The sequence below is a fragment of the Caldisphaera lagunensis DSM 15908 genome, assembly GCF_000317795.1.
GTDB lineage: Archaea > Thermoproteota > Thermoprotei_A > Sulfolobales > Acidilobaceae > Caldisphaera > Caldisphaera lagunensis.
The window spans coordinates 1,153,430-1,211,100 of sequence record NC_019791.1 but is presented as its reverse complement, the minus strand read 5'-3'; the positions used below and the strand labels follow the sequence as shown (position 1 = coordinate 1,211,100).

64 protein-coding genes and 3 tRNA genes (1 of these 67 cut by a window edge) are annotated in these 57,671 nt (G+C 30.8%); 45 read left to right on the top strand and 22 right to left on the bottom strand.

Annotated features, from left to right (window positions below; all coding sequences use genetic code 11):
• The first annotated feature begins 17 nt into the window (after nt 1-17).
• Nucleotides 18-392: a motility associated factor glycosyltransferase family protein gene (locus tag CALAG_RS05930; protein ID WP_015232829.1), complete on the top strand. Its 375-nt coding sequence runs from the start codon at nt 18-20 to the stop codon at nt 390-392.
• A 2-nt stretch (nt 393-394) separates the two neighbouring features.
• On the opposite strand, the gene CALAG_RS05925 is transcribed toward CALAG_RS05930, so the two are convergent.
• Nucleotides 395-802: a hypothetical protein gene (locus tag CALAG_RS05925; RefSeq protein WP_048816799.1), complete on the bottom strand. Its 408-nt coding sequence runs from the start codon at nt 800-802 to the stop codon at nt 395-397.
• Nucleotides 803-974: 172 nt separating this feature from the next.
• On the opposite strand from CALAG_RS05925, the gene CALAG_RS05920 reads away from it, so the two are divergent.
• A complete protein-coding gene (locus CALAG_RS05920) occupies nt 975-1,331 on the top strand; it encodes a hypothetical protein (protein ID WP_015232827.1) in 357 nt (118 codons plus the stop codon).
• Between the two features lie 49 nt (nt 1,332-1,380).
• Here the strand turns inward: CALAG_RS05920 and CALAG_RS05915 are convergent, their stop codons facing one another.
• From CALAG_RS05915 to CALAG_RS05900, 4 genes are all read right to left on the bottom strand, one after another.
• Nucleotides 1,381-2,439 carry a site-2 protease family protein gene (locus CALAG_RS05915; protein ID WP_015232826.1) on the bottom strand — a complete coding sequence of 353 codons (1,059 nt, stop codon included), beginning with the start codon at nt 2,437-2,439 and terminating at the stop codon, nt 1,381-1,383.
• Nucleotides 2,440-2,500: 61 nt separating this feature from the next.
• Nucleotides 2,501-3,337, bottom strand: coding sequence for a diphthine synthase (gene dph5, locus CALAG_RS05910; RefSeq protein ID WP_015232825.1), 837 nt, complete (start codon nt 3,335-3,337; stop codon nt 2,501-2,503).
• 16 nt (nt 3,338-3,353) lie between these two features.
• Nucleotides 3,354-3,833 carry a PadR family transcriptional regulator gene (locus tag CALAG_RS05905; RefSeq protein ID WP_015232824.1) on the bottom strand — a complete coding sequence of 160 codons (480 nt, stop codon included), beginning with the start codon at nt 3,831-3,833 and terminating at the stop codon, nt 3,354-3,356.
• A gap of 212 nt (nt 3,834-4,045) precedes the next feature.
• Nucleotides 4,046-6,091, bottom strand: a complete 2,046-nt coding sequence (locus CALAG_RS05900; protein ID WP_015232823.1) for a V-type ATP synthase subunit I — start codon at nt 6,089-6,091, stop codon at nt 4,046-4,048.
• A 187-nt stretch (nt 6,092-6,278) separates the two neighbouring features.
• Here CALAG_RS05900 and CALAG_RS05895 point away from each other — a divergent pair, with 187 nt between their 5' ends.
• The 4 genes from CALAG_RS05895 to CALAG_RS05880 are packed head-to-tail and all read left to right on the top strand — an operon-like array spanning nt 6,279 to nt 10,397.
• Nucleotides 6,279-6,590 carry a V-type ATP synthase subunit F gene (locus tag CALAG_RS05895; RefSeq protein WP_015232822.1) on the top strand — a complete coding sequence of 104 codons (312 nt, stop codon included), beginning with the start codon at nt 6,279-6,281 and terminating at the stop codon, nt 6,588-6,590.
• Nucleotides 6,591-6,596: 6 nt separating this feature from the next.
• Complete coding sequence (locus CALAG_RS05890; protein WP_015232821.1) at nt 6,597-7,199, top strand: V-type ATP synthase subunit E; 603 nt, start codon at nt 6,597-6,599, stop codon at nt 7,197-7,199.
• Between the two features lies 1 nt (nt 7,200).
• Nucleotides 7,201-9,006: a V-type ATP synthase subunit A gene (locus tag CALAG_RS05885; protein ID WP_015232820.1), complete on the top strand. Its 1,806-nt coding sequence runs from the start codon at nt 7,201-7,203 to the stop codon at nt 9,004-9,006.
• Nucleotides 9,003-10,397: an ATP synthase subunit B gene (locus CALAG_RS05880; protein ID WP_015232819.1), complete on the top strand. Its 1,395-nt coding sequence runs from the start codon at nt 9,003-9,005 to the stop codon at nt 10,395-10,397. The genes CALAG_RS05885 and CALAG_RS05880 overlap by 4 nt, the downstream gene beginning before the upstream one ends.
• Here the strand turns inward: CALAG_RS05880 and pyrH are convergent, their stop codons facing one another.
• Nucleotides 10,398-11,078, bottom strand: a complete 681-nt coding sequence (gene pyrH / locus CALAG_RS05875; protein WP_015232818.1) for a UMP kinase — start codon at nt 11,076-11,078, stop codon at nt 10,398-10,400.
• A 163-nt stretch (nt 11,079-11,241) separates the two neighbouring features.
• Between pyrH and CALAG_RS05870 the strand changes: the two genes are divergently transcribed.
• Together CALAG_RS05870 and fdhF are read left to right on the top strand one after the other, a co-directional pair.
• Entirely contained in the window at nt 11,242-12,717 is a 1,476-nt protein-coding gene (locus CALAG_RS05870; RefSeq protein ID WP_015232817.1) for a complex I 51 kDa subunit family protein, read from the top strand.
• Nucleotides 12,717-15,377, top strand: a complete 2,661-nt coding sequence (gene fdhF / locus CALAG_RS05865) for a formate dehydrogenase subunit alpha (RefSeq protein WP_015232816.1) — start codon at nt 12,717-12,719, stop codon at nt 15,375-15,377. Before CALAG_RS05870 ends, fdhF begins: the two co-directional genes overlap by 1 nt.
• A gap of 48 nt (nt 15,378-15,425) precedes the next feature.
• Here the strand turns inward: fdhF and CALAG_RS05860 are convergent, their stop codons facing one another.
• The 4 genes from CALAG_RS05860 to CALAG_RS05845 all read right to left on the bottom strand — a co-directional run bounded on the left by CALAG_RS05860 (nt 15,426) and on the right by CALAG_RS05845 (nt 18,321).
• Complete coding sequence (locus CALAG_RS05860; RefSeq protein WP_048816797.1) at nt 15,426-15,992, bottom strand: vWA domain-containing protein; 567 nt, start codon at nt 15,990-15,992, stop codon at nt 15,426-15,428.
• 150 nt (nt 15,993-16,142) lie between these two features.
• Nucleotides 16,143-16,919 (bottom strand): ribbon-helix-helix domain-containing protein, encoded by a 777-nt coding sequence (locus CALAG_RS05855; RefSeq protein WP_015232814.1) that lies wholly within the window; start codon nt 16,917-16,919, stop codon nt 16,143-16,145.
• 71 nt (nt 16,920-16,990) lie between these two features.
• Nucleotides 16,991-18,166, bottom strand: a complete 1,176-nt coding sequence (locus CALAG_RS05850; protein ID WP_015232813.1) for a pyridoxal phosphate-dependent aminotransferase — start codon at nt 18,164-18,166, stop codon at nt 16,991-16,993.
• Between the two features lie 70 nt (nt 18,167-18,236).
• Nucleotides 18,237-18,321 (bottom strand) — tRNA-Leu (locus CALAG_RS05845).
• 90 nt (nt 18,322-18,411) lie between these two features.
• Here CALAG_RS05845 and CALAG_RS05840 point away from each other — a divergent pair.
• From CALAG_RS05840 to CALAG_RS05810, 7 genes are all read left to right on the top strand, one after another.
• Complete coding sequence (locus CALAG_RS05840) at nt 18,412-18,732, top strand: PadR family transcriptional regulator (RefSeq protein ID WP_015232812.1); 321 nt, start codon at nt 18,412-18,414, stop codon at nt 18,730-18,732.
• 100 nt (nt 18,733-18,832) lie between these two features.
• Nucleotides 18,833-19,075, top strand: a complete 243-nt coding sequence (locus CALAG_RS05835; RefSeq protein ID WP_015232811.1) for a hypothetical protein — start codon at nt 18,833-18,835, stop codon at nt 19,073-19,075.
• A gap of 248 nt (nt 19,076-19,323) precedes the next feature.
• A complete protein-coding gene (gene glyA / locus CALAG_RS05830; RefSeq protein ID WP_015232810.1) occupies nt 19,324-20,619 on the top strand; it encodes a serine hydroxymethyltransferase in 1,296 nt (431 codons plus the stop codon).
• Between the two features lie 226 nt (nt 20,620-20,845).
• A complete protein-coding gene (locus CALAG_RS05825) occupies nt 20,846-21,193 on the top strand; it encodes a hypothetical protein (protein WP_048816796.1) in 348 nt (115 codons plus the stop codon).
• Nucleotides 21,194-21,311: 118 nt separating this feature from the next.
• Entirely contained in the window at nt 21,312-22,271 is a 960-nt protein-coding gene (locus CALAG_RS05820; RefSeq protein ID WP_015232808.1) for a transcriptional regulator, read from the top strand.
• Entirely contained in the window at nt 22,258-22,824 is a 567-nt protein-coding gene (locus CALAG_RS05815; protein ID WP_015232807.1) for a nucleoside-triphosphatase, read from the top strand. Before CALAG_RS05820 ends, CALAG_RS05815 begins: the two co-directional genes overlap by 14 nt.
• Nucleotides 22,805-23,956 (top strand): tRNA (guanine(26)-N(2))-dimethyltransferase, encoded by a 1,152-nt coding sequence (locus tag CALAG_RS05810; protein WP_015232806.1) that lies wholly within the window; start codon nt 22,805-22,807, stop codon nt 23,954-23,956. The genes CALAG_RS05815 and CALAG_RS05810 overlap by 20 nt, the downstream gene beginning before the upstream one ends.
• On the opposite strand, the gene CALAG_RS05805 is transcribed toward CALAG_RS05810, so the two are convergent.
• The 6 genes from CALAG_RS05805 to CALAG_RS05780 all read right to left on the bottom strand — a co-directional run bounded on the left by CALAG_RS05805 (nt 23,951) and on the right by CALAG_RS05780 (nt 30,125).
• Nucleotides 23,951-25,216 (bottom strand): molybdopterin molybdotransferase MoeA, encoded by a 1,266-nt coding sequence (locus tag CALAG_RS05805; RefSeq protein ID WP_015232805.1) that lies wholly within the window; start codon nt 25,214-25,216, stop codon nt 23,951-23,953. The genes CALAG_RS05810 and CALAG_RS05805 overlap by 6 nt on opposite strands.
• Nucleotides 25,217-25,257: 41 nt before the next feature.
• Nucleotides 25,258-26,001 carry a Rossmann fold enzyme gene (locus CALAG_RS05800; RefSeq protein ID WP_015232804.1) on the bottom strand — a complete coding sequence of 248 codons (744 nt, stop codon included), beginning with the start codon at nt 25,999-26,001 and terminating at the stop codon, nt 25,258-25,260.
• On the bottom strand, nt 25,949-26,500 hold the full coding sequence (locus tag CALAG_RS05795; RefSeq protein ID WP_015232803.1) for a DUF447 domain-containing protein: 552 nt from the start codon (nt 26,498-26,500) through the stop codon (nt 25,949-25,951). The genes CALAG_RS05800 and CALAG_RS05795 overlap by 53 nt, the downstream gene beginning before the upstream one ends.
• Before the next feature lie 2 nt (nt 26,501-26,502).
• Entirely contained in the window at nt 26,503-27,420 is a 918-nt protein-coding gene (locus CALAG_RS05790) for a coiled-coil protein (RefSeq protein WP_157463286.1), read from the bottom strand.
• An 8-nt stretch (nt 27,421-27,428) separates the two neighbouring features.
• A complete protein-coding gene (locus tag CALAG_RS05785; protein WP_015232801.1) occupies nt 27,429-29,564 on the bottom strand; it encodes an acetate--CoA ligase family protein in 2,136 nt (711 codons plus the stop codon).
• 159 nt (nt 29,565-29,723) lie between these two features.
• Nucleotides 29,724-30,125: a transcriptional regulator gene (locus CALAG_RS05780; RefSeq protein WP_015232800.1), complete on the bottom strand. Its 402-nt coding sequence runs from the start codon at nt 30,123-30,125 to the stop codon at nt 29,724-29,726.
• Nucleotides 30,126-30,473: 348 nt separating this feature from the next.
• On the opposite strand from CALAG_RS05780, the gene CALAG_RS05775 reads away from it, so the two are divergent.
• From CALAG_RS05775 to tpiA, 16 genes are all read left to right on the top strand, one after another.
• Nucleotides 30,474-30,547: transfer RNA gene (locus CALAG_RS05775), tRNA-Val, on the top strand.
• Nucleotides 30,548-30,795: 248 nt separating this feature from the next.
• Nucleotides 30,796-31,227 (top strand): 30S ribosomal protein S19e, encoded by a 432-nt coding sequence (locus CALAG_RS05770; RefSeq protein WP_015232799.1) that lies wholly within the window; start codon nt 30,796-30,798, stop codon nt 31,225-31,227.
• A 131-nt stretch (nt 31,228-31,358) separates the two neighbouring features.
• A complete protein-coding gene (locus CALAG_RS05765) occupies nt 31,359-33,536 on the top strand; it encodes a CDC48 family AAA ATPase (protein ID WP_048816895.1) in 2,178 nt (725 codons plus the stop codon).
• Between the two features lie 69 nt (nt 33,537-33,605).
• Nucleotides 33,606-34,154: a class IV adenylate cyclase gene (gene cyaB / locus CALAG_RS05760; RefSeq protein ID WP_048816795.1), complete on the top strand. Its 549-nt coding sequence runs from the start codon at nt 33,606-33,608 to the stop codon at nt 34,152-34,154.
• Between the two features lie 92 nt (nt 34,155-34,246).
• Nucleotides 34,247-34,453, top strand: coding sequence for a DUF5622 domain-containing protein (locus CALAG_RS05755; protein WP_015232796.1), 207 nt, complete (start codon nt 34,247-34,249; stop codon nt 34,451-34,453).
• Between the two features lie 56 nt (nt 34,454-34,509).
• Nucleotides 34,510-35,058 (top strand): 50S ribosomal protein L6, encoded by a 549-nt coding sequence (locus tag CALAG_RS05750; RefSeq protein WP_048816794.1) that lies wholly within the window; start codon nt 34,510-34,512, stop codon nt 35,056-35,058.
• Nucleotides 35,058-35,471 carry a 50S ribosomal protein L32e gene (locus CALAG_RS05745; protein WP_015232794.1) on the top strand — a complete coding sequence of 138 codons (414 nt, stop codon included), beginning with the start codon at nt 35,058-35,060 and terminating at the stop codon, nt 35,469-35,471. The genes CALAG_RS05750 and CALAG_RS05745 overlap by 1 nt, the downstream gene beginning before the upstream one ends.
• Complete coding sequence (locus CALAG_RS05740) at nt 35,461-35,922, top strand: 50S ribosomal protein L19e (protein WP_015232793.1); 462 nt, start codon at nt 35,461-35,463, stop codon at nt 35,920-35,922. The genes CALAG_RS05745 and CALAG_RS05740 overlap by 11 nt, the downstream gene beginning before the upstream one ends.
• Nucleotides 35,919-36,518, top strand: coding sequence for a 50S ribosomal protein L18 (locus CALAG_RS05735; RefSeq protein ID WP_015232792.1), 600 nt, complete (start codon nt 35,919-35,921; stop codon nt 36,516-36,518). The genes CALAG_RS05740 and CALAG_RS05735 overlap by 4 nt, the downstream gene beginning before the upstream one ends.
• Nucleotides 36,515-37,144, top strand: a complete 630-nt coding sequence (locus CALAG_RS05730) for a 30S ribosomal protein S5 (RefSeq protein ID WP_015232791.1) — start codon at nt 36,515-36,517, stop codon at nt 37,142-37,144. The genes CALAG_RS05735 and CALAG_RS05730 overlap by 4 nt, the downstream gene beginning before the upstream one ends.
• The gene (locus CALAG_RS05725; protein ID WP_015232790.1) at nt 37,141-37,623 is read left to right on the top strand and encodes a 50S ribosomal protein L30; all 483 of its coding nucleotides are present in this window, start codon (nt 37,141-37,143) and stop codon (nt 37,621-37,623) included. Before CALAG_RS05730 ends, CALAG_RS05725 begins: the two co-directional genes overlap by 4 nt.
• Before the next feature lie 59 nt (nt 37,624-37,682).
• Nucleotides 37,683-38,150 carry an uL15 family ribosomal protein gene (locus CALAG_RS05720; RefSeq protein WP_015232789.1) on the top strand — a complete coding sequence of 156 codons (468 nt, stop codon included), beginning with the start codon at nt 37,683-37,685 and terminating at the stop codon, nt 38,148-38,150.
• Nucleotides 38,147-38,725 (top strand): AAA family ATPase, encoded by a 579-nt coding sequence (locus CALAG_RS05715; protein ID WP_015232788.1) that lies wholly within the window; start codon nt 38,147-38,149, stop codon nt 38,723-38,725. The genes CALAG_RS05720 and CALAG_RS05715 overlap by 4 nt, the downstream gene beginning before the upstream one ends.
• On the top strand, nt 38,716-39,228 hold the full coding sequence (locus tag CALAG_RS05710) for a CDP-2,3-bis-(O-geranylgeranyl)-sn-glycerol synthase (RefSeq protein WP_015232787.1): 513 nt from the start codon (nt 38,716-38,718) through the stop codon (nt 39,226-39,228). The genes CALAG_RS05715 and CALAG_RS05710 overlap by 10 nt, the downstream gene beginning before the upstream one ends.
• A gap of 104 nt (nt 39,229-39,332) precedes the next feature.
• Nucleotides 39,333-40,490: a fructose-1,6-bisphosphate aldolase/phosphatase gene (gene fbp, locus CALAG_RS05705; RefSeq protein WP_015232786.1), complete on the top strand. Its 1,158-nt coding sequence runs from the start codon at nt 39,333-39,335 to the stop codon at nt 40,488-40,490.
• Nucleotides 40,491-40,583: 93 nt separating this feature from the next.
• Complete coding sequence (gene tpiA / locus CALAG_RS05700) at nt 40,584-41,255, top strand: triose-phosphate isomerase (protein ID WP_157463211.1); 672 nt, start codon at nt 40,584-40,586, stop codon at nt 41,253-41,255.
• On the opposite strand, the gene CALAG_RS05695 is transcribed toward tpiA, so the two are convergent.
• Together CALAG_RS05695 and CALAG_RS05690 are read right to left on the bottom strand one after the other, a co-directional pair.
• On the bottom strand, nt 41,252-41,596 hold the full coding sequence (locus tag CALAG_RS05695; RefSeq protein WP_015232784.1) for a helix-turn-helix domain-containing protein: 345 nt from the start codon (nt 41,594-41,596) through the stop codon (nt 41,252-41,254). The genes tpiA and CALAG_RS05695 overlap by 4 nt on opposite strands.
• 129 nt (nt 41,597-41,725) lie before the next feature.
• Nucleotides 41,726-42,766, bottom strand: coding sequence for an acyl-CoA dehydrogenase family protein (locus CALAG_RS05690; protein WP_015232783.1), 1,041 nt, complete (start codon nt 42,764-42,766; stop codon nt 41,726-41,728).
• Between the two features lie 160 nt (nt 42,767-42,926).
• Between CALAG_RS05690 and CALAG_RS05685 the strand changes: the two genes are divergently transcribed.
• The 7 genes from CALAG_RS05685 to CALAG_RS07840 are packed head-to-tail and all read left to right on the top strand — an operon-like array spanning nt 42,927 to nt 47,017.
• Nucleotides 42,927-43,448, top strand: a complete 522-nt coding sequence (locus tag CALAG_RS05685; protein WP_015232782.1) for a 50S ribosomal protein L16 — start codon at nt 42,927-42,929, stop codon at nt 43,446-43,448.
• 3 nt (nt 43,449-43,451) lie between these two features.
• On the top strand, nt 43,452-44,489 hold the full coding sequence (gene dph2 / locus CALAG_RS05680) for a diphthamide biosynthesis enzyme Dph2 (protein WP_015232781.1): 1,038 nt from the start codon (nt 43,452-43,454) through the stop codon (nt 44,487-44,489).
• 16 nt (nt 44,490-44,505) lie between these two features.
• The gene (locus CALAG_RS05675) at nt 44,506-45,141 is read left to right on the top strand and encodes an METTL5 family protein (protein WP_015232780.1); all 636 of its coding nucleotides are present in this window, start codon (nt 44,506-44,508) and stop codon (nt 45,139-45,141) included.
• On the top strand, nt 45,119-45,751 hold the full coding sequence (locus tag CALAG_RS05670) for an exosome complex RNA-binding protein Csl4 (protein ID WP_015232779.1): 633 nt from the start codon (nt 45,119-45,121) through the stop codon (nt 45,749-45,751). Before CALAG_RS05675 ends, CALAG_RS05670 begins: the two co-directional genes overlap by 23 nt.
• Nucleotides 45,752-45,760: 9 nt before the next feature.
• A complete protein-coding gene (locus tag CALAG_RS05665) occupies nt 45,761-46,366 on the top strand; it encodes a DUF2067 domain-containing protein (protein WP_015232778.1) in 606 nt (201 codons plus the stop codon).
• Nucleotide 46,367: 1 nt separating this feature from the next.
• Complete coding sequence (locus CALAG_RS05660; protein ID WP_015232777.1) at nt 46,368-46,676, top strand: DNA-directed RNA polymerase subunit L; 309 nt, start codon at nt 46,368-46,370, stop codon at nt 46,674-46,676.
• 50 nt (nt 46,677-46,726) lie between these two features.
• Nucleotides 46,727-47,017 carry a hypothetical protein gene (locus CALAG_RS07840; RefSeq protein ID WP_083859953.1) on the top strand — a complete coding sequence of 97 codons (291 nt, stop codon included), beginning with the start codon at nt 46,727-46,729 and terminating at the stop codon, nt 47,015-47,017.
• Here CALAG_RS07840 and CALAG_RS05655 read toward each other — a convergent pair.
• Nucleotides 46,999-47,083, bottom strand: a tRNA-Leu gene (locus CALAG_RS05655). The genes CALAG_RS07840 and CALAG_RS05655 overlap by 19 nt on opposite strands.
• Nucleotides 47,084-47,427: 344 nt before the next feature.
• Here CALAG_RS05655 and CALAG_RS05650 point away from each other — a divergent pair.
• The 6 genes from CALAG_RS05650 (at nt 47,428) to CALAG_RS05625 (ending at nt 53,470) form a co-directional block, all read left to right on the top strand.
• A complete protein-coding gene (locus CALAG_RS05650) occupies nt 47,428-49,377 on the top strand; it encodes a molybdopterin biosynthesis protein (protein WP_015232776.1) in 1,950 nt (649 codons plus the stop codon).
• A gap of 126 nt (nt 49,378-49,503) precedes the next feature.
• Entirely contained in the window at nt 49,504-49,776 is a 273-nt protein-coding gene (locus tag CALAG_RS05645) for a hypothetical protein (RefSeq protein WP_015232775.1), read from the top strand.
• A gap of 70 nt (nt 49,777-49,846) precedes the next feature.
• A complete protein-coding gene (hemL, locus tag CALAG_RS05640; RefSeq protein ID WP_015232774.1) occupies nt 49,847-51,109 on the top strand; it encodes a glutamate-1-semialdehyde 2,1-aminomutase in 1,263 nt (420 codons plus the stop codon).
• Complete coding sequence (gene hemC / locus CALAG_RS05635) at nt 51,110-52,009, top strand: hydroxymethylbilane synthase (protein WP_015232773.1); 900 nt, start codon at nt 51,110-51,112, stop codon at nt 52,007-52,009.
• A gap of 1 nt (nt 52,010) precedes the next feature.
• Entirely contained in the window at nt 52,011-52,751 is a 741-nt protein-coding gene (gene cobA, locus CALAG_RS05630; RefSeq protein ID WP_015232772.1) for a uroporphyrinogen-III C-methyltransferase, read from the top strand.
• The gene (locus CALAG_RS05625) at nt 52,736-53,470 is read left to right on the top strand and encodes a uroporphyrinogen-III synthase (protein ID WP_015232771.1); all 735 of its coding nucleotides are present in this window, start codon (nt 52,736-52,738) and stop codon (nt 53,468-53,470) included. The genes cobA and CALAG_RS05625 overlap by 16 nt, the downstream gene beginning before the upstream one ends.
• Nucleotides 53,471-53,571: 101 nt before the next feature.
• Here CALAG_RS05625 and CALAG_RS05620 read toward each other — a convergent pair whose 3' ends face one another.
• The 3 genes from CALAG_RS05620 to CALAG_RS05610 form a co-directional block, all read right to left on the bottom strand.
• The gene (locus tag CALAG_RS05620; RefSeq protein ID WP_048816793.1) at nt 53,572-55,179 is read right to left on the bottom strand and encodes an HD domain-containing protein; all 1,608 of its coding nucleotides are present in this window, start codon (nt 55,177-55,179) and stop codon (nt 53,572-53,574) included.
• A 92-nt stretch (nt 55,180-55,271) separates the two neighbouring features.
• Complete coding sequence (locus CALAG_RS05615) at nt 55,272-56,285, bottom strand: bifunctional phosphoglucose/phosphomannose isomerase (protein WP_015232769.1); 1,014 nt, start codon at nt 56,283-56,285, stop codon at nt 55,272-55,274.
• Nucleotides 56,286-56,493: 208 nt separating this feature from the next.
• Entirely contained in the window at nt 56,494-56,847 is a 354-nt protein-coding gene (locus CALAG_RS05610) for a hypothetical protein (RefSeq protein WP_015232768.1), read from the bottom strand.
• A 260-nt stretch (nt 56,848-57,107) separates the two neighbouring features.
• Here CALAG_RS05610 and surE point away from each other — a divergent pair, with 260 nt between their 5' ends.
• On the top strand, nt 57,108-57,671 hold the 5' portion of the coding sequence (gene surE / locus CALAG_RS05605) for a 5'/3'-nucleotidase SurE (RefSeq protein ID WP_015232767.1). 258 nt of this gene lie beyond the right edge of the window; 564 of the gene's 822 nt are visible here — the first part of the coding sequence; it begins with the start codon at nt 57,108-57,110; its stop codon lies off the right edge, out of view.

Here is a 57,671-nt window from a genome sequence, read left to right as displayed (position 1 = left end):
ATTATACCAGGGATAAAATGAAAGAAATTCATATGAAAATAGAGCCCGGAAACTATAGGAGTGTTAAACTTGAGTTAAGTGATGCAATTGAGTTATTAAATAAAGTTGTTTCATTAAGAGGAATCGAAACAAAGGATATAAATGAATCATTTAGGATATTAAATAACTTTGATGAATTTTATGAATATCAAAAAAAGAAGTTTAAGGATTATGTTACGCCAGATAAGGATGTAAGCGATATGATTAGGGGAGCTGTTGTTGTAGATAATTTAAAGCTTATCAAAGAAAATAATAAAAAATATGTAGTGATAACGTTTGATAGAAGGTTAAAAGAAGAATTAATAATTAAGGCCCTTAATAATATGGGTTATGAAGTTAAAATAGAAAAATAAAATTAACTTTCATTAGTCTCTTCGCTTTTTTCTTCCTTCTTCCCTCTCTTCGCTTTTCTCTCTTTTTTCTTACTTTCTTTAACGCTCTCTTTCTTTTTCTCAGCAGTTTTCTTCTTACTTTTTTCTTCCTTCTTCCCTTTCTTAGATTTCTTCGCCTTCCTTGTCTTCTTTATAGAAGAGGTTGAAAGCTCTGACATCTTTTTCTCTACTTCTTCGTTATAATAGGCTCTAGCCTCATTAACCTTTATTACATTGGCTGCTGCCTTTTCTAGGATATCAAACGATTTTAACATAATATCTAAAAGTTCTGGACTTTCTACTTTGTATTCAATTAATTGCTGAGATTCTTCTTGCGAGCTGCTCTCTTCAACTTCTTCCTCTTCGTTAGCTTCCTCTCCATTTTCGCTCATTTTTAACACCAAAATTATAAGGAGTAAATTTCTAGTTTAATATTTTCATTTGTTTTGTGGAATAAGCAAAACAATTAGTGGTATATAAGCTTTTCTCCTTAATTAAAGAGATAACCTTCATTATATACCTATCTAGATTGGAATGTAATTATAGATTTAGAGGTATATGAAGGTGATCTTAATAGACCCTAATATATTATGGAGGACTTTAGAAATGGGAGATATAGATCTAGAAGGGGATAAATCTAATGAAATAATAAATCTATTAAGAAATAAAGCATTAAATTCATTTATGGGAGGATATATATTATTAGATAATCAATCAAGGGCAAAATATAATATTAGTTTTATTGAGCTATTATTAAGGCACCCAGAATATGGATGTGCTTTAGGAAATGAAGTTTTAGGGGAACAATTTATAATTTTAATAAGGTCTATTTTAAAAGGAAGTGAGTTTGATGGTATAAGAGATATTATAATAAACAATTGTAATAGAATCAGAAACCATAAGAGAAATATTGGTTCATAACTCTATTTTCTATTATTAAATCCTATTAATTATAACAAATAAATGGCTATTATGCAGGAAGGGGCAAAGTAAGAATTAGCAAGATGCTATAAATTATTACTGCAATCATTCCAGACTTGGAAAGTTTATCATCACCCATAGCTGATCCAGGATGCCTTCCTCCTGATAATATGAAGAAGAAAAATGCAAATAAACCAAATACTGCAAATGTATCATACCATAGCCCTGCAAAAATTAATGCAAATATGAATATAATAGAAATAATTCTATGGTTTCTTTCTCCTAAAGCAGCCCTTAAAACATGACCCCCATCTAGTTGAGCAACAGGAATTAAATTCAGAAATGTAACGAAAAATACTATGTATGATGCAAACATCATAGCAGAAGGCTGTATTACGTATTCAGTAGGTATTTTTTCAATATAAGTTATTATGCTTACAATTAAAGGAACCAAATTTATTGTAGAACCTGGAGGAACTAGTGATTGGGGAACTAGGGTAGAATATTTTAATCCAATAACTGTAAAGGGTATTGCGCTCAGAAAGCCAGTTAATGGGCCCATAACCCCAGTTAAAGCTAATATATTGTTTGTTGGAGGTAACCATTCCATATTTATTACAGCCCCAAAGGTTCCTAAAAATCCCAGCTGTAATGGAGGGGCTGGTAAAAGATATGGTGGGCTTGCAGGAACCTTAAACCTCCTCATAGTTAACCAATGACCTGTTTCATGTAAAAGAAGGGGAACGATTAATGCAACTAAATAAGCAAACGGATTATATACTAAAGATTTTCCCTGGTTATTAAATACTAGGCCTGATATATAAACGCTTATTAATGTCACTATAGCTAATATAATAACTACAAATTTGTTCGTTCTATTAACCTTCTTGAAAACATAAATAAATAACATGTTATTTTCTTTTCTAAGGCTAACCGCATAATTTAGCTTAAAAGATTCTTTATATAAATTTATAAATGACTTGGAAAGATCACTTTCATTAATTCCAACAATTTTATACTTAAGCGCATTTTTATCTTGAGAAACAAATTTTGCATCAAAGTATTTTAATATTAATTTTTCTATATCATTTTTTTCTAAAGTTTCCATTTTTATCCTATTAGTTAAGATTAAAATAGGACTTAAATCTTTTAGATCAATATTTAATTTATCAAATATAATTACTTAAATATTGCATATATTTACAAAAATCTTCTTTGATATATTTTTTATGATTTTCTAAAGCCTCGCTTTTAATTCCTAAAACATATTTAAGATATTTTTCTTCTTCAGAATGCAAATTTGAAGGGATCACTAAGCTATAAGGTTCTTCTATATTAGCATCATCTAATAAATTTCTTAAGGAATTTCCTATAAACATATTTTTATCCCCGGCATGTATAAGAATTCCTAATAATTTTTCTAAATAGCTATACAATTTTAATTCATTATTCAACTCAAGAATTGTTTTTATTCCTATAGATGCATCTAACGTTTTTTTGTTATCATCAATATCAAATAGTAAAAGAGTGTGAGCTTTAATGCATAGATTTGCATATAAGTTAAATAATAGGCTATATGCTTTTACATTCCTCCAAGGGCCTGGTATCGTTAGTGTTTTACCATATTTATAATATTGTAGTCCTGACAAGGACTTTGTCATACAAATTCCTGATATTCCATTTATTATTTCTACATCAATGTTTTTGATTTTTGCATCTATAACTATAGAGGCATGGGTTGTCGCTATTAAAGGATCACCTGGAATTATTATACCTACCTTCTTTTCCTTTGCAATATTTAAAACATCAGAAGACTCATCTTCAAGCATTCTTCTATTTGCAATAATTACCTTCTTTTCCTTTGCAATATTTAAAACATCAGAAACTATTTTATCAGAATTTGGCATTGTATAAGAATCTATGATAATTAAATCAGAAGATTTTATATATTCTAATGCTTTTTTTGTAATATATTCATGATTTAAACCTATAAGGTATAAAGGCAATAATTAAACACCAAGTTTAACTTTTCTTGCAATATACATTTAATTCAGATTGAACCTTTGTTAACCATTCCATTAAGCTATTGCAAACTTCTGATGCCTCATTTTTATATCCTTCTTTTCTCATGCAATCTATTCCTCCCAATATAATATAATTAATCATAGATGTATATATTGAAATTTTGTTTATAAGTTGATCTTTTAATAATACCCATCCGTTTGTAGTTAACCCATAAATTATCTTTTTCCCACCTCTTACGCCTTCTTGTTCATATGATTTTATTTCTATTAACCCTTCATTTTGCATTGAGTCTAATAATGGATATAATGTACCTGCAGCAGGCTTCCATCTACCATGAGTCATCTCTTCAATTTTCTTCATAATCTCGTATCCATGACTTGGTTTTTCTGCTAATATTCTAAGAACTAGCCACATTAGGCTCTCTCTAAATGCTTTAGCACCTTTTGGTTGTAGTTCATTCTCTTCTTGAATTTTCATTAAAATTCACCTATTTAAATATAGTAAGAGGAGGTTTATATTGGTTTCTATTATATCAGTGTATGAACTATACCCATTTTACCTCAGTTCTGGTATCTTTCTTCACTAATCTGTAATACCAGCCTTCCTCATCGGCAAATAAATAGTTATAAAGAAAGTGAAAAAGCTTTTCGTTACACAATAATGAAAGTTTCTTCCTTTAGGGCTGAGAATCAGATGAAAGTTATTGTTACATTAGGTAATTGAATTGGATTAAATGGTACACCATTTCCAGTATAGAATTTGTTAAACCATTCATAGAAGTGAAGCCTTAAATCATGGGCAAATGCAACTATACCTTCCAATCCTGCAGTAAGTAGGTTTCCTAGTATGTAAACTATTACTGCTGCTATGAATAGAACTGGATTTTTAATTCCTACAGGATCTATAACAAAATATAATATAGTAAATCCAACCATTAAACCTGAATGAGCGAGACTCAACCCCAATATCCTTAGAAAACTAATGCTATTACCTAAAACTAATATCATAGATTCGAACAAGCCTATAAAGGATTCTATTGGATTTAGTTTAAATCCTTCTCCTTCAATTGCTCTGTAAATAGCTTTGCCTAGAAGGATCCATATTAATGAAATTATCGCTCCATAAAATATAAAGGCTTCCATGGGCCCTCCCTTGCCTAATCCAAATAAAGCTTGTTTTATTGTAGATCCTGCTTGTGTTGCGTTAAAGTATATTAAAAATGGTGAACCTGCTGATAAGAATAATAAAAATAGAGGTAATTTTTCTCCATATAAGTCCTCAAAATCCCTTTTTAGGTAGCTATTAATTATACCTAACAAAGTACCAAAAATGAGCATAAAGGCTCCTATCCAAAATGATATATCCATTGATAAGTAAAATAACTTCAACATTAATTGTTGCGATCCTCCACTTATTGATATATCAACTGGTGATTCTATGGGAGCTGATTGAAATCCAAGACTTCTCCAAAATTCTTCCAAATGAATTGCTTGAGCTGGTAGAGGGCCAAAAAACTCTGCTGCAAGAAATCCCGTTATCATACCTACAATGCCTAAAATAAGCGCTACTTTTCCTAAATCCTTACTTCTTGGCACCAAGAAAAACAATGCAAAGAGCACAACTAGCAGTCCATGACCAATATCCGGGAACATAAGACCAAATATTATTGGCATTGTAATGGCCATAAATATTGTTGGAATAATTTCATTAGAATTAGGAATTCCATACATTTTTATTATAGATTCAAATGGTTTAAATGCTTTAGGTACACTCATTTTAGTAGGTATTTCTCTTTGTCCTCTTTTAATGCCAAGGCTGTATATTAAATATCTATCATCCGTGGAATTTTTAATTAAGTTTCTCAATTTTTTAGAATCCTTTGCATCTACAAAGCCATGTATAAATGATGTTGTTTCAGACGATGCTGTATTATTAAGTATTTTAAATATTTCATTTATAACATAGATTTTTGTATAGTACTCCTTTAAATTATTATATTTTTCCATTAGGCTTTTTAAAATATTATCTATTTGCTCATTTAACTTCTTTATTTCTTCTTCTATTTCTTTATATGCTTTAGATGGATTTCCATTAAATTCACTGGGAATTGATATAGCTGTAAATCCTAGCTTAATTAAATCATTATATGTTTTTTTAACATTATCATTATTTCCAGCTATTGCTATAGTATAATAATTTTCTTGAGTTTTTTCATAAGCTAATATTACATCTTTTGCAGCATTTTTAGCATATTCTATCATATCTTCTGGAATTATTCCAATAGAAAATGAAATCAATTTAGACTCATGGGCTTTTTTAATATCTACATCTAGATAAGATATGAAACCAATAAGCTTTTTTAATTCCAATAAATCATTTACCTTATTTCTTATTTCATTTAGGTTTGATATATTTTTCTCGAAAAATACTTCCAAATCTTTGTTTTGATTGATTATCTCATTTAGGAAATCAACCCAATTAGATATCTTTATATTTATACCAGAAATGATTTCTGGATCTTTGTTGATAGCTTTAAAGAAACCTTCCAGCCTTGCCTTTCTTTCTGATGAAAGAGCCGATGCAGATCTGTAAATCTTCATAGAATATTTTGTTAATTCTTTAGTGGGAGGTTCTATATGAAAAATACCAGAAGTAGCCAGGCTAGCAACAACTCTATCATAAACGCTATTAGGCACAGCTATTACTACTTCTTCAACTCTATTGGCGATCAGCAATTTGGATCCCTTACAATTTCTTTAATTTATATAAGGGCATTTTAAAACTTAAGGTAATTTTGTTATAAATGTTTTCAGCTTGTATTTTAAAAGAAATGGCATTATAATAATTATTCAAAATTAAATATGTATTGATTGTTTCACTATTTAAGCTTAAAAGCCACCTTTTTAATCTTAAAAAATGTAAGTGATTAAATTGAGTTCAGAAGGCAAGCTTATCGTTATAGGAGATAGGCAAAGTGCTAATCTATTTAAGTTAGCAGGAATAACAATAATAGATGCAAATAATCAAAAGGAAGCTGAAGAAGGCTTAAAAAAAGCAAAAGAAAAAGGAGGAACACTTGCTATAATTTTAAAGCACATTGTAGATGATGAAGCTTCTTTAAGGAATTTGGCGAATTCATTAAATATTACCTTGTTGATATTACCAACTAAATGGGTTAAAGCAGAGCCCATAAATATTGATAAGTTGTTAGCTAAAGCTCTAGGTATGGGGTGATGTAGTATGACATTAGCAGGAAATCCAAAAAAGGTTGCTGAAGAAATAAAAGAAAAAAATTTTGTTGAAACAAAAAAGCTAGTCGATGATGCATATAGTGCATCTTTGAAACTATTAAATGAATCATATCAAGCTGCATTAAATGAGTTTAAAAAAGGATTAAATGATAAATCCCAAGAACTTAATGAGTCCTTGAAAAGCGTTGAAGCTAGTCTTCAATTAGAGTTAAGAAAAGCCGTTTCAGAAAAAAGGAATAAATATATCGATGATGTTTTTAACAATGCAATTAATGAAATTAAAAAAGAAAAAAGCAAGGATTGGTATATTAACTTTATGAAGAAGGTTATTTCAATAATTTCATCTGAAGCTGATAGCTATAATGGCTTAATAGTATATACATCAGAAGATGATAAAGATCTTGTCAAAAAATTGACGTCACAATTTAAAAACATTGAGGTTTCGCAAGAAAACGCAAATATAATTGGTGGTGTAATAGCAACAAATAAAGATGGAACAATTAAATTAGATTTTAGTATAGATCAGATTATAAAGGAAAATGAGGTTTTTCTTAAGGGTATTGCCTCAGAGAAATTATTTGGAGGGAAGTAATATGGTAAAAGGGAAAATTAGTAGAATTACAGGACCTCTTGTAGTTGCGGAAAACATGACTGGAGTTCAAATGTACGAAATGGTTAGAGTTGGTGAAGAGAGACTTATTGGAGAAGTAACGAGAATTAAAGGTGATGAGGCATATATTCAAGTATACGAGTCTACTACAGGCTTAAAGCCAGGGGAAATCGTTGAAGGTACAGGATCTCCGTTAAGTGTTGAATTAGGCCCTGGATTATTAGGGAACATCTACGATGGAGTTCAAAGGCCTTTACCCTTTATTGCTGACTTACTAACTAAAACTTCTCCAAAAAGGAGCATATTTGTTGAGAAAGGTATTGATGTAAGCCCATTACCAAGAGATAAAAAATGGCACTTTATGCCAGGAGAAATAAAAGCTGGTGATAAAGTTTCTGGTGGGGACCTTTTAGGTTTAGTTCAGGAAACTGAATTAATATTACACAAGGTTATGGTCCCTCCAAATACATATGGAGAAATAAGTTGGATTGCACCTGAAGGAGATTATACTATAGTAGATCCTATAGCAGAAATAAAAGTTGGTGGAAAAGTAAAAGAGCTATATTTGACTCATCGTTGGCCAGTTAGATTCCCAAGACCATATAATCTAAAACTAGATCCATCTGAACCTTTAATAACAGGGTTGAGAATAGTTGATACTTTATTCCCAATGGCCAAAGGAGGTACTGGAATGATACCAGGAGGTTTTGGAACAGGAAAAACTGTTACAATGCATGGATTGGCTCAATGGTCTTCAGCAAACGTTGTTTTATATATTGGTTGTGGAGAAAGAGGAAATGAAATGACCGAGGTTTTAGAAAGGTTCCCAACTTATAAAGATCCATGGACTGGTAAACCATTAATGGAAAGAACTGTTTTAATTGCAAACACAAGTAATATGCCAGTTGCTGCGAGAGAAGCAAGTATTTATGTAGGAATTACTATAGCGGAGTTTTATAGAGATATGGGTTATGATGTTCTTTTAGTTGCTGACTCAACGAGTAGATGGGCAGAAGCATTAAGAGAGATAGCTGGAAGATTGGAAGAAATGCCTGCCGAAGAAGGATATCCAAGCTATTTGGCTTCTAGACTAGCAGAATTTTATGAAAGAGCAGGTAGGGTAAAAACAATAGGTTCTCCTGATAGGGTTGGAAGCGTTACTGTAGTAGGTGCGGTAAGCCCTCCAGGAGGAGACTTTACAGAGCCAGTAACAACTCATACTAGGAGATTTACCAGAGTATTTTGGGCACTAGATACTGCTTTAGCTTATAGCAGACATTATCCAGCAATAAATTGGATCTTAAGCTATAGCGCATATGCAGATACCGTAGCTGAATGGTGGGCCAAAAATGTTGATCCAAGATGGAGAGAATATAGGGATGAAATTATGGATATATTGCTTAGAGAAAATGAATTGCAAGAAATAGTAAGGCTTGTAGGTACAGAAAGCTTAGATGAAGGGGATAAATTGGTGTTAGATGTAGCAAGAATGATTAGAGAAGGATTCTTAAAACAAAATGCATTCGATCCTATAGATACATTTACCTCTCCTAAAAAACAAGTTGAATTAATGAAGTTGATAGTAGATTATTATAGAAAAGCAAGAGAATTAGTTCAAAATGGTGTTCCTGCAGCAAAAGCAAGAGAATCTTTAGGAAGACTTTATGTAGATATAATTAAGGCTAGGTTTAATATACCAAATGATAAGCTTGAAATGATAGAAGATCTTAGAAAGCGTACTTTGAACGCTCTTGAAGAATTAAAATCAAAAGAGGTGAAAAGTGCATGAGCTCTTTATATGGTATAAGAGAATATTCTAAGATAGTTGAAATAAAGGGACCATTAATTGTAGTTGAAGGAGTTAGTAAGGCATCTTATGATGAAATAGTAGAAGTAGAATTATCAGATGGAACTAGAAGGAGGGGTAGGGTTTTAGATGTATCTAAAAACGTTGCTGTCGTTCAGGTATTTGAAGGTACAACTGGTATAACAACAACAGGAACAAGGGTTAGATTTTTGGGAAGGCCTTTAGAATTACCAGTTTCTGAAGATATGCTTGGGAGAATATTTAATGGTTTAGGAGAGCCAATAGATAATGGTCCTGAAATTGTTGCTGAAGAAAAATATGATATAAATGGTTCTCCAATAAATCCAGCTGTTAGAGCATATCCTGAAGATTTTATACAAACAGGGATTAGTGCGATAGATGGTATGAACACATTAGTTAGGGGGCAAAAATTACCAATATTTAGTGGTAGTGGATTGCCTCATAATATATTGGCAGCCCAAATAGCAAGACAGGCGACAGTTAAAGGAGAAGGGGAAGAATTTGGTGTTGTATTTGCTGCCATAGGAATTAAATATGATGATTACATATTCTTTAAGAAATTCTTTGAAGAAACAGGAGCATTAAATAGAGTAGCAATGTTTGTAAATCTAGCTGATGAGCCTGCAATGATTAGGCTTGTTACTCCTAGAGTTGCATTAACGTTAGCAGAGTATTTAGCTTATGAAAAAGATTTGCATATACTAGTAATATTAACTGATATGACAAACTATGCAGAAGCTTTAAGAGAAATAAGTTCATCAAGAGAGGAAGTACCTGGAAGACAAGGTTATCCTGGTTATATGTACAGTGACTTGGCAAGCATTTATGAGAGGGCAGGTAGAGTTCATGGTAAAAAGGGAAGCATAACACAAATACCTATATTAACAATGCCTAACGATGATATAACACACCCAATACCTGATTTAACTGGTTATATAACAGAGGGGCAAATAGTATTAAGCAGAGATTTATATAACAAGGGTATATATCCTCCAATAAATGTTTTGATGAGTTTATCTAGATTAATGAAGGAAGGTATTGGTCCAGGAAAGACTAGAGATGATCATGCATCAGTTAGTGATCAATTATATGCTTCATATAGTAGGGGAGTTGATTTAAGAAGTTTAGCGGCCGTTGTAGGAGAAGAAAGCTTAAGTGAAACTGATAGGAAATTCCTAAAGTTTGCAGATTCATTTGAAAAGAAATTCTTAGCTCAAGGTGTAAGAGAAAATAGAAGCATAGAAAACACATTAGATTTAGCATGGGAAATATTATCTGAATTACCAGAAGAAGAGCTTACAAATATAAAAGAAGAAATTATTAAGAAATATCATCCAAAATACAAGAAATAATCAATCAGGTATTAATTCTGTACCTATTTTTTCTCCATTTATTACTTTTAATAAATTTTCCGGATCTTTACCATTAATAAATATTACTTTTATTTTGCTTCTTTTTATTAATTCAAAAGCTACATGATCAAGTAATTCATATCCTCCTGCAATTTGATTCATATTTTTTATTAATTCCTCCATTTCTTTATATGTTATTTTATCAAGCTTCTTTGATCTAGGATCGTTAGGATTTTTATCATAGATTCCATCAATATTATTAAGCATATTTATTACAACATTTGCATTAAGGCTTTCAGCCAAAACCATAGATACAGCATTTGTGCTATGCCCTGGTTGTAAACCCCCTAATATGGGGATTAAATTATTGCTGAAAATTTCTATGGCCTCAGTTAAATCCTTTGGAACCTTTGGTATACTATATGGTTGCAAGGCAGAAGATAGAGATAATGCATTTAACCTTGCGGATTCTATGCCCAAGATATCTAATATAGACTCTTGTATGTTTAATTCCCTTAAACTATTTATATAGCTTCTTGCTAAAGGTCCTCCTCCAACAACGATTCCAATTCTATATCCTTTGTTGATAATTTTTCCAATAACTTCTCTAGTCTTTTCATAGTATTTTTTATCAGGTGGATATAATAAACTTCCGCTAATTTTGATAACAATTTTTTCCATATTCTCCCTATTTTATAATCGTAAACATGTTATTAATTAATTTATTAGTCTCAGAGCCTAGTATAGTTCACCTCTCACAGCTTTTAACCATCATCATCGACATTTTTTAATTTACTAAGCTAAAGCTAAAAACTTATTATTTTTGTTTTTCATTTTTAACGATGTGGTTAGCTTGCCTCAGATTTTAATAAAGAGGCCTGAGGTAGATTCATTTTATACATTTTCTACAGTAGAACTTCCTGAGCAATATTGTAGAGGACTTGCATGTTTTGCCTCAAGATCTTTAAATGAAAAAATTTTTTCTAAATCTAAAGTCCAAATACCAAGGACATATTGTTTAGGTTTTTGTTATGCAGGTCCCTCATATAGCAAGGGATATTATAAGAGGCCCATCATTGATATTAAAACAAAGAAATCAGTTCTCTTAAAGGATATAGTTAAGGATAGAATATATGATATAGAGCAATATATTTCTCTTGATGGTCTATCTGCTCTTAAAAAGGCTTTGAATATGGAGCCCATAGATATAATAAAAGAGGTAAAGGAATCTGGATTAAGAGGAAGAGGAGGAGCTTATTTTCCAACAGGTCTTAAATGGGAATCAGCATATAATCAAAGAGAAGAGGAAAGATATTTAATTATTAATGGAGACGAAGGGGATGCAGGAGCATATATAGATAAAGTTCTAATGGAAGATAATCCTTATTTGGTTATAGAAGGAGCTTTGATAGCTGCTTATGCAATAGGTGCTAAAACCATTTACATTTATGTAAGAAAAGAATATCCTTTTGCATATGAAACAATGAAAAAAGCAATCAATGAATTTAAAAACAAAGGCCTTATAGGAACAAATGCCTTGAAAGGAAGGAGTATAAATATAATATTGGAAAAAGGGAAAGGATCTTATGTAGTTGGCGAAGAAACTGCTATGATAAATGCAATTATGGGGTTAAGAGGAGAACCGAGAGCAAGGCCTCCTTATCCAACAGAATTAGGTCTATTTAATAAACCCACAGTTGTAAATAATGTAGAAACTATTTCAAATATTCCTTGGATAATAAAAAATAGTGGGAAATCATATTATGAACTAGGCTTTAACAAGAGCAGGGGAACAAAATTAATTTCATTAAATAATCTCTTTAATAAGCCAGGAGTGTATGAGGTAGAATTTGGAATTAGCCTAAATGAAATAGTTTATAATATAGGAGATGGCCTTAAGAATAATTTGCCTTTAAAGATGTTAATTATAGGAGGTCCTTTAGCAGGTCCTATTTTACCTAATGAGTTAGATACGAAGCTTGGTGTAGAGGAATTAAGAAATATAAATGCTAGCCTAGGTCATGGAAATATAATAGCATTTAGCAATGATACCACAGCATTTGATTTACTATATGAAATTATTGATTTTGCAGCTTATGAATCTTGTGGGAAATGTTTTCCATGCAGATTTGGAACACAAAGCCTTCTTTCCATAGTTGAAAATGCAAAGAAAAGGGGTTATTTTACTAAAGAAGAATCAAATTCTATTGAAAGAATAGCTAGAGTAATGAAATCACAAAGCCTTTGTGGTCATGGAGTTGGAACTGGAGATGCTGTTTTATCTATAATTAATAAATTAAGAGACGAGGTGGTGAAGTAATGGAAAAAGTAAAGATAACAGTTAATGATAAGGAATATTATGTTGATAAAGATAGGAACCTTCTTCAAACATTAAAATCTTTAGGCTATTATATACCTAGCCTTTGTTACGACGATAGACTAGAACCTTATGGCTCTTGTAGGCTATGCTATGTAAGAGTTAATGGAACTCTCTTACCTTCTTGTACAACTAAGGTTAAAGAAGGCATGAGAATAGTTACAGAAGATCAGGAAATAAGTGAAAACAGGAAGACAATTTTAGAAATGGTTTCAAATCAGATAAGCGGAGATTTATTAAAAGAAAAAGAAATAAGCGAGGCATTAGATAAATATGGAATTTACTATGAGCCAAAAGAAATTAAAAAAGAACTAATTGATGAATCTCACCCATATATTTATGTTGATATGAATAAATGCATTAAATGCTTTAGATGCGTAAGGGCTTGTGATGAAATACAAGGATATCATGTATGGAGAACTTGGTTTAGAGGTAGTAAAGTATTAATTAGGCCTGATGGTTTAGATTTTGGTCATAGCAGTTGCGTAAGTTGTGGCCTTTGTGTTGATGTTTGCCCAACTGGAGCATTAGAGGATAGAACTATAGCAATAAATGGATGGCCTAATAATTGGGTTAATACTATATGCCCATATTGTGGTGTTGGTTGTCAAATTGATGTTGGAACAAAAAATGGAAAAATAATAGATATAAGGCCTTCTAAGAAATCTATTGTTAATAAAGGAAACTTATGCGTTAAAGGAAGATATGCTTGGGGGTATGTTTATTCTGAAGATAGGGTTTTAAATCCTATGATTAAAGAAAATGGAGAATGGAAAGAAGTTAGTTGGGATGAAGCAATAACATATGTTTCTCAAAAAATAAATGATATATTAAAAAGATATGGGCCAAAAGCTATAGGAGTTTTAGTAGGGGCAAGAATAACAAATGAAGAAGAATACTTAGCAGCAAAGTTTGCTAGAGTTGCATTAAAAACCAATAATGTAGATAGCTGCGCAAGAGTTTGCCATGAACCCTCCGCTCAAGGTCTTGAGGATATTTTAGGAACAGGGGGTGCAACAAATACATTTGAGGATTTGGATAAGACAAAGACTGTTATAGTTATTGGAAGCAATATAACAGAAAATCATCCTGTAATAGGAGTTAGATTAAAAAGACTTGCATCTGAAGGGAAAATAAAATTAATAGTTATAGACCCAAGGAAAACTGAAATAGCACAATATGCTGATATATTTTTACAACTAAAGCCTGGGACGGATGTGGTATTACTTAATGCAATTGCTAATACTATTATTTCAGAAGATTTGATAGATAAAGACTTTTTAAATAAAAGAGTCGATGGGTTTGAAGAATTTAAACAGGTAGTCTATAATTATACACCAGAATTTGCTGAACAGATAACTGGAGTTAAAGCGGATCTAATTAGAGAAGCAGCAAGGCTATATGCATCAAATAAGCCATCTATGATATTTTGGGGACTTGGGGTAACGGAGCACATACAAGGAACAGAAATAGTTTATTTGTTAATAGATTTGGCATTAATAACAGGGAATTTAGGAAAGGAAGGAACAGGTTTAATGCCGCTAAGGGGTAAAAACAACGTACAAGGAACAGCAATAATGGGAGCCCATCCTAAAAAGTTATTAGGAGCTGTTCCCTTATCCGACCCTCAAAATAGATTTAGGTTTGAAAAAATTTGGAGACAAAAGGTTCCTGAAGAGCCTGGATTAGATGCAATAGAAATGGTAGAAGCTGCATTGAGAGGAGAACTAAAGGGATTAATTGTTTTTGGAGAAGATTTAGCTATGTCCCATCCATTTAGAAAAATGGCAGAAGAAGCTTTATCAAATTTAGATTTATTAGTTTTGATTGATATGTTTCATAACGAAACATCAAAGTTTGCTAACGTATTTTTGCCAGCAAGCAGTTCATTCGAAAAAGAAGGTACGTTTACAAATGCAGAAAGGAGGATTCAAAAAGTGAATAAAGTTATAGATCCATTAGGTAATTCCATGCCTGATTGGAAGATTGTTATGAAATTAGCCGAATCATTAGGGCTTAAGGAATATTTTAATTATGATACTCCAGAAGATGTTTGGAATGAGATCAGAATTCTTTGGTCTTCAGTTTATGGTATTACATATGAAAGACTTGAAAATCAAGGAGGATTACCTTATCCAACGCCGGAATTAGATAAAGAACCAATTAAAATACTTCACAAAGATAAGTTTACAATTGGTGAAAAAGCAAGACTTAAACCGGTTATGTTTATTCCTTCGCCTGAAAATGTTACCCAAGAATATCCATTAATATTGATAACTGGGAGATCTTTGTATCATTTTAATATGGGATCTATGACTAGAAGAACACCAAACAAAGTAATTTTTGGTGAAGATATATTAGAAATAAATCCTATCAATGCAAATTCCTTAGGAATTAAAGATGGGGATTTGGTTAAAATAGCTAGCAAATATGGCAGTACTATTATAAAAGCAAGGATTAGTGATAGGGTACCTAAAAATGTTGTCTTTGCAACAGTTCATTTTCCAGAACAATCAATAAACTACGTTGTATCGCCTAATATAGACAGGATTAGTCATATACCAGAATATAAAGTAACTGCAGTAAGGATAGAAAAATTATAAAACTTTTTATTATAAATAAAATTGGTAAAAATTGACATATTTAAAGGACTAATCTGGATACATTTCTCCTAGTTTTGCTGCATTAGCTAATATTTCATCTGTATTAGATGAATGCAACCAAACACCTTTAGTATTTTTAACAGACCTATCTATATGTTCAAATATACTTTTAGGTATTGAACCAAATGTAAGCATATCTAATTCTATTTCTGAAATGGATAATAATAATGCAGACATTTCAAGGCTTACTCCTTCATTAAAGCCTGCATCAGTTATTAAAATAATTCTTTTATGATATCCAGGATTTACATTTCTTAATATTAAATACGCATCTTTAATTATCTCACTTGGAGCAGTAGCCTTTCCCATTATCTTGAGTTGTAAAATTGCTTTTTCTATAACTTCTAATCTATCTGTAAGATCTGTTAGGGGAAAGGAATATCTATAAAATATCATTAATGATAACAATGTAGGTAAGTTTCTGCTAAATAAGCTCCTAGCTATTATAGATGCAGCTCTCTTAGCGTTTTCAAATCTATTTGGTTTATAATCTTTTCTTGCCATGCTTATACTAGTATCGACTCCTATTATTACGGCTTCTCCAATAAATTTCAACATTACTCATCTCGGATTCTTACAATTATTCTATTCGCTAATGTATGAAGATTTACATTAAGAGTAACTAAACAATTCTTATAGGCGACTATAAACATTTTATCGCCAAAATAATTAATGCAATTTTTAATATTTTAAGCTTTACCCACTCTACTCAAAGAGTTCAGACGGAATAATTAAAGGAATAGTACCCATCTTAGCTATAATTTCATTAAGTTGTTTTTCATCTATTATATTAAATTTTTTAGAATATAGGAAAAGAGAAAGAGTTGGAACACCTACAATACCTTTGCTTTTTGCTGTTTGCCTTGTTCTAATGTCATCGGAGACAAGTATTGCGTTTTCTTTTTTTGAAATGCTAATAGCTTCAGCCTCTTGCAAAGTTATACCATTTTTTCTTGCAAACTCATTAAGAGGATTCTTTACTTGTATAACTTCATAGTTTCCTAAATAAACTAATGAACCTCTTAATTTGGAATACCTCATTATCAGCGATCTTATCGAATTATTTGTTTCCTTACTTATTAATAATCTTTTGTCAAGCTTTTTAATTAAGTCAATTTTATCCAATTCTAGTATAGTATAAGTTGATGATAAGTCAAATACTAAAGAGTTCCTTTTTTCAATTTCTTCTATATTTTCGTTAAGTTCTTTTATATCTATAACGCCTATTTCCGGTGAAACATTTTTCTTTAAAAAATACCATATAACTTCTTCAATACCCATACCACTTATTTCTATAGCTAATTGAAAACTTATCTTCCCTTCTTTATATGCTCTAAATGCTATTTCTTTCATATCAAAGCTATCTATAAATCTCCTAATAGCTTCTCTAACTGCTTCTGTTTTATTAGAATAGACGCCTGCCCTGACTAAGGCATCTAAAGCATTTTCGCTATATCCACTTATTTCAATATTTGTAACCATTAAAATTACCCGCAGTCCTCTATTTAATATTGATTATTTTCTCCTTATTAATTTTTATCTTAAATTAAAAATTATTCCAATGCCTTTGATATAATTTCTATTCCTTTTTCTATTCTTTCAGGTTTTTCAGCAACGAATGAGAGCCTTAATGATGATAAATATTTCTCGCTGAAATAGTTCCCAGGAACTGATGCAACTTGATACTTTTCTAATAGATTTGCAGAAAATTCTTCCCCATCGTTTATATATTCTTTTAAATCTACAAACACAAACATTGAACCTTTAGGTATTATATACTTTGCCTTTGGAATTCTTTTCTTAATAGCGTTTATCATCACATCCCTTCTTTTCCTATATTCATTAATTACATCTTTTATATATTTTAATCTTATATCTGATCTCAAATACCTTGTGACCATATGTTGTGCAAATGAAGGAGGACAATATACCATCTCTTCATTAACTAGTTTGATCTTATCTATTACATTTTTAGGCCCATAGACATAGCCAAGTCTCCATCCTGGTATTGATGGGTCTTTTGAAAATGTGTTTATTGATATAATATTGTCTGGAGCATATTTATATAAAAATTCATGTTCTCCTTCATATATTAATGTTTTATAGGCCTCATCATTAATTATCCAAATATCATTATCTATTGCTATCTCTGCTAATCCCTTAGCACTTTTATGATCTATAATTCTTCCTGTTGGGTTATCAGGACTAACTAAGATAATTGCCTTAGTTTTCTTTGAAATAATGTTTGCAATATCATCAATGTTAGGTTGAAAGTCTTTTTCCATTGTAACATAATGTCTAACAATTTTTGCTCCATTATAATCTAATAATGGCTTGTATCCAAAATAAGTTGGATCAAATAAAATTACCTCATCACCAGGTTCTAATAAGGTTGCAAGTGTTGAAAACATTGCTGCTTGTCCGCCAGCAGTTATAACAATATTTGAGGGATTGACATCTATTCCTCCTAGAAGTTTTAGATCATCAGATATTGCCTCTCTTAACTCTAAAATTCCTTGGCTTGGGGTATAACCGTAAAGGTTCATAGATTCTTCCTTTAATAACTTACCCATAAGTTCTCTAATCTCAATTGGAGGTGGAATACTTGGCTGTCCTGCAGAAAAAACAATGATATCCTTGTTTTCTCTCTTTAATTTTTCCCTTATAGCATCTATTTTTCTAGTTGGAGATTCTTTTAAAAGATCTATTTTGTTATTTATAGTACGCATATATACCGCCTCAAAACTAAAGATTATAAAACCTATATTTATTTTTTCATGCTTTTAATGAATAAAATTATGCGGGGGGTGGGGTTTGAACCCACGCAGGCCTACGCCAACGGGCCCTCAACCCGTCCCCTTTGGCCAGGCTCGGGCACCCCCGCGCATTTAATTTATTTGTTCATTTTGAATTTAAAAATGAATTTGCCAATAAAATTTTAACCTAGAAATGAAAAATAAAATGGGTGTAAAAAATGTCTAGAGAAGGAAAGATAAGTAAAGCAATGGCAAGATTAATTAAAAATGTAACGGTTCATACACTTTGGATTTATGTGTTAGCTATTTTAGCAAGAGGATCAACCTATCCTTATCAAGTTAAAAAGAAAATAAAAGATACATTTCATTTTAATCCTCCAACAGTTACTTTATACACCGTTATGTATCGTTTAGAAAAAGAAGGTTTGATAAGGAAAACAGAAAATGGATCATATGAAATAACTGAAGATGGAAAGATCGCTTTAAAGAATGCCTCTGATACTTTAAAACAATTAAGCGAAACATTAGATCATATATAATTAATAATAAAATTATTTTCATCTTTAATTAGTATAAATTAAAATGAATTTCATAAAAAAGTAAATATTTCAATTAGTATATAGAAACTGGTAGCTGAAAATGGAAAATAATCAACAAGATAATGAAAAAGATTTAGTTGAAATTTTGGTAAGCTACAAAGGCTCAAAGGTTTGGGCCTACAATATATCAGGTACGTCAATACTGGTTTGCCCAATATGCAAGTCTTCTTATTTTTTCAGCGAATCTGATTTAATGAATCATTTAATTTCTCATGCTAAGGGATACATTGAAAAAAGAAGAGGTACGCCAAGTAGGCAATTTATAAGAAGAGAAGAAGGATGACTTATTTATGTATAAATTTTTAGTCATCTAATTTTGATATACCCTTGTTTTTATATTAATTATAGAAAAATGGTATAATTATAAATTAATAGCCTCTTTATCATAGCCAAATTTAATTATAAATTTAATGCTAAAACGCATAGGATAACAAAGTCATTATTGATTTAGTTATTATGCTAAAAATATTAAGTCTTTCAATTATAAAAATATTTAATCTTTATATAAATAAATTATAAATGGCGAGTATCATGAATAAGGAATATATTGATAAAATTTTGGAATATACTAATTTACAAAATGTATGGAGAGTTAAAGAAACAATTAATTTGATAGCCAGCGAAAATGTTATGAGTCCTTTAGCCCTAACTGTTTATATGAGCGATTTTATGAATAGATATGCTGAAGGAAAACCATTTAAAAGATATTATCAAGGAACAAAATATTCAGATGAATTAGAAGTCATGTCTAATGAATTGATGGGAAAGCTTTTGCATACAGATATGGTTGATATAAGGCCAATTAGTGGAACTATAGCAAATGCCTCAGTTTTTAGAATTTTAGCAGAACCTGGAGAGCAAGCAGTTATTGCACCTGTTCAAGCAGGAGCTCATGTTAGTCACACTAAGTTTGGCACTCTAGGAGCATTGGGTATAAAACAAATAGAATTGCCATACGATGAAGAAAGAATGAATGTTGACATAGATAAAGCAATCAAAGTTATTGAACAAGTTAAACCTAAATTTGCCGTATTAGGAGGAAGTGTTTATTTATTCCCTCATCCAGTAAAGGAGATTTCAAATGCAATACATTCAGTTAATGGAAAGCTTGTCTACGATTCTGCACATGTTTTAGGTTTGATTGTTGGAAATGCATGGAGAAATCCGTTAGACCATGGGGCTGATGTTATGACCTCTTCTACACACAAGACATTTCCAGGGCCTCAAGGGGGGGTAATAGCTTTTAAGGATAAAGATTTATATAAAGAAGTGGGAAAAACTATATTCCCATGGTTTTTAAGCAATCATCATTTACATAGATTACCCGCAACGGCTATAACAGCTCTTGAAATGATTGAATTCGGAGAGGCATATGCAAAACAAATAACAAGAAATGCCAAAAAGCTAGCAGAGTCTTTGGCAGAAAGAGGGTTTAAAGTAATAGGAGAACATTTAGGTTATACAATGAGTCATCAAGTGCTTGTAGACGTTTCTCCTCAAGGCGGGGGAGCAAAAATTGCTAAAATGTTAGAAGATGGCAATATTATATTAAATAAGAACTTGTTACCTCATGATCCTCCAGAAGCAGTACAGAATCCAAGTGGATTAAGAATAGGAGTCCAAGAAATGACAAGATTTGGTATGAAGGAAGATGAAATGGATCAAATAGCAGAATTTATAGAAAAGATTGCTATCAAAAAAGAAGATATAAGCAAGGTAAGGGAGGAAGTAAAAGAGTTTAGGAAGAATTATCAAAAGGTACATTATGGGTACAGTTCTGATCTAATAAATGGGAAATATGTTAATTTGTTAAATCTTTTAATATAATTGATTCTATTTTTTATAAAACTGCATAAACTTTTATATATAAAGTAATTTAAAGTTTTAATGTTTACTTAACATTTTAAGTAATTCTATTTTTTATGTTGTATATCACTTCTTCATAAAATTATTGTTTAGATATGTTAGGTCTTACTATGCTATTCCATATATATTACTAAAAATACGTATTACATTCAGTGATAATGGGGTAGATTCGGGTCGGGGGGTTAATTTGAATACAATATTAGTTATCTCATCAAACATATTTGGCGATGGTAATTCGTTAAAAGCAGCATTTAAAGCTGCTGATATACTAAGGCATGAATATTCAACGACTGTATTTGTTGAGGTAGTAAATTCTCTTAATTCATTAGAAGTGTTTAATGAAATGCCAAAAATAAGAATTGGTAATAATGAATTGGTAATCGAAGATAATGAAGATATTGATCATATTGTTAATAAAATAGTAGATCTTGTTTTGGAAAATATAAGCGTTGGTTCATTAAATAATGTAAATGATAATATAGAAATATTTAGCAAGAATGAACCAGAATCTTATATGGGAGTTTTTATTGAATAATTAAATAAGATTTTATTATATTGAAATTATACTAAAAATATTTAAATTCTAAATGATACCATTTCCTTTTGGATAAAAGAAGTACAATAATAAATGAAATATTAACGGAGGAAATCAAATGTCAGATAGAAGGGCTAGGGACTTTTTATATAAGGTGATAGCAGAGCTGTATAATAGATCAAAGTACATAGAGGTACTTGACTATCCTAGAAGTATGAATAGAAGGAGCATTGACTTAGCAGTTCAGCTAAATAATGGTAAGTTTCTTTTAATTAAGGTTGCCCATGATTTAGAAGAAGTATCTAAAGGTGAAATTGAGGAGCTTTTAGGTTTATCTTTAAGGCTTAATATTCCATCTTTAATTATCTCAGAAAAAAATAAAGGAATTTTAATGATAGATGGTATTGTTTACGAAAAGAATGGAGCAAAGGCAGTAAAGCTTGAAACCTTAGTATCTGCATTAGAAAATAATGATGTATTTATATATCAAGATAAAGAGAGCTTTAAGGTAAAAATAAACCCAGAAAAATTAAAAGAAAAGAGAATGGAAAGAAATATGAGCCTAGGAGAAATCGCATCTTTACTTCATGTCTCCAGAAGATCAGTTTATGAATATGAAAGAGGTACCATAGAGCCCTCTATAGAGTTAGGAGAAAAGCTTGTCAATATTTTCGGAGATGATATATTAAAACCAATAGATATTTTTAGCGAAGAAAATTTAGAAAATGTTCAGATCGAAGAACAGCCGGTTGATGTGGTAGAAGAAAGAATTATATCAAATCAATTGAAAGAACTAGGTTTTATAACATATCATGCAAAAAGAACAGTTTTAGATATTGGAGCAAAGAATAATAAAGGAAATAGGCTATTAATTATAGTTAGGCATGGAAAAGAAGGTCCCTCTGCTCTATCAACAAAAGCCCAAAATCTAGAAAAGCTAAGCGATACAACCAATTCAGCATCTTATGTTGTAAGTAATGATAAGAATTTGATTAAGGAACTTGAGATTGAAAAGGCTAAAGCTTTAACTCTTGAGGAATTCATAGAATTTCTTAGGGATAGTTTTGGGAATAAATGAGAAATTAAACAAAAGCTCTATTTCAATTACTGGTAGACCTGGGGTTGGAAAAACAACTTATGCTTTATTATTGGTTGAGAAACTAAAATCTTTTCAATGCAAAGTTAAAGGTTTTATAACAAAAGAAATAAGGGAAGGAAATACAAGAATAGGTTTTACAGTAAAGGATTTATCAAATGATAAACAAGTTGTATTAGCATCTAAAAACATTAAAAGCACGATAAGGGTTGGAAGTTATTATTTAAACGAGGAATCTTTTAGCTTTATTATAGATATTTTAAAAAACTTAAATGATTCTGATGTTATTGTTATAGATGAAATTGGTCCAATGGAATTAAAGATCAATGGTTTTGATAATTTATTGAAAAATATAATTGGTAAAAAGCCATATATAATAACCTTTTATTATAAGCTTAAAGAAATAAGACCTGATATTTATAATTTGTTAAATAAAGGAGAAATTATAGAACTTAATTTTGAAAATAGGAATAAATATATGGAAAAGATAGATCAATATGCAAAGATGATAAAAGATGCGTCTCTCTGTCATTAAGGAAGGTAAAGCACTCATATATATTCCAGATACAAGAGATGCACAAATATCAAAAGGAATTATTGAGCCGTCCCATTTAGACGTATTCTATAATCCAGTTATGGAATTTAATAGGGATTTATCTGTTTTAGCTGTAAGTACGTTTATTGAATCTTATTGGCCTGGAAAAGAAGTAATAGGTATAGACCCTTTATCAGCAACTGGTATAAGAGGGATAAGATATTCTTTAGAAATTAACAGCATGTCTAAGGTAATAATTAATGATATAGATAAAGATGCATATGATATAATGGTTAAAAATGTTGAATTAAATGGGGTTAAAAATGTTGATGTTTATAATAAGGATGCAAATAGCTTGATGAGATCCATCAGATTTGAACAAAATCAAATTATTAATATAATAGATCTTGACCCTTTTGGAAGTATTTTGCCTTTTATTGATACTGCTATCTCTGTATCATCAAAAGGGACCTTACTTGCTTTAACTGCAACTGATTTGGCCGTATTAGGGGGTTCTAAATATATCGCCGCAAAAAGGAAATATAGAGTAAATCTAATTAGTATAAAACATTATAGAGAAATAGCCCTAAGGGTTTTGTTAGCATTTATTGCTTATGTTGCAGCATCTTATGATAAGGTTATAAAACCCCTTATCGCATATAGTGTTGACCATTATGCAAGAGTATACTTATTAATAGATAGGGGAACAAAAAAATCAGAAGAGATGCTAAATAAAAATATAGGATATTATAAATATGAAAATGGAATATTGATGAAATGCGATAATAATTGCTATGGACCTATTTGGAATGGAAATATTAGTGATATAGAATTTTTAAAAAGTATTAATGATAAATTAAAAGATTTTTCTTATGTAGAAACATATCAGAGGATGGATAAATTTGTTAAGATGTATTTAAATGAAATGGAGTTTTCAAATTATTATCACCAAAGGCTTGACACAATTTGCCAATCACAAAAAATTAACATGCCTTCTATAATTAAATTCATATCAGCATTGGAGAATAAAGGATACAAGGCTTTTAGATCAACTTTTTCAAATGTTGGATTTAGGAGTAATGCCCCATATGATGTTTTAATTGAGACATGTAGAGAATTTAAGAGCTCATGAATCTATAGGTGAAATTAGGTCAACCTCAACTTCATCATATTCATCATATCCTTCGACATTTTCAGGTATAATTAACAAACCATTTGCTTCAGTTAACGTCGATAAAACTCCAGAAGCTGTTATTGCTAGAGGGTCAACATATATTTCATTGCCTTCTTTCCTTACTTTAACTCTAAGATAAGTTTTAACACCAGCTATGTTTGCAATCCTCCTTGTTATTTTACCCTTAATTTTTGCTATTGGTTCTTCTTTTGTATTTCTGAGGAAATTTATTGTTGGGAGTATAAATGCATAAAAGGCTGCTATAGCAGCAACAGGAAAGCCAGAGACCATTATAATAGGCTTTCCATTAACAACAGCTCCACTTGTAGGCTTCCCAGGTCTCATCCTAACCCCATTAAATAAAATTTTAGATCCTTCTATTGATGATATCGCGTCAATTACTAAATCATAATTTCCTACACTTGTCCCACCAGTTGTTATTACCATATCTGCTATTTGCAAGCCTAGTCTTATTCTATCCTCTATAGATTTCACATTATCATTAACAGTTCCTAAATCTATTGGATTGCATTGGTTTGATTTGAGCATGGATTTAAGTAAAGGTTTTGTACTATTTATTATCTTTCCTTCAGTATTTTCATTAAGTTCTGCAATTTCATTTCCTGTTGACAATATTGCTATGTTTAGATATCTTTGTACCTTAATTTTTTTAATTCCAGCAGATGCTAGTGCACCAATATGCCATGGTTTTATAAAAGTGTTTTTAGGTATAATTATTTTACCTTCGTTAAAATCTTCTCCTTTTTTTGATATGTTTTGGTATGGAGCAACTGGTTTATTGATATCTACAATATCCCCTTTATAGGTCGCATCTTCTGCCATTACTACAGCATCGGAATTCTTTGGTATTGGTGCTCCAGTATATATTATCATAGCCTCCCCTTTATTTATTTCCTTAATAATTTTAGGATCATCACCTGCTTTTATTTCTCCAACAATTTTCAATGATATAGGATTTGTTATAGATGCTCCTACAGTATCAGATGAAATTACTGCATAACCATCAACAGCGCTTCTATCATATGGAGGTATATTTACGTTTGACCTTACATCTTCATAGGAAATTCTTCCATAGGCATCTTCTATGTTTATTTCTTCATAATCAAGATTTGGTTTAATTAAATTATTAAGTAAAAGGCTAAGAGCATCATCGACTTTTGTTAATTCTTTAAATCCCTTCATTTTAATTTTGAACACTAGTTACCACCAAAATTTTGTAATATCGTTATACTTATTTATTAATTATTGTTAATAAGTATAATTTTCCCATCGTAAAAATTTATATTATAATTAAGTTTTTTTGCAACCATTTTTATTATTTCTTTAGATATATTTAGTTTTTCTATTTTTTCTTCGAAACAATAATCTTTATGATAACATTTAACATTGTTAAAATCGAAACCGTAAACTTCTATTGTTTTTGCATTAAATAACATTGATAATGATATAGCCCTATCCCCATCAGTAAATACTCCAATTGGTAAAGCGCAATAAGGTGTGATTACTTGTGTTGTATAAATTATATTATAATTCATGTTATATACGTTTCTTATTCTTGTATAATTATCTCCATGTACATGAAGAAATACATATTCTGATAAAAATTCCATTTCCCCTAACAATTTCAATGATAAATCTAAGTCACCAGTTATATAGAGGAATTTTATATTATTTTTTAGTGCGTTTATTAAACCCCCTTCTGGACCTGCAAAGATTTTGCAATTGCTAATATTATTATTTATATCTCCAGGACCTACTATACATATATTTGAATTATTTATTTTTTCAAATATATTAATTATGTTTATATAGAAATTTTCATTACAAATTCTTGGTAAAATTTCCATTGATGACTCCAATTCTTTATGTCTTGGATATTTAAAAATTGGTTCTACGTAATCTGTATATACATTGATTATTTTATCAATTCTATTTAAAATGTCTTTCAATTCTTTTGAATATCTCATTAGATATTCTGACATATTTTTCATCCATTTTTGATGCTCTTTCTACACACCATTTTAGTCCTTTTGCGTAGTCTAAAAACCAATCTTCTATAACATTGGCCTCTATTTTTGTTAATAAAATAAGCATTTCCACTAGACATCCATATACTCTTGTGTAAGGTAAATTTTCACCTTTTATTTTTTCGAATTTTTCACACTCAAATTCTATACCATTTTCATCTTCTCTTAGAAAACGTGAATAGCATAGATATACACTTCCCATATTATCTAAATCGGGGCAACCGTTTACATATTTTATTTCGTTTTCTATTTCGTGATCTAAGCTTTTTAAATAAATTAAAGGATCATTAGGAGATAGCAAATAAATTAAGCTTTTATCATTTAAAATTTTTGAAAGGCGTGTTGTTTTATAAACATAAAACTTAGGTTTATCTTTAAATAAAATTCCTATTGGCATTGAGTATCTTGTATTGCATGTAAATGCAATGAATTCATAATAAATATTTTTAAGCATTTTTATATGCTATCCAAGTCTCCGTATAGTATTCTTAGCTCATCTAGTGTTAATGCTTCCCCTTTCTTTTGTTTTTCTTCTATCTCTTTTCTCTTTTGTTCTAATAGGTTAACCTCTATACCACGTTGTTTTGCAAGCTTCATTTCTTTTAATTTTACCATCGTATTTCTATAATCTTGATATAATGCATCTAGTTGCTTTGTTAGGTTTTCGATTTCTTGACTCTTTTGCTGTATTTCTGCACCCAAAGAATCTATATTTTTATTATATTCATCTATTTTAGGATTAATCGAAGAAATTTCTGCTTTTAATCTCCCCGCATTTTCTCTTAATTCTTTTATTTTATTTATAGCTTCTGATAGTTTAAGCTTTAGACCTTTTACATCAGCCTCAAGTTCTAATATTGAAACTTCTTCTTCTCTTGCTCTTCTGACTCTTTCAGCCAATTCTTCTAATTTATCTATTTCTTCAACTAGTCTTTTTTCTTCTTCTGGTGTTAATACGCTAGTTTGTTGTCTCCACTCTAGTTCTTCCATTCTCTTTTGTATTTTTCTTAAGCTTAATTTAGCAACATCACCTTCTTTTTGAGTTATATTATGAGCTTCTTTTAGCTGATCTAATTTGCTCTTAAATTCCTTACTTAATGTTTCCCTTTCTTGTTTCAATTTTGCAAGTTCATCTAAAATCTTCTTTCTTTGATCTCTTAGCACTTTAAATCTTTCAATAAGTTGTTTTTTGTCTTCAATTAACTGTCTTCTCTTATCTCTAAGAGATTTTATTTCTTCAATTAACTGTCTTCTCTGATTTTTTACCTCTAAAATTTTGTCCCTCAATTCATCAATATGTTTTAAAAGATTTTGTTCATTAGATTCTGAATTGCTTTGTTGCTGGGAATTCTGTTGAACTTGACCTGAATCCACCAAACATATCACCTCTTCAATATTACCCTTGCATCTACCGCTTTCACGCCGAGGCTAGAGGCTATTAGGGGGTTAATATCCATCTCAGATATTTCCGGTATTGCGAGCATTAACTCACCAACCCTCATTATAGCCTCAGCCACCGCATTCTTGTCAACAGGTTCTAGGCCCCTGTAACCTTCTAAAATTTTTACGCTTTTAATTTCATCTATCATTTCTCTTGCATCGCAATCAGTTATTGGAGACATTCTCATAGAGACATCACCTATAACTTCAGTATATATACCCCCAAGGCCAAACAAGACTATTGGCCCGAAATTCTCATCAAATTTACTACCAACTATGATTTCATTACCCTGTTTTGCCATTTCCTGAATCATTACTCCACTTATCTTAGCTTGGGGTAGCCTATATTTTACGTTTTTTATAATGTTTTTATAGCTTTCTGCTAGTTCCTCTTCATTATTTATATTTAATATAACTCCTCCAACATCAGATTTATGAATTATACCTTCGCTAATTATTTTCATAGCTACTGGAAAATTAATTTCCTTAATGCATGATTTAATCATATCATAATTTTCTACGATGCAATATTTTACTGTATTTACACCAATTACATTTAATAAATCTAGTGCCTCATTTTCTAAAAGTTTGTTCCTGTTTTGATATAAAGCGTTTTTAATAATTTCTCTTGCCCTATTTATGGATTCTTGGCTTATAGAAATTCTACGACAATTTTCAAATCTTTTTGTTGAACATTTTCTACAATCATATAACTTTGCTAGTGCCTTAGAAGCCCTATCAGGAAACTCAAAAACTGGAACCCCCTTTTCTTCTAGCATTAATTTTAGTTTCTCTCCCATTTCTGCGCCTATTGTTACAACAGCAATAGGTTTATCAAAGTGTTTTTGAGAGAAATCAAAAATAACATTTGAAATCGATAAATCCATAGTTTGAGGTTGAATCAATGCTATGATTAAAAACATATCTACTTCATCATTTTCTGATAAGAGATCTAATACATATTTATAATAATCTGATTTTGCATCTCCAGTAAAATCTATGGGATTATGCAATGAAACCCTTGGAGGAAATACTTCTTTAAGCTTTTCTTTTATCTTTTCAGATATTTCTGGAACAGATAATCCATTTTCAATCAATGTATCAGCTGCTATTACTCCATGACCTCCAGAATTTGTTATTATACCAACCCTATTTCCTTTTGGAATTAAATTAAATGACATAACCTTTGCAATATCAAATAATTCCTCTAAATCATTTGCTATAATTATGTTTGCCTGCTTAGATATTGCCTTGAATATTTCATAAGAACCTGCTAGAGAAGCCGTATGGCTTTTTGCGGCACTAGCCCCTCTCGAAGTTTTACCTCCTTTAATTAAAATAATTGGTTTTCTATAAACAGAGGTAACCTTTCTTGCAGTTTCAACGAATTGATATCCCTTGCCAGGAGTAATACCTTCAATATACATTAATATTACTCTCGTTTCTTCATCTTTACCTAGATATTCTAACGAATCAATTTCATCTATATCAGCCTTATTACCAAAATTTATTGCCTTACCTATCCCTATGTTTTTCGATGCAGCCCAATCCATTAATGTAGCTAATAACGCACCACTTTGGCTTATAATTGATATAGCACCACTTTTGGGCCTTCTCATCCTTTCATAAGGTAGGAAAAATGTGTCTACGCCTTTAAATGAATTATAAATACCAATACAATTTGGTCCCAATATTCTCATGTTGAATTTGTTTGCTATTTCTATAATTTCTTCTTGAAGTTTGTATCCCAATTCTGAATCAATTTCTGCAAAACCTCCACTTACTATTACAACACCTTTTACTCCTTTCTTCCCTGCATCTAACATTAAATCTGGTACTTTTTTTGCATCAACAGCTATTACAGCAATATCGATTTCATCATCTATATCTAATATGGATTTATATGATTTTACACCTTGGACTTCATCATAATTTGGATTTATAACATAAAGTCTTCCTTTATAGTTTTTCTGCATGCTATCAAGTATTATCCTGCCAAGGTTTTCCTTTTTTGGTGATGCTCCTATTATTGCTACGCTATTGGGTTCGAAGAAGACTTTTATTGAATTCTTTTCCATTTATTATCACTTCCAATAAATTATTAGCCATATTGATTTATATGAATTTTGTTTTAATTAATAGATATTTTTATGTTTAAAATTTCTCTCAATTTCCCACAATTTCATATAATAAAATTTAGAAATAATTCAGTTTTATATTTATTGTGTTAAAAACATTTAATGCCTATAAGGACATCCATATTTATGTGCAACTTCATTTACTTCACTACATATACTACACATAGCTATTTGATATTTTTTCATAAATTCATCCATTGATTCTTCCGTTCTTCCCTGATAAGCTAATATTAACCTTGCAGCTTCTCTTACTTTCTCTAGATATTTTTCATCCTCGGTAAGTATTTTCATATATCTATCTCCTCTCTTCCCGCTGATGTAGTTGTTTATTGCTGCAGGGGTTAGTCCAAGCAATCTTGCAGCTGTATATTTTGATAGCTTAAATTCATTTACCAAAATATATGCTACAGAAGCTCTTATTGATGGAATTACTATCCTAGCTGCTACCTCGCATGGCATTTCTATTGTTGTTTGCTCTTCAATGCTTTTTTCTTTTGACAAATTTTAGCACCTTTTTAGATTACATAGTTTCCAATTATGTAAAGCATTTTTAAGGGCTATAAATATGAATAAATATTTCATTGATATTTTCATATAAATGTTTGATAAATATTATCTACCTAAGAGTAATATCTCAATTTCTCTATGATTCCTACTTCTTAGATCAATCAAGATTTTCCTCCTCACAAGAGACCCCCCTTTACAAGCGGGGTAGTTTACATATACTTGGCTGTTGCATACAAACGCTTGGATATTGTAACAAATGAAAACCTCTCTTTAAGGAAGTAAGTAGTCAGATAGAACTGTTTAATAAGAATTTTTTATATTATATTTGTGTTATTATAAATGGGGCCCGTAGTCTAGGTGGTTAGGACGCCGCCCTCACACGGCGGAGGTCGCCGGTTCGAGTCCGGCCGGGCCCACTATGCTATAGGTCTGTTTTTATGAGCTCAAAGTACATAGTCATTATATTCAATTTGTAAGCTTGCCTCGCTAATTTATTTCAATAAATTTTATAAGAAATGTTTAAATTTAATTGTTATAGATATGTTAGTTTAATAAAAGAAAAAATTGATATTGCATAAAACTTTTCGGGCGATGGAGATCTATAATATATAAGGGAGTAATTCATATATAAAGCGTGCTGTAAAAAGATATAGGGGTAGAAAAAATGGTTTCAGCTAAAGAAGTTCCAGCAGATAAGCTCATAGCCAAATTGGCTGAACGCTTAAAGAAAAGCCAGAAAATAGAGCCACCTTCATGGGCTATGTATGCAAAAACTGGTGTATTTAAAGAAAAGCCCCCCGTTGAACAGGATTGGTGGTACATAAGGGCTGCATCCTTGCTAAGAAAAATAAGTCTTGCTGATGAGCCTTTAGGTGTTGGTACATTAAGAACAATGTATGGGGGTAAAAAAAGAAATGGAAATAGACCACCTCACTTCAGAAAAGGTTCTGGAAGCATAATTAGGACAATATTACAGCAATTAGAACAAGCAGGTTTTATTGTTACAATATCTGGTAAGGGTAGAAAACTATCTCCATCAGGTCAAAGCTTAGTAGATAATGTAGCAAAAGAAATACTAAAAGAAATAAGTCAATAATTATATTCAAATTTCATATAATTTATAGCTTTATTTGTTCATGATTTAAATATAATTCCTTATTGTATATTTGCACACATTTATAACCTTAGAAGTTAATAGAAAAATGGTGACAAACATTGTCGGGAACTATGTCATTGATGGTATCTGAAGCATATAGAACTGATACACCTGGAAGAAAAATAGTAAGGATCGATCAGTCTACTATGAAAAAGTTAAACATTGAAACAGGAGATTTTGTTAAAGTAAAGAGTCAAAAAAGTCAAGTAATAGCAGTTGTATGGCCTTTACATTCTGAAGATGAAGATACAGGTATAATTAGAATGGATGGTTATTTAAGATGGTCATTAGGCGTCAGTGTTGGAGATTATGTAGAAGTTGAAAAAGCAGAAAATGTAAAACCTGCTGAAAAAATTGTTTTTGCTCCATTAGAAAAGACTGAGCCGTTTACAATTGATTTTTATTTATCACCATCAGATATAAAAGAAGAATTTATTAGAAAGCCATTAACTCAAGGAGAACTCGTTTTAGTTCAAGGTGAAATACCATTAGTTGTTGTCCAAACAAAACCTGTGGATAACGTTTATGTAACAGATAGGACAATTGTTGAACTAAGAAAAGAGCCTGTTAAAGAAAACGAATTTCCAATTCATAGAACAACTAGAGTAACATGGGAAGATATTGGTGATTTGGAAGAAGCCAAAGAAAGGATAAGAGAAATTGCAGAGCTTCCTATGAGACATCCTGAAGTATTTAAGAGGCTTGGTATTGAACCTCCAAAGGGAATCCTATTATATGGTCCTCCAGGAACAGGTAAGACATTATTAGCAAAAGCCTTAGCAAATGAGATAGGAGCTTACTTCACAACAATTAATGGACCAGAAATCATGAGTAAGTTCTATGGAGAAAGCGAGGAAAGATTAAGAGAGGTGTTTAAAGAAGCACAAGAAAATGCTCCATCCATAATATTTATAGATGAAATAGATGCAATAGCTCCAAAAAGAGAGGAAGTAACTGGAGAAGTTGAAAAAAGAGTTGTTGCCCAACTTTTAACGCTAATGGACGGAATGCAGGAAAGGGGTAGAGTTATAGTTATTGGAGCAACAAATAGACCAGATGATTTAGATCCTGCATTAAGAAGACCTGGAAGATTTGATAGAGAAATTGAAATAAGGCCTCCTGATAAAAAGGCTAGAATAGAAATACTTAAAGTACATACAAGGAATGTTCCTCTATCTAAAGATGTACAATTAGAGAAAATAGCAGAATTAACAAATGGATATACTGGGGCAGATTTGGCTGCATTAGTTAAAGAAGCAGCTATGGCTTCATTAAGAGAATTTATGGCAAGTGGAAAGGTTGATTTGTCAAAAAATGAAGCAATTAAACCTGATATATTAAAGAACCTTGAGGTTTCTATGAAACATTTTACTGAGGCTATGAAATCTATTAGGCCTTCATTAATAAGGGAAATATTTGTAGAGGTTCCAGAAGTACATTGGGAAGATATTGGTGGTTTAGAAAATGTAAAACAAGAATTAAGAGAATCAGTAGAATGGCCTATGAAATATCCTAAGGTATTTAGCGATATGGGTATTGAACCTCCAAAGGGAATCCTATTATTTGGTCCTCCAGGAACAGGTAAGACATTATTAGCAAAAGCAGTTGCAACGGAAAGTGGGGCTAATTTTATAACAATTAGAGGTCCAGAAGTTTTGAGCAAATGGGTTGGAGAAAGCGAAAAAGCTGTAAGAAAAATATTTGAAAGAGCTAGAGAAGTAGCTCCAACAGTTGTTTTCTTCGATGAAATCGATTCAATAGCTCCGGCAAGAGGATTTAAGAGTGATACATCCGGCGTTACTGATAGAATAGTTAATCAATTGCTTACAGAAATGGATGGTATGATACCATTATCTAATGTTGTTGTTATCGCTGCTACAAACAGGCCAGATATAATAGATCCAGCTTTGCTAAGACCTGGAAGATTTGATAGACTTATATATGTGCCACCTCCCGATATTGAATCAAGAAAGCAAATATTCAAAATACATTTAAGGAGAGTTCCATTGGCAAACGATGTCTCTATAGATAAATTGGCATCAATAACAGATGGCTATACAGGAGCTGATATAGCAGCAGTTGTAAGAGAAGCGGTTATGCTAAAATTAAGAGAAAAACTGGAGGTTTCACCTGTGGAATTTAGACATTTTGAGATGGCTTTAAAGAAGGTGCCTCCCAGCTTGTCTAAAGATGTAATAATGATGTATGAAAGAATTTCAAACCAGCTCAAGAAAATAGCCCTTCAGTAATCTTTTTTATTAAGAATTGATAAACAACAGTTTTAATCTTTCTCATTTTTATATTTAATGGCGTTTAATTTGGGTAGCAAAAACCTAGAAATTGAAATAAAAATAAAAATTGATTGTAATAAAATTGAAACTATTGAAAATAATTTAAAAAAATTTAATGCTAAGTTTTCTGGGGAAAGAGAAGAACTTGATCTTTATTTAAATCATCCATGTAAAGATATGAAAGAAAATGATGAGGCCATAAGGATAAGATATGTTAACGGCAAGCCGGAAACAATAACTTATAAGAGTAAGAGAGGAGATAAAAATAATCCAATAAAATCAAGAGAAGAAATAATAGTTGAAACCAAAGAAGATCCTATGCCATTATTTAGCAAATTAGGATTTTCTGTTGGAGTTAAGGTAAAGAAGAAAAGAAGATATTATGATTTAGATAACTTGGAATTCTCTCTTGATTTTGTAGATAATTTAGGATGTTTTATAGAAATAGAGTCTAAAAATGCAAAAGAAGAAGATATTATAGAGGCATTGAATAAGTTTAATATAAAAGGAGAGATTATTACAAAGACATATGCAGATATGGTAAGTGAAATTGAAAGCTTTCATAATAAATCTTAAAAATTTTAAATAGAATTAGATTTTGGTTAAAAATTAAGAGTTGTAGAAACAGTTTAAAACGGCAAAAATATAATAAGCAAAGGGTGATAAACATGGGAAGTAAGAATACAAAATTCGCTTACATTTATATGGGTAGAAAGAAGGGATATTATAAAGTAAGGTTATTTAATTCAAAGCCAGAAGAAGATCCAGATAGGATAATTGTTATAGGGAAATTTAAAAAACCAGAATTAGGATATAGGATCATCAAAAAAGAAGAATTGTTGGAGGTAGTTAGAGAGAAGGTTGAAAAAGCTTAAAATCTTTATATACGCGTTTGTTCTCTGATTGAAGTGCAGGAAAGCAGGTGCTAACTTTGGCAAAAGAAGTTCATGCAATAAGGGAACTAGAAATCCCAGATGGCATAGATATTAAAATAGATGGAAAAAAGATAAAGGTAAAAGGACCTAAAGGAGAGCTTGAAAGGGATTTCTCCCATATCAAAGATTTATCTTTGAGATTAGAAGATAAAAAACTAATTGCTGAGGTATACTTTGCAGATGCTAAGAAAAAAGCTGTTGTAGGAACTGTTATAGCACATGTTAAAAATATGATAACAGGAGTAACGAAAGGATATAGATATAAGTTAAAAATAATATATAGCCATTATCCAATAAGCGTTAAAAAGGATGGAAACAAAATCATTATAAGCAATTTCATTGGAGAAAAATCTCCAAGAATAGCGAAGGTATTTCCTGGAGTTAATGTGAAGGTTCAAGGAACAGATATAATATTAGAAGGAATTGATATAGAAAAGGTTTCGCAAAGTGCAGCCAATATAGAGCTTGCAACAAAGATATCTGATTTTGATAGAAGGAAGTTTATGGATGGAATTTATATATATTCAAGAGAGGTGATTGAATAATGAGCTCAGAACAAATAGTAAAGGATATATTAAAGCAAAAGAGGAAAATAAGGGAATCTGTATCAGAAAAGAGAAGAGTTCATTTTATGAGATATTTGTCATGGAGGTTCAAAAGACTAGGAGATAGCTGGAGAAAGCCCAAAGGAATAGACGCAAAAATGAGGTTGCAAAGAAAAGGATATCCTCCAATTGTTAAAGTTGGTTATAAGAATAAGAATTCAATTAGAGGATTGCATCCCTCCGGATTGATACCAGTAGTTATATCTAATAAAAAAGAACTTGAATTGTTAAGTCCAAGGGCTCATATAATTTATATAGACTCATCTGTAGGTCTTAAGAAGAGGGTAGAGCTACTTAAGGTAGCTAAGGAGAAAGGATTTAAGGTAGCTAATGGTGGTATATATGGATTATAGACTCCAAAAAAGGCTTGCAGCAGAAATACTTGGTGTTGGAGAGAGCAGGATTTGGATAAGTCCTGATCCAGATAATGAGGAAGAAATAAGTCAAGCAATAACAAAAGATGACATAAGAGGTTTAATAGAAAGAGGTTTAATAAAGAAAATACCAAAGAAGGGTAATTCGCATAGATGGTTAATAAGGCATATAAAAAGAGTTAAAGGTCATCGTAGAGGATATGGAAAAAGAGAAGGCACAAAGAAGACTAGGGTTGATGAAGAAGAAGTATGGGTTAATAAAATAAGAAAAATGAGAACCTATCTCAAATATTTAAGAGATAAAGATATGATTGATTCCCAAACTTATAGGAGACTTTATAGATTATCTAAGGGTAATGCTTTCAAAAGCTTATCTGATTTGAAAAGGTATATTGATGAAAATAAGCTAATGAAAGGTGTTAAATCATGAAAGGTGGACCTAGATATAAATTAGCATTAAAGAGGAGAAGACAGGGTAAAACTGACTATCGTCTTAGATATAGATTAGTTATATCTCAAAAACCAAGAGCAGTTGTTAGAAAAACCAATAAATACATATTGGTTCAAATTGTAGAATTTGATGCAAAAGGAGATAAAACAATAGTAGCAGCTCATAGTAAAGAGCTTTCAAAATTATATAATTGGAAAGGTTATGGTAAAAATACATGTGCTGCATATTTAACAGGTTACTTAGCTGGTTTAAGAGCTAAACAAAAGGGAATTAATGAAGCAATATTAGATATAGGGTTACAAACGCCTTCTAAAGGAAACAGAATTTTTGCTGCCCTTAAGGGTTTAGTTGATGCAGGAATTCAGATACCTCATTCAGAAGAAATCTTGCCAGATGAAGAGAGAGTTAAATGTGAGCATATATCAAAGTGGGCTGAAGATTTGAAGAAAAATAACGAAGATGCTTATAAAAGGCAGTTCTCTAAACAATTAGGGAGGCTACCTCCAGAAGAGCTTTCAAGACATTTCGAGGAGGTATTAAATGCAATTAAAAGCAAAGAGGGTGGAAGTAAATGAGCAGCACTCAAGTATTAGAATCATGGGAACCTAAAACACAAGTAGGTAAGTTAGTAAAAGAAGGGAAAATAACTAGCATAGATGAGATATTTAAAAGGAATATGCCAATATTAGAGCCAGAAATAATAGATGCACTTTTGCCTGATTTACAAGTAGAAATAATAGATGTAACATTAGTGCAAAAAATGACAGACGCTGGAAGGGTTTCAAGATATAGAGCAACAGTTGCGGTAGGTAATAAAAATGGTTACGTTGGTGTAGGAAAAAGTAAAGCAAAACAATTCAGGGATTCTATAGATAAAGCAATTAGAAATGCCAAATTAAATATAACCCCTATAAGAAGAGGATGTGGTAGCTGGGAATGTACTTGCGGAGAACCTCATAGTGTGCCATATTCAGTGGTGGGCAAAAGTGGCAGTGTTGTTATATTATTAAAGCCTGCACCAAAAGGTACAGGACTTGTTGCAGGAGATGTTGCAAAGAAAGTTTTAACATTAGCTGGTATAAGAGATGTATGGACAAAAACTTTTGGTGAAACAAGAACTTCGTATAACTTTGCTAGGGCAACATATATGGCTTTAAGAAATACATTCAAAGCTGTTACTCCAATGGACTGGATAAGGTGATAATTTTGGTATATGCTATTATAAGGATCAGGGGTTCTAGTGGATTAGATCCTAAAGTAGAGAAGGTTCTAGATTTATTAAGGTTAAGAAGGAATTTTGTAGCAGTTTTATATGCAGAGAATCTTAATGGATTAAAGAATATGTTAATTGAAGGACAATCAGCAATAACATGGGGAGAAGTAAATAAGGAAACATTAGCAGAATTAATAAAGCGTAGAGGAAGAATTGTTGGGGATAAACCAATTACAGATCAAGTAGTAAAAGAAAAGCTAGGGCTTAACGGAATAGAGGAGTTAGCTGATAAAATAATAAAAGAAGAAATACATTATAACAAACTAGAAGAAAAGGGAATAAAGCCTTTCTTTAGATTACATCCTCCAAGTGGGGGATTTGACTTATCAATTAAAAGATTATATCCAAAAGGAGAATTAGGATATAGAGGAAAAGCAATTAACGATCTTATATTAAAAATGGCCTAAGGAACAAATTTATTTTTAAATCTTTTCTCATAGCTATATGATGGAAGAAGGTGTAAAAAATGGCTTTGACATCAAGAAGCAGGAAAAAATCAAGGAAGCTAAGAGGAAGAACAAGATCTATGGGATGGGGAAGAGTTGGACAGCATAGAAAATCAGGAAGCAAGGGAGGAACTGGAGGCTCTGGAATGAATAAACATAGGAAGACATGGATGCTAAAATATTACCCCAATTGGTTTGGAGCAAAGGGATTTGTTCCAATAAGAAATAGATTATTGCATAAGAAAAATACAATAACATTAAGAGAACTAGATCAAATAGCTTTCAAGTTAAGAAATACAAATGTTGAAGGAGATAAAGTTGTTCTAAATCTAAATGAAATGGGTTATGATAAATTGGTAGCAAATGGAAAAATATATGAAAAAGTCAAAGTTATTGTTAAAGAGGCAACAAAGAAAGCAATAGAGAGAGTAAAAGAAGCAGGTGGAGAAGTTATAGTTGAAAAAATTGAAGAAGAGGAACAATCTTGATTTTTAGAAAAGGAGGATTACACCCCTTTATCTCTAATTTTATTGATAACAACTTGTTTTTGCTTGTTTATGGCCCTTCAGCAACTGGTAAAACTCACCTTGCATTTGAAATTGCCAAATATTTAATAGATAAGAAAAGAGATTTTTCATTTATTGCAACGGAAGCCCAAACATTTACTTATTCTAAATACTTTAAATACGAAATTCCTATAAAATTAGTAATTACAAGAGAACAGTTGATAAAAGAGGTTATTGATGATATTAAACAAAATAAATTTATTATAATTGATTCTATAAATAATTTATTTAGACCTTTTAATGATGATGTTTCACAAAAAGAATTATCATTAATATCTTCAATGATGAGCTTATATGGAGGTTTTTCAACTGGTCAAATAAGTCAAGAAGATTTCGAAACGAATAAAATGTCAATGGATTTATGGGTAATACCTTGGGCAAAAGGAATAGGTATAACAAGAAAATTAAAGGAGAACACAATTGAATTAAAATTGGTGAGGCCTAAAGAAATTATATTGGGGTTTAAAATAATAAGGGATGGTATAGAATGGATCTAATACATTTTGGTTACGACTTGCTTAAGTTATTCATATTTATATTGCCTGCTATGGTAGCTAATGGAACCCCTGTTATTGTTCATGGATTACCTCCAATAGATATGGGTAAGAAATGGAGAGATGGAAGAAGAATTTTTGGCGATGGAAAGACATGGGGAGGTATTTTATCTGGGATAATTGCTGGGCTTATAATAGGTTCAATAGAAAGTGTAATAATTTGGCATAATATGCTATACGATGCCTTTATTGCTTCTTTTGGAGCGTTAATTGGGGATTTAATTGCATCGTTTATAAAAAGAAGGATTGGACTAGAAAGAGGAGCGCCTGCTCCATTATTGGATCAGCTTGATTTTTATGTAGGGGCTCTTGTATTTCTTTATTTATTTGATGGCAAGATATTTAATATATATGCTGAATTACTTTTTGCAGTTTTAATATATGCTTTGCATAGAACAACCAATTATATGGCTTATAAATTAAAATTGAAAAATGTACCTTGGTAATCTCAAATATTTTTATATTGTTTCAATTTAAAAACATCTTTTTCAAATTTCACAAAGTGAAAGGTTTTTAAGGACAAGTTATCTTTAAATATGTGGTGATTTTAGTGTCTCATGAAAGGGGAGAAAAAATAACATTAAGTGTTATAAAGGCTGATATAGGAAGTTTAGCAGGTCACCATAAAGTTCACCCAGATACAATGCTAGCATCAACAAGGGTTCTCGCCGAAGCTAAGAAGAATGGCTTATTAATAGATTATTATGTAACTGCTGTTGGAGATGATCTTCAATTAATAATGACGCATAAAAAAGGTGTAAACAATAAAGAAGTTCATGAAACAGCATGGAATGCATTTGAAGAGGCTGCAAAGGTTGCCAAAGAATTAGGTCTTTATGCAGCTGGTCAGGATTTACTGAGCAACTCATTTAGCGGTAATATAAGAGGCATGGGTCCAGGAGTTGCAGAAATGGAATTTAATGAAAGGCCTGCAGAGCCTGTTGTTGTGTTTATGGCTGATAAAACTGAACCGGGAGCATTTAATTTACCCTTATATAAAATATTTGCAGACCCATTTAATACTGCGGGATTAGTTATTGATCCAAGGATGCATAATGGTTTCATATTTACTGTTTTAGATGTATATGAAGGTAAGGCATTAGATTTGAGCACACCAAATGATCTATATGATTTACTTGCATTAATAGGAACACCATCTAGATATGTTATTAAATATGTTCATAGAAAGGATGGAGAAATAGCATCGACAATAAGTTCTGAAAGGCTTAGTTTAATAGCGGGAAAATACATTGGAAAAGATGATCCAGTTATGATAGTTAGGGCTCAAAGTGGTTTTCCAGCATTAGGAGAAATACTTGAACCATTTTCTTTCCCTCATTTAGTAGAAGGATGGATGAGAGGTAGTCATGCAGGTCCATTAATGCCTGTTGGAATAAAAGATGCCAAAATGACAAGATTTGACGGTCCTCCTAGAGTAGCAGCTTTAGGCTTTAATATAAAGAATGGAAATCTTGTTGGGCCTAGTGATTTGTTTGATGATGTTGCATTCGATGAAACTAGAAGACAAGCTCAAATAATTGCAGAATACATGAGAAGACATGGTCCATTTATGCCTCATAGACTTGGACCAGAAGATATGGAATATACGACTTTACCAGATGTGCTCAAGAAATTAGAAAACAAATTTAGACCCTTCGAATTAGGGTATAAACCAATAATAAAACATGAATTGGAAGAGATTAAATAATTTTTTATAGACTTTAATTTGAACCCAATTTAATAATTTTTGATTAATGAAAAATTATATAGCTAAGATATACCTTAATAAATGGCGATAGAAATGAAATACGTATTTGCTATTAATTTTAAATCATATGAAACAGCTTATAACAATGTTGCATTAGAAATAGCGAAAACTGCAAACCAATTATCATCTAAATATAGCAATGTAAGAATAATATTATCAGTTCCATCAGTTATGATAAGTAAAATAATTAATATATATGACGATATATATCTTCAACATATAGATCCTCTCGATTATGGGGCATATACAGGCTTTTTATCTGTAGACTCTTTAAAATATTTGGAAGTTAAAGGATCTTTGATAAATCATAGTGAGCATAAAATTATTTATAGAGATATAGAAAAAATTGTTAAGAAAATGAAGGAATTGAATAAAGAATCATTAGTATGTGCAGATACACCAGGAGAGGCTGCTGGAATTGCTTATTTAAATCCATCAATGATAGCTGTTGAGCCGCCTGAATTAATAGGTTCTGGAATTCCTGTATCTAAGGCAAAGCCTGAAGTAATAACTGAATCTCTTAAAGCAGTAAAAAGCGTTTCTAATATACCAGTTCTAGCTGGAGCAGGTATAACAATACCAGATGATGCGATAAAAGCCATAGAATTAGGATCTTCTGGGGTTTTAATTGCAAGCGCAGTGATGAAGTCAAAGAATCCAAATAAAGTTATTATAGATTTCGTTGAAAAAATGAATAGTGTTTAGATTCTTGGCTTTTGCTTTAATACCTTTTCAGCCTCATCTAGGTTTTTCCTGCATCCGTCAAGCATTTCAAGTAATTTTGCAACATTTATTTTAACAAGCTTTCTTGGCCTCCCTCTTCCTTCTACCTTTAATTTGCTTGTCTCGACAATACCTAAACCAGCTAAATCATTTACTACTCTTAAAACTAATGGATAGCTAACGCTTAATACTTTAGTTAAATCCCTAACGCTTAGCTCTTTTTTATCAAGAAGATAATCTAAAATTTGTGCTGCTAGGTCATAATCTGGTACAGATACGCATTGTATTAACGCTTTTATGGGTTTAACTTCATTATTTTCCACATTTTTCACCTAGTTATATTACTTATTTCTAATATTTAAAAATTTTTCCTTTTTAAAACAAAAAGAAAGTTAAAGAATTTAACATATAGTTTAAAAAAGGATATTAAACTATTATTATAAAAGATAAATTTAAATTAAAGCTTGTTTATATTGTTTAATTGCTTGATCTCCAATAAAGTCTAATAAAACCTCCCTTGCACCCTCTCCAATATCTAATACTCTTGCATCCCTATTCAACCTTTCTAATAATGTTCCTGCAGTAAACCCTCTACCTCCTAGCAATTGTATTCCAATCCATGTAGCTCTTTGAGCAAGTTCTCCTGAAGAAACTTTCGATATAGCAGCATCTAAAGGATCTAATAAATTGTTTTTTTCATACTTTTTAACGGCATTATCAATTAGAGATTCCAGAAGTTTTATTTTGATTTCTATTTCCGCATACATCCACTTTATTGATTGATATTCAGACAATTCCTTGTTGAATATTTTTTTACTTAAAGCGTTTTTACCAGCTTCTTCTAAAGCCCCCTCCGCAATACCTAAGGCTATCGAACCATAACCTAATCTGCCATAGTTTATTAATTCTAAAGCCTCTCTAAGGCCTTTACCAGGTTGAGATATTCTTTTTGCCTTAGTGTTTTCATATATTACATTAGAAATGCCAGCCCCTCTAAAGCTTATTAGATCCATGGGTTTAATTTTTATGTTATCTTGTCTTTCTGCTAAATAAAGAGTTGGTCCTTGAGGTCCTTGAGCCAAAATTATAAAATAATCTGCATAAAGAGCATTGCTTCCAAATACTTTTTCTCCATTTATTATTGCATTTCCTTCTGAATCTTCTTCTGCAACAGTTTTTAGATTACCCTTTATATCAGTACCTCCGCCAGGCTCTGTTATAGTAACAGAAAATATTGAATTATCAATGCCTGATTTAAGTGATCCAGAACCACTTATCATAATAACATGTGCAATTGCTGGGCTAGATCTAGAGGCAAGTCTTACAGCTTTGTAAATACCTCCTAAACCATTTTTTCTTAAGTTAAAAAGTCCAACACCTTTCATTTTTTCTAAGAATTCTTTTGGAACTTCATTTTTTTCATCAACTTGTTTTGCTATTTTTGGAACTTCATTTAAAAGAAAGTTTTCTATGTCCTTGGGTAATTCTGACATTCAATCACCAATGTTATTAATGCAATGCTCTCTATATAAATATAATTTATCAATTAAATATAAAATATTAATATATTATTTTATCATAAATAAAATTTAGAAAATCATAAAAGCAAACTTTTATAGGGGTTAAACACGGAATAAAGAGAGGTGATAAAAAATGCCAATGAGACCCGGAAGATGTTATTCGCACATAACAAGCCAGCCATATACAAGGAAAGAGTATATACATGGAGCCCCTCCGCCAAAAATAACTAAATTTGAAGTTGGAAATAAGGACATGCTTAAAAACTATGAGATAAAGGTTGATTTGATATCGTTAGAATTAGGTCAAATAAGGTCAAATGCTTTAGAAGCAGCAAGAGTTATGACAAGCAAATATTTATCAACAGAAGTTGGTGATGCTAATTATTATATGAGAATACCCAAATATCCTCACCAAGTTATAAGAGAAAACAAAATGATGGCGTTTGCTGGAGCAGATAGATTGCAAGATGGCATGAGACTATCATTTGGAACACCAATAGGGGTTGCTGCTATAGTTCATGCTGGTGATAAATTAATAGAGGTATGGGGTAGGAAAGCAGATTTAGAAAAAATAAAAGAGGCCTTAAGAAGAGGTGCATCAAAGTTACCTCAGAAAACTAGAATAGTAATATCAGAGGATAGAACGGAGAAGTAAATAATGTCAAAGAATTTTGATTGTGGTATACCTTATACATTGGTTTTTCCTGATATTAATATTGAAGGTAAAAGGGTTTTATTGCAATTACCTGATGGTATGAAGCAATTTGCATTAGCGATAGCGAACTGTATAAGAGAAAATTATAAGGCTGAGCCAATAATTCATATGGAAAGCATATATGGTGCATGTGATTTACAATATAATCAGATTTTTAATATAATTAATCCTGATCTAATAATTCATATAGCCCATTCAGAATATCCAGAATATTTGGCATCACCGCTAGCATTACCTTCTAATTTAAGGGATAGAGTTGTTTTTGTTAGAGCGTTGAGCAAATTAGATATAGATGAAAATATGATAGAAAAATCCCTTAGCATACTTGATACCTATAATGTAAAAAACTTGTCAATAGCATTAACTGCACAGCATACACATTTATATAATAAAATTTTAAATATTATTGGAAACAACAGTAAATATAATATCATAAAATCTAATGGATTATCTCCATATTATGATCCAGGTCAAATAATTGGCTGTGATTTTAGAACTGTTATCAATAAAAATATTGATGGTTATATATTTGTAGGAGGAGGAGAATTTCATCCATTAGGTTTATATTTATCTACATTAAAGCCAATTGCTCAAATAGACCTTTACAGCAATACTGTAAGAGATTTTACACAAATTGGAATAAAATATTATAAGAAAAGATTGTTTGTTATATCAAAAGCCATGGAAGCAAGACATTGGGGAGTAATAATTGGTTTAAAAACGGGTCAATATAGACCATCTTTATTAAATATGATAATAAAGATGCTAAATAAAAAAGAATATGTATTATTAACATCAGAAAACATGAGCGAATTAAATTTATTATCAATTGATAACGATTGGTTTGATGCATTTGTAATAACAAGTTGCCCAAGGATTCCCATTGATGACTTAATGGATTATAAAAAGCCAGTTCTTACGCCTGGAGAAGCTTATATGGCTTTAACAGGCAAAATAGATAAGTATATTTTTCCATGGTAAAAAAGCGGTGTAAGATTTGAATAAAAATGAAAAATACATAAACGCAAAGGTTTTCTTAGAAAAAACATTACCATCAATAACTAATCCGATTCGTGATTTAGAGCAATACAATACTCCATCAGAAATAATTTTGGATATGCTAAATCATGCATATATTTCAAATATTATTCAAGACTCAACAGTGCTTGATTTAGGTTCTGGCACTTGTAGGATAGCATTAGCATCTCTTATTTTTGGTGCTAGTAAAGCTATAGGATTAGAAATTGATGATAGGTTCTTTAAATATTGTTTATATGGAGAAGAAACCTTTGGTTTAAGAGGAAGGCTTTTGTTAATAAAGACTTTTATAAATGAGAATTTGGGATTAATAAGAAAAAATCACATAGATTTAATTATTATGAATCCTCCTTTTGGGGTTTGGAATAGAAACGCTGATAAAAGATTTTTGGAATACGCATTTTCATTGAATCCTAAGAGGATTTACTCTGTATTGAAATCAGGAAATTTAAATTTTCACGAATCACTAAGTAACAAGTGGGGATATAGATTGAGATTGTTAAATACAAGGGAATTTCCAATACCCGCTTCAATGACATATCATAAAAGTAGGATAAGGAGGGTAAAGGTAGATGTATTACTCTTTGAAAAATAATGTTGTTGTTCCAGGAGAAGTTATTGCACAACAAGAAGAATTTGTTGAAGGTGAAGGAGTTTATATAGATACTGAAACAGGATACCTAAGGTCAATGTTTTTGGGTAAAATTGCTATAGACTTTAATAATAGGACAATATCAGTAAATTCATATAAAAAACTAAAATTACCAAAGAAAAATAGCATTGTTTTAGGATCAGTTTCATCTGTTAGAGAAAATATAATATTTGTTGATATTTATGGTGTAATAGTTTTATATCCAAGACCTAAATGGGAGTTTGAATTTTCAAGTCCATTATCTGGAGCAATTATTTCAAACCAAGTTGGTGTAGATAAATTTAATGATTTGATGGATATTGTTAAACCTGGAGATATAATATTGGCTAAAGTAATAAATTCAAGTAATCCATATAACCTTTCATTAAAGGGACCTCAATATGGAGTAATTTATTCTATGTGCTCTAAATGTGGAGAGATTATGATACCGCAAAATAATGATCAATTAAAATGTCCCAAATGTGGTAATGTAGAAAAAAGGAAAATATCTAATTTAGCAACTTCTAAATTGCTAAAAATTGATATGAAGAAAACAATATTAATGTCACCATAGGTGTTTTTGATGAAAAGTTTAAAGAAAAGATTTATTTTTAATTTAAAGGAAGGTTATGATATAGAAAATATTTTTAAAAAAATTAATACTGTTATATCAAGCCAGGAAGCAACAATTAAAGTTGAAAACAACAAATTGATTATAGATTTTTATGTAACGCCTAGGGATATTAACTATATAAAGTCTAAGATAAAAGAGATTTTATCTTTTGAAACAAATAAAAATAAAGTTAAGGGTTTTAAGTATAGCCTAAAAGACTTAAATCCTGAAGGAGGAAAGGATTTTTTTGATATGCTGGAATTTTGTTTAAGTAAGCTCGGTTATAAAACAACCATACAAGAAGAATTTTTAATAACAACAGCAAGAAAAGAAAAAGTATATTCTTTAGCTAATATAATAAATGAAAATTTAAAACATATTTCTGGAAAAAACTATGGTAATGCTTTAATAAAAGCACTAGCTTGCTATTTAACGTTGAGAGAAAGAGATTTTGAGAAAATTAATAATGTAATAGAAAAAGGTCTTAGTTTAGGAATTTTAGAAGAGAATAAAAACAAGATATATACCAGATATAGTTGGAAGGATACATACGAGATGTTAGGCAAGGTGCAATAATATGGCTGGAGATATTAAAATCACCAAAACAGATCAGGGCATATATAAGGTAGAAATAGAAGGGGAAGATCATACTATTGGAAATCTATTATCTACTGTATTACAGACTCTTAAAGGAGTAAACATTGCATATTATGAAGTTCCTCATCCATTGGAAAACAGATTAATAATTTATATGGATTTAGATGAAAATATAGATCCTAAAGATAAGCTAATAGAAGCATTACAGAAAATAAAAGAAATGAATGAGGAATTTAAGAAAAAGTATATTGAAAAAATAAAAGAAATGAATATAAATATTGAGATTTAAATGTAATAAAGATAATAATTTTTTTGCTATGAGTTATAATGGAGAGCGCAATGAAAAAAGAATCAAGAATCCTTGTTAGCAAATGCAAAAATAAAATTTGTGGTGGTATAATATTAAGGTTTTATTCAATAGATAGTTTAATTCTTTCTGTTAATGGGTGCGAAGATTTTTGCGATAAAATTAAGAAAAGTGGTTATTTTTATGAATTATCTTATTATTATGGTGATTGCAATTGTGGATTAGATGATAAGGCTGAGATAAATAAGAAATATCTTATGTTTTTGTCTAATTTGATTGATGAATTTGAACAAGTATATAAAAATGCGGGGGGTGGGGTTTGAACCCACGCAGGCCTACGCCAACGGGTCTTAGGCCCGTCCCCTTTGGCCAGGCTCGGGCACCCCCGCGCATTTATACAATTATCTAGCTTACCCTTAAAGTATTTATCGTTTATTTTGATAATAGGATTAAAATGATTTTGATGTTTTGTAAATTTTAAGCATTATCTTTATCTTATTCCTAAAACTAGTTTTAAATTAATGCCAATGCAAGATGAATATTTTTAGAATATCAATAGCTTAAAATCTTTCTATAAGGGATATGGGCAAAAGTTTTATTAATTTTAATTGATACTATTGTGCGATGGAATTAACAGCAACCATTCCCTACCAAATTAAGCGGGATGATAATTAACTCAAAGAGTTAGGGTTGGGAATGGGATTGAATTATTAAATTAAAAAGGTGTTTAAATGTGGCATTAGTATTTCATAAATTGGTATCAGTAGAGGAAGCGATTAAATTAATAGAAAAAGAGACTAATGGTATAGGCCCATTGGGCGTTATTGAGGTTCCTATATTAGAATCAATCAATAAAGTATTAGCAGAAGACGTAGTTGCACCAATAGATTATCCTCCTTTTGACAGATCAACTGTTGATGGATATGCTGTTAGATCAATTGATATAGCAGGTGCAAGCGAAATAGAGCCAAAAGAACTCGAGGTTATTGGAAAAGTGGAAGTTGGTAGCCATCCATCTATTGAAGTAAAGCCTGGTACGGCTGTACAAATATCAACTGGAGCTATGGTTCCAAGAGGGGCTGATTCTATAGTTATGGAAGAATATGTTAGCAGGAAGGATAACAAGATAAAAATATACAGAATGAGTTCTCCAGGAGAAAATATTTCTATGTCAGGAAGCGACATAGCTACTGGAGATGTTGTAATAAGGAAAAATACACAAATCACTGCAAGAGAGCTTGCAGTTTTTGCTGGTTTAGGTTTAAATAAAATCAAGGTGTATAGGCCCCCTAAAATTATTGTTTATTCTACTGGGGTAGAATTAGAGCAGCCTGGAAATATTTTGCCACATGGAAAAATATATGATTCTAATGGTTATGTTATAACAGCAATGCTAAGAGAACTTGGAGCAGATGTAGAGTTTAGAGGAATATTGCCTGATAACTATGATAAAATGAAAGATGAGATAAGTAAAAGCATAAATGAAGCAGATATTTTGATCACTACTGGAAGCACTTCTGCAGGGTATGGAGATATGATTTATAAGGTCTTTAATGATGTAGGAGCAAAAATAATTGTTCATGGTTTGAAATCTAGACCAGGTAAACCTACAGCAATAGCAGTTTTAGGCAAAAAGATTCTTTTTGGACTACCAGGATTTCCATTATCTGCAATGATGAATCTTTACAACATAGTAGAGCCAATAGTTAGAAAAATGATGGGTAAAGGGGAGTCAGAAAAACCAAAGGTTAAGGCAAGAATTCCATTTAGGCTTAATGCTGGTAGAGGATTCACAGAATTAATTCCTGTTCAGCTCGTTTGGAATAAAGATTATTTAAGTGCGTATCCAATACTTAGCGGTTCAGGTTCTATAGCAGGTATAAGCATTTCAGACGGTTATATTGTTGCTCAGGAAAATAGGGAATATTTTGAAGAAAATGAAGAGGTAGATGTTTATTTATTTTCGTCATCAATAAGGCCACCAGATCTTACTATAATAGGAAGTAATTGTCCAGGAATAGAAGTTGTTTTAAATGGGGCGAAAATACAAAATTCTCGAATAATAAATGTTGGTTCTTTAGGAGGATGGAATGCAATAAAAAGAGGAGATGCTGATTTAGCAGGATCTCATTTATTAGATGAAAAGACTATGAATTATAATATACACATGCCTAAACTGATGGGATTGGAAGATAAGGTTTACATATATAGGGGTTATTCAAGAGAAGTAGGTATATTAGTTAAAAAGAATAACCCTAAGAACATCAAAGACGTAAGCGATTTTTTAAGGGATGATATAGTAATAATAAATAGAAACAAAGGTTCTGGAACTAGAGTTTTGCTTGATAAAATGCTAAAAGAAAATGGAATTAATGAACCTGAAAAGCTAATAAAAGGTTATACATATGAGGTAAAAACGCATTCAGCAGTTGCAACTGCAATTCTTCAAGGTAGGGCTGATGCAGGCATTTCACTAAGAGCTATGGCAGAACTATTTAACTTAGATTTTATACCAATAGGTGTAGAAATTTATGATTTTATTGTAAGAAAAGAAAAAATTGAAAATAAATTTGTAAATAAATTCCTAGAAACATTAAAAAGTGAAGAGTTTTCTAAAGAGCTTGAAAAAAAGCTGCCTGGATATAAAACTCTTAAGGAAAGCGGAGAAAGAATATATCCATAGGTTTACAATATTTTATTTTTGTAAATTCATAATAATTCTTATATTGAGTTATAAAAGATTATGGTATTATTTGGATTTAACAACTAAAATAAGGTAATACGCTTAAGTAGTATATGGGTAAAATTAATGTTAGATGAATCATCATGGGAGTTACAAAAGGAAAGGCCTATGGCCTTAGTTTTAGCTATTATAGAAAAAACGCATGAAAAGACCCCTATATCAATTTCAAATTATATGAAAAAATTAATAAATATTGATTCATGGATTGGCCGTTATTCTCTACTTTTATCGGAAAATCCTGATGAAATCGCAAAAATAATTAATGATCTTGATTTAGGAGTTCTTCCGAGAAAAGATTTAGTAAAAAAAGTTTTAGATACAATTAGTAAAATCGAATAATTATTTTAAGCCTTTTTATATTTAACACTTAATACATCTAATTGCAAACACCTTTATTAGGCGTTACAATATGGCTGAATCGAGCAGAGAGTTGTTCGAAGAGGCAAAGAAAATTTTCCCAGGAGGAGTGAATAGTCCTGTAAGAGCAGCTGTAAAGCCATACCCATTTTTTGTTAAATATGCGAAAGGGGCATATGTTTATACAGAAGAAGGAAATAGATTAATAGATTATGTTTTGGGATATGGACCCTTAATATTAGGTCATGCGAATGATTATGTATTGAATAAAATTAAGGAAGGCTTAAATAATGGTTGGCTTTTTGGTGCACCAAATAAGAATGAAATAAATCTAGGTAAAAAAATAATTAGCTATGTAAAGCCTGGAGGTAAAATTAGGTATGTTAATTCTGGAACAGAGGCAACAATGACAGCAATTAGATTAGCTAGAGGTTATACCAACAGAAAATATTTAGTTAAGTTTGATGGATGTTATCATGGTTCTCATGATTCTGTTCTCGTTCAGGCTGGGAGTGCAGCTACAGAATTTGGCGTACCAAATACATTAGGAGTTCCAAATGATGTAGCTAAGTTAACTTTGGTTGCTAAATATAACGATCTTAATTCGTTAGAAAACATATTTAGAAACTATGGGGATGAAATTGCTGCTGTAATAGTTGAACCGGTAATAGGCAATATGGGCGTTATAAAACCAAATAAAGATTTTCTGCAAGGACTAAGAAAGATTACCAAAGATTACGGTTCCCTATTAATATTTGACGAGGTTATAACAGGTTTTAGGCTTTCAATGGGTGGTGCACAGAAATATTTTAACATAGATGCAGATATAGTTACTTTAGGCAAAATAATAGGTGGAGGATTTCCAGTAGGAGCTGTAGTATCTAAGAGCGAAATTATGGATTACATTACCCCTGAAGGAAAAGTATTTAATGCAGGTACATTTAATGCACACCCAATTACAATGATAGCTGGTCTCTATACCTTGGAATTTATGGAAAAGAACAATGTTATAGATAAGGCTTCAAATTCTGCAAAGATTCTTAATGAACTATTGCTTGATTATGGAATAGAATATACAATAAATAGGGTAGAAAGTATGATGCAGATCTTCTTTACAGATAAGGAGATAAATAATGCGGATGATGCAAGAATGGCAAATAAAGAGTTATATACAAAATTCCATGAAAGTCTTATAAATAAAGGAGTATTCATTCCACCAAGCCAATTTGAGACAATGTTTACTAGCTATGAACATAATGAAGATATAATTAATTATACTGCAGAAAAAATTAAAGAAGTTATTAAGGGGATGTGATTGAAATTAGTTATTTCAACAAGAGGGAGTAAGTTAAGTCTAAAGCAAGCTGATTTATTTGAAAATTATATAAAAAATTTTTTAAATGTGAATATAGAGAAAAAAATAGTTAAAACTAAAGGAGATCTCATATTAGACAAACCCTTATATGAAATAGGAGAAAAAGGTTTGTTTGAAAAGGAAGTAAACAATGCTGTACTTAACGGAGAAGCTGATTTAGCAATCCATAGCATGAAGGATTTACCTAAAGATATAGATCCGAGACTTGATATAATAATGGTTTTACCAAGAGAAATACCTAATGATTCTTTGGTATTTTCTAAATATAAAGTAAACGATATAATGGAAATTAAGGAGAATTCCATAGTGGGAACATCTAGCATTAGAAGGAAATCGTTTTTAATGCATTATAATGATAAAGTAATAATAAAGCCATTGAGAGGAAATATAGATACAAGGATAAAAAAACTTGAAAATAACGAATATGATTTTATAATATTGGCCGAAGCAGGTATTAGAAGACTTAATTTTAATATAAATAGATTGCTAATTCCTTTAGAATTATTTCCTCCTGAGCCAGGACAAGGCATTATAGCTGTTGTTGGAATTAAAGACAATTCAATAGTTAAGGAAATTTCAAAATATACCGATAAAAATACATATTATATGGCAGTTGCTGAAAGAGAGTTTTTAAATGAAGCTAAGGCAAATTGCAACACACCTATTGGTGCAGTATCTATAATAAATCAAAATAAAATTATGATGATTGTAGGCTTAGCATCATATGATGGTAGTTTTATGGATATAATTAGATTTAAAGACGAATTAAATAATGCTAAAAAGCTAGGAAAGAAAGCCGGTCAATATGTGTATAGCATGTTAGATAAGGTGTTAAAGTAAATTGAATGGGAAAGTTTTTATTGTTGGGGCAGGTCCAGGAGACCCAGAATTAATAACTGTTAAAGCATTAAACTTAATAAAAAATGCAGATGTTTTAATTTATGACAGACTTGTTTCAAAAAAATTATTAGAATATTGTAAAAGTGATTGTGAACTAATATATGTTGGAAAATCTCCAGGAAAACATGAAATGGAACAGGAGAAAATAAATGAAATGTTAGTAAATAAAGCAATGGAAGGAAAAACAGTTGTTAGATTGAAAGGTGGGGATCCTTATATTTTTGGTAGAGGAGAGGAAGAATGCAGTTATGTTATTGAAAAGGGGATTTTATGTGAAGTTGTACCTGGAATTCCTTCATTTATTGGGGCAGCAGTATATGCTGGAATACCGTTAACAAATAGAAATATATCATCAAGTTTTTCTGTAATAACAGGTAAAGAAGCAGAAGAAAAGAAAATCTCAAATGTTAAATTAGAAGAAATAGCTAAAGCAAGTAACACTATTGTAATACTAATGGGGATCTCAACAATAAAAGAAAATTTAGAAACAATAGCTAGAGTAAAAGGTTATGATGAAAAATGTGCTATAGTAATGAATGCAACAACAGATTCTCAAAGAGTATTTGTTGGAACAATTAAAGAAATATTAGATAATTATGAGAATTTACATTTAGAAAATCCAGCAATTATAATTATTGGTAAAATTGTAAACATGAGGGATAAATTGTGGAAAAAAAGTTAATTTTATATTTTGGCCCCGATTATCCTAAGCATATTGAAGATAAGGTTGATATACTCTTTGTTCCCATAATAGATATAATTCCAATAAATGGTTCTTCAAAAATATTTTATGAAAAATTAAAGAAATGCGATTGGATAGTTTTTACAAGTCCAAGAGGGCCTAGAATTCTTGTCGATGATGCAAAGGACAATAATATTCTTGATTCTATAATTAATGAAATTCAAAGTAAGAAGCTTGGCGTTGTAGGTCCAGAAACTGCTAAATCTGTTAAAAAATATTTATATAAGGATGTAGATTTGATGCCAAAAAGTTATACTGGAAAGGAATTAGCAAATGAGCTAATTAAGATAAGAACAGATTGCATTATTCTTGCAAGATCAAGCCAAGGAGTAAAGGATATTAATGAAATATTAGAGAAGAATAATAAAAAATTCATTGAAGTAAGCATATATGATGAAATAGTTAATAGTGAAAGATTAAGTCAAGTAAATAATTATTTACATGAAAATAAAAATATTGATTATATTATATTAAGCTCTCCACTTATTGCTAAGGCATTTTGTGATTACATAAGATATACAAATATTAATGTAATAGCTATAGGTCCATCAACTTTAAAGGAGGTAAAAGATCGCTGTCCATTTCTTAATGTAATAGTTCCTAATGAGTATACATTAAATTCTGCTATTGAATTAATTTACAGAAATCCTAGTCCTTAAATGGGTAATTTATAAAATTTTAATTGAAACTAGTTTTTAAAATAACTCCCTCCTACTAGCAATGCTTTCATTTGCTATAACAATCATCTTGTTAAACTTATTTATTCTATATCTTTAGCCTTCTCTTCAAAAATCGATATAATTTCATTAGATATAGAATTCCTTATATCATTTATATTTTCTCTTAATTTTATGTGTTGGTTCTCATCATCGGAGTAGACATAGATTAAAAATACAGGTATTGAGCCAATTTGAACTAAGCTTCGTATATACATGGATTCCTTCCAGTTAAATATGTTTGGGATTACTTTCATTATTTTTTCTTCACTTATTATTTCTTCATCATAATAATCTACCTTAATTGTATCGTTTGATTTACGTCTAATAAAATCATTAATCCTTTCCCTATCTATTTCTTTTACAAGCCTTCTTATATTATCACTAGTAGATTTTTTGTGCAATTTTTCTAATACTTGTGATGCTAATATCATTACTTGTTCTGGCCTTTTGAATACAGACAAGGGTAATAATTCCCTTCTATTTAATAAACTTAAAGCCCATCTTTTTAATAGATTAGATCCCTTTATTGATGAAGTTTTTATCATAACATCCATTTCATTATCATCAAAGTAATAATCATCGTTTGCTATAGCGTTTGATAATTTTATTGGGTTAAGAAAATCGGCAATATCAAGATCCTTGTAAAGGTCTAGCTTTACATTATCCCACTCATCAGCTAAGCCATTTACAAATCTTTCGACAGACTTATTTATAGCAATAGATTTATGATGGAAATATACTGATTTGTACATTTTATATCTAGCATCAAATATATCTTCAAGCGTAGGCATGCTTTTCATATCTAAAGTAATATAAGGCTTATCTCCATCTAGAGCAGGCTTAATTCCATATATGAGCCTATCAATATCAATATTTCCATAAACTATACCTGAGGTAAGAGCGTCTCTTTGAAGGTAATCTAACCTATCTGCATCAACTATTTCATTGGAAATGATACTTTTAACTATTTGACCTGCATCACATGTAAGCTTTAACTCTTGCAATGCCTTGCAATTATTTTCACCAAATAGAGATGAGGAAGCAGCAATTATTGACAAATCTAACATGTCAAAATCCGATTCTTCTGCCATCTTTGATAAACGTTTTATGAAATAATATGTATAAAATTCATGAATCTTTCCTCCTCTCTCTACAAGCAATGATAATATGTCTCTGAGCTTTTCAGAAACTACTTTATTTATATTTTTATCTTCGTTGGAATACATAATAATATTCTTTATTCCAGACTCAATCATATGGCTAAATGCCAAATGCCCAAGATCATGCAAAAGACCTGCTAGTCTTGCTACCTGTATAAAACTGTTATATGCTTTCTCATTACATGTTGTAAATAATGCTGCACAAAGCTTTGAATTGTTTTCTGATAAGGCGTAGCTTAAAATTTTATTAGCTATTCTAGATGCAATATGCATGCTTCCAAGAGAGTGCTCAAGTCTTGTATGCTTTGCCGATGGAAAAACCAAATAATTTGCGCCAAGTTGTTTAATATTATGTAACCTTCTCATAAAAGGTGTTTGTAATATCCAATATTCTCCTGCATTAATAGGAATGAAACCATGGACGCTATCTAAAATCATTGCTTTATATTGATATAGGCCTTGGCTTTCTTCATTCCTTGTTTTTTCCACTACGTTATACACCATGGTTAAAATAATAATTAAGATTAATATATTTTTTATATTAGAAATTGAATATTTGATAGATTAATATTTTTAAAAATTTAGACTAAATTTTCTTTTTCTAGAGCCTTCTTATATTCTCCAGTTATAGATGTGTCTGTTGGATTAATGCCTTTCCTCATTGCTAAGTATGTAGATACGTAACCTGCTAATAATGTCCCCTGGATGAGCTTTGAGAACAAATTATTTCCCCTTGGTTTTATCTTTATCAGAGTAGAGCCTTGTTTTTTATAGATATTTTCTAATAGATTAGTAAGAATAGAACATAAGCTATTATCTTTATCGGCCTCAAACATTATAAAAGCAGGCTTATATTTTTGATCAACTTGCCATACAACTATATCATTATGAGCTGACTCAGGATATACTTCAGATTTTACAACTGCTTTAGCGTTTTCACTGAATTCTTGTCTCCACCTGTTCGCTAATAGTTCATATGGTCCACAACCTGAAATTATGTATAAGTCCTTATCAGAAATGCTGTTGGCTATGTTTAATCCTTCCCCTCTAGATGTCCCTTTTAACGTTTCTATAGCATCATTTATTTCATTATCATTTATAATATTTATATTTTGAGATTTTAAAGCCCCTAATGTTGAAGAAACAAGCTCTGCAATTGCAGTCCTAGGATAATAATTCTTACTTATTGAAACAATTTGTGAACCTTTTTGTTTGGCTAATTCTTCAAGTTTTCCTCCACTTGTTATTGCTATTACTTCAGCTCCTAAACTGTATGCTTGTCTTGCACATGATAGGGTCTCATGGGTATTTCCAGAATAGCTAATGGCTATAACCAAGTAATCTTTATTAACCCAGCTTGGAAGGCTATCCCCTTTAACCACTTCAATAGGTATATCTATCTTTGAATTTAATCCCAAAGTCTTTATATAATCTCCTGTTACACCGCTTCCTCCCATACCAGATAATATAATCCCCTTAAATTTTTTGTCTAGATTCTCTAAGCTAGTTCCTTTTTTATATCCAGCTTCTATTTGTTTTGGAAAGGAATCATATAAAGAAAGCATCTCCTCAACTTCCTTACTAAAATTAACCAATTTTATCCCTTATAATTTATCTATTAATTTGAGAATAAAAATATTTTTTAAAATTAGGCATAAATATATTAAATAATTATCATTTGGGTTTATTAATAGTATTTGGCTAAAACTCAAATATGAGGAAAAAGTTTGTATATTGTTTAGAGATCATAGTTAATTTACATTTAGATTAAAAAGAATTATATAAATTATTTTTTAAAATATATTAGATATTGCTTTGTGATTTCTTTCTTCTCCCTCCTCCCCTTCTTTTTTGTTTTATAGGTTCATGCCCTTGAGTTTCTGATAACGGCTTTTCCGTCTTTGCAGACTTTTCTTCTTTAAGCAATACTAAAGCATCATTTACATCCGTTACATTTTCAAGCTTCTTAGCTAGCTCCCCTTCTCCTATATAATTCAACCAATTTACAATGTGCTTTTCTTTTAGATGATAGTTAACTGCCCCTGGATCAACTTTAGAAAGCCTTTCCATTTCGCTTTTTAACTCATTAACATCATGAGCGATACCTATTATTCTTTCGTAACTTTTGAATAAAAAAGGTTCTTTGTGCTCGTTCAACTTGATCGCCTGTTTTTTATTTGTTAATTGAAACTAATATTTTTAACTAATCATTTATATTAAACAATTTTATAATTAATTACTTCTTGGATAAAAATTATAATTTTATATTATTAATACTAATAAATTTAAATTTTTAATGTAGGATATAACTTGTAAAATAATATCATGCTTAAAGATGAACTATATATACAATATAGTAAACTATAAAAGAGTGGGACTTCTAATATTTATTGCTAATCTAAGAAAGGTAATGAGAAATGCTAGGATCAATATTGATAACTAATGATGATGGAATCAATAGCCCTGGAATAAACTATTTAATCGAGGAATTAAGCAAACAGGGCTTTGATGTATATGTTGTTGCTCCAAAAAATCAGGTATCTGGAGCAGGAAAATCGCACTCATTTTATGTAAAAGTAGAAAAGTGTTATGTAAAAAACGCAAAGGAATCATGGTGTGTTGATGGAAAACCAGCAGATGCTGTTGCAATTGGTTTGAGGTATCTTTTGAAGGACGTAAAACCTGATATTATAGTTTCAGGCATAAACATTGGACCAAACATGGGCTTAATGGATTTCTTCACGAGCGGCACAATAGGCGGTGCATTAGAGGGGATTTTGTTAGGCTATAAAGCTATAGCAGCTAGCTTTGCCGTTTTAAGAGGCATAAAAACAAGGGAACAAGATATTTTATTGAAAAAGGCAGCAAAAATCACAGCCGAAATCTCTAAAATAATGTTAGATATATTTAGAGAAGAAAAAATAGACTTGATTAATATTAATTTCCCAAGTATAAAACCAATTGGATTTAAGGTAACAAAA

What these genes read in the sequence shown, in the direction of transcription:
- glyA (WP_015232810.1), top strand. Translation starts at nt 19,324, where the DNA reads ATGAATAAGGAATATATTGATAAAATTTTGGAATATACTAATTTACAA.
- CALAG_RS05690 (WP_015232783.1), bottom strand. Translation starts at nt 42,766, where the DNA reads ATGTCAGAATTACCCAAGGACATAGAAAACTTTCTTTTAAATGAAGTT.
- CALAG_RS05685 (WP_015232782.1), top strand. Translation starts at nt 42,927, where the DNA reads ATGCCAATGAGACCCGGAAGATGTTATTCGCACATAACAAGCCAGCCA.
- CALAG_RS05800 (WP_015232804.1), bottom strand. Translation starts at nt 26,001, where the DNA reads ATGTCAGAATATCTAATGAGATATTCAAAAGAATTGAAAGACATTTTA.
- CALAG_RS05850 (WP_015232813.1), bottom strand. Translation starts at nt 18,166, where the DNA reads ATGCGTACTATAAATAACAAAATAGATCTTTTAAAAGAATCTCCAACT.
- dph2 (WP_015232781.1), top strand. Translation starts at nt 43,452, where the DNA reads ATGTCAAAGAATTTTGATTGTGGTATACCTTATACATTGGTTTTTCCT.
- CALAG_RS05835 (WP_015232811.1), top strand. Translation starts at nt 18,833, where the DNA reads ATGGAAAATAATCAACAAGATAATGAAAAAGATTTAGTTGAAATTTTG.
- CALAG_RS05710 (WP_015232787.1), top strand. Translation starts at nt 38,716, where the DNA reads ATGGATCTAATACATTTTGGTTACGACTTGCTTAAGTTATTCATATTT.
- hemL (WP_015232774.1), top strand. Translation starts at nt 49,847, where the DNA reads ATGGCTGAATCGAGCAGAGAGTTGTTCGAAGAGGCAAAGAAAATTTTC.
- CALAG_RS05925 (WP_048816799.1), bottom strand. Translation starts at nt 802, where the DNA reads ATGAGCGAAAATGGAGAGGAAGCTAACGAAGAGGAAGAAGTTGAAGAG.
- CALAG_RS05765 (WP_048816895.1), top strand. Translation starts at nt 31,359, where the DNA reads ATGTCATTGATGGTATCTGAAGCATATAGAACTGATACACCTGGAAGA.
- CALAG_RS05880 (WP_015232819.1), top strand. Translation starts at nt 9,003, where the DNA reads ATGAGCTCTTTATATGGTATAAGAGAATATTCTAAGATAGTTGAAATA.
- CALAG_RS05885 (WP_015232820.1), top strand. Translation starts at nt 7,201, where the DNA reads ATGGTAAAAGGGAAAATTAGTAGAATTACAGGACCTCTTGTAGTTGCG.
- CALAG_RS05840 (WP_015232812.1), top strand. Translation starts at nt 18,412, where the DNA reads ATGTCTAGAGAAGGAAAGATAAGTAAAGCAATGGCAAGATTAATTAAA.
- CALAG_RS05670 (WP_015232779.1), top strand. Translation starts at nt 45,119, where the DNA reads ATGTATTACTCTTTGAAAAATAATGTTGTTGTTCCAGGAGAAGTTATT.
- CALAG_RS05770 (WP_015232799.1), top strand. Translation starts at nt 30,796, where the DNA reads ATGGTTTCAGCTAAAGAAGTTCCAGCAGATAAGCTCATAGCCAAATTG.
- pyrH (WP_015232818.1), bottom strand. Translation starts at nt 11,078, where the DNA reads ATGGAAAAAATTGTTATCAAAATTAGCGGAAGTTTATTATATCCACCT.
- CALAG_RS05745 (WP_015232794.1), top strand. Translation starts at nt 35,058, where the DNA reads ATGAGCTCAGAACAAATAGTAAAGGATATATTAAAGCAAAAGAGGAAA.
- CALAG_RS05905 (WP_015232824.1), bottom strand. Translation starts at nt 3,833, where the DNA reads ATGAAAATTCAAGAAGAGAATGAACTACAACCAAAAGGTGCTAAAGCA.
- CALAG_RS05645 (WP_015232775.1), top strand. Translation starts at nt 49,504, where the DNA reads ATGTTAGATGAATCATCATGGGAGTTACAAAAGGAAAGGCCTATGGCC.
- CALAG_RS05755 (WP_015232796.1), top strand. Translation starts at nt 34,247, where the DNA reads ATGGGAAGTAAGAATACAAAATTCGCTTACATTTATATGGGTAGAAAG.
- CALAG_RS05740 (WP_015232793.1), top strand. Translation starts at nt 35,461, where the DNA reads ATGGATTATAGACTCCAAAAAAGGCTTGCAGCAGAAATACTTGGTGTT.
- CALAG_RS05890 (WP_015232821.1), top strand. Translation starts at nt 6,597, where the DNA reads ATGACATTAGCAGGAAATCCAAAAAAGGTTGCTGAAGAAATAAAAGAA.
- tpiA (WP_157463211.1), top strand. Translation starts at nt 40,584, where the DNA reads ATGAAATACGTATTTGCTATTAATTTTAAATCATATGAAACAGCTTAT.
- fdhF (WP_015232816.1), top strand. Translation starts at nt 12,717, where the DNA reads ATGGAAAAAGTAAAGATAACAGTTAATGATAAGGAATATTATGTTGAT.
- CALAG_RS05735 (WP_015232792.1), top strand. Translation starts at nt 35,919, where the DNA reads ATGAAAGGTGGACCTAGATATAAATTAGCATTAAAGAGGAGAAGACAG.
- CALAG_RS05855 (WP_015232814.1), bottom strand. Translation starts at nt 16,919, where the DNA reads ATGGTTACAAATATTGAAATAAGTGGATATAGCGAAAATGCTTTAGAT.
- CALAG_RS05665 (WP_015232778.1), top strand. Translation starts at nt 45,761, where the DNA reads ATGAAAAGTTTAAAGAAAAGATTTATTTTTAATTTAAAGGAAGGTTAT.
- CALAG_RS05820 (WP_015232808.1), top strand. Translation starts at nt 21,312, where the DNA reads ATGTCAGATAGAAGGGCTAGGGACTTTTTATATAAGGTGATAGCAGAG.
- CALAG_RS05730 (WP_015232791.1), top strand. Translation starts at nt 36,515, where the DNA reads ATGAGCAGCACTCAAGTATTAGAATCATGGGAACCTAAAACACAAGTA.
- CALAG_RS05930 (WP_015232829.1), top strand. Translation starts at nt 18, where the DNA reads ATGAAAGAAATTCATATGAAAATAGAGCCCGGAAACTATAGGAGTGTT.
- CALAG_RS05785 (WP_015232801.1), bottom strand. Translation starts at nt 29,564, where the DNA reads ATGGAAAAGAATTCAATAAAAGTCTTCTTCGAACCCAATAGCGTAGCA.
- CALAG_RS07840 (WP_083859953.1), top strand. Translation starts at nt 46,727, where the DNA reads ATGAAAAAAGAATCAAGAATCCTTGTTAGCAAATGCAAAAATAAAATT.
- CALAG_RS05720 (WP_015232789.1), top strand. Translation starts at nt 37,683, where the DNA reads ATGGCTTTGACATCAAGAAGCAGGAAAAAATCAAGGAAGCTAAGAGGA.
- CALAG_RS05915 (WP_015232826.1), bottom strand. Translation starts at nt 2,439, where the DNA reads ATGGAAACTTTAGAAAAAAATGATATAGAAAAATTAATATTAAAATAC.
- CALAG_RS05795 (WP_015232803.1), bottom strand. Translation starts at nt 26,500, where the DNA reads ATGCTTAAAAATATTTATTATGAATTCATTGCATTTACATGCAATACA.
- CALAG_RS05810 (WP_015232806.1), top strand. Translation starts at nt 22,805, where the DNA reads ATGCGTCTCTCTGTCATTAAGGAAGGTAAAGCACTCATATATATTCCA.
- CALAG_RS05660 (WP_015232777.1), top strand. Translation starts at nt 46,368, where the DNA reads ATGGCTGGAGATATTAAAATCACCAAAACAGATCAGGGCATATATAAG.